The organism is Allocoprococcus similis (assembly GCF_054660775.1).
In genome coordinates, this window is sequence record NZ_BAAHSG010000018.1 from 57149 (window position 1) to 114819 (window position 57671).

Annotated in this window: 53 protein-coding genes (2 of these 53 running past the window's edge); 10 read left to right on the forward strand and 43 right to left on the reverse strand. The window is 43.1% G+C overall.

Going from position 1 to position 57671, the window contains the following annotated elements; translation table 11 throughout:
• Positions 1-279 carry the final stretch of a DUF885 domain-containing protein gene (locus ACYQ5K_RS09515; protein ID WP_459777494.1) on the forward strand. The gene continues 1485 nt to the left of window position 1, outside the view, so 279 of the gene's 1764 nt are visible here — the last part of the coding sequence; the start codon falls outside the window, past its left edge; the stop codon is at positions 277-279.
• A gap of 91 nt (positions 280-370) precedes the next feature.
• Here the strand turns inward: ACYQ5K_RS09515 and ACYQ5K_RS09520 are convergent, their stop codons facing one another.
• The 4 genes from ACYQ5K_RS09520 to ACYQ5K_RS09535 form a co-directional block, all read right to left on the reverse strand.
• On the reverse strand, positions 371-1423 hold the full coding sequence (locus ACYQ5K_RS09520) for a PTS transporter subunit IIC (protein ID WP_178025539.1): 1053 nt from the start codon (positions 1421-1423) through the stop codon (positions 371-373).
• A gap of 224 nt (positions 1424-1647) precedes the next feature.
• The gene (locus tag ACYQ5K_RS09525) at positions 1648-3891 is read right to left on the reverse strand and encodes a beta-L-arabinofuranosidase domain-containing protein (protein WP_459777495.1); all 2244 of its coding nucleotides are present in this window, start codon (positions 3889-3891) and stop codon (positions 1648-1650) included.
• 186 nt (positions 3892-4077) lie between these two features.
• A complete protein-coding gene (locus ACYQ5K_RS09530) occupies positions 4078-4602 on the reverse strand; it encodes a spore maturation protein (protein ID WP_178025526.1) in 525 nt (174 codons plus the stop codon).
• Between the two features lie 87 nt (positions 4603-4689).
• Positions 4690-6054: an MATE family efflux transporter gene (locus ACYQ5K_RS09535; RefSeq protein WP_459777496.1), complete on the reverse strand. Its 1365-nt coding sequence runs from the start codon at positions 6052-6054 to the stop codon at positions 4690-4692.
• A gap of 203 nt (positions 6055-6257) precedes the next feature.
• Between ACYQ5K_RS09535 and ACYQ5K_RS09540 the strand changes: the two genes are divergently transcribed.
• Positions 6258-8021: an ABC transporter ATP-binding protein gene (locus tag ACYQ5K_RS09540; RefSeq protein ID WP_173688820.1), complete on the forward strand. Its 1764-nt coding sequence runs from the start codon at positions 6258-6260 to the stop codon at positions 8019-8021.
• Entirely contained in the window at positions 8018-9997 is a 1980-nt protein-coding gene (locus ACYQ5K_RS09545; RefSeq protein WP_459777497.1) for an ABC transporter ATP-binding protein, read from the forward strand. The genes ACYQ5K_RS09540 and ACYQ5K_RS09545 overlap by 4 nt, the downstream gene beginning before the upstream one ends.
• Before the next feature lie 401 nt (positions 9998-10398).
• On the opposite strand, the gene ACYQ5K_RS09550 is transcribed toward ACYQ5K_RS09545, so the two are convergent.
• The 16 genes from ACYQ5K_RS09550 to holB all read right to left on the reverse strand — a co-directional run bounded on the left by ACYQ5K_RS09550 (position 10399) and on the right by holB (position 28955).
• A complete protein-coding gene (locus ACYQ5K_RS09550) occupies positions 10399-11376 on the reverse strand; it encodes an ABC transporter ATP-binding protein (protein ID WP_055248136.1) in 978 nt (325 codons plus the stop codon).
• A gap of 13 nt (positions 11377-11389) precedes the next feature.
• Entirely contained in the window at positions 11390-12361 is a 972-nt protein-coding gene (locus tag ACYQ5K_RS09555; protein WP_055248134.1) for an ABC transporter ATP-binding protein, read from the reverse strand.
• A complete protein-coding gene (locus tag ACYQ5K_RS09560; RefSeq protein ID WP_055248132.1) occupies positions 12354-13217 on the reverse strand; it encodes an ABC transporter permease in 864 nt (287 codons plus the stop codon). The genes ACYQ5K_RS09555 and ACYQ5K_RS09560 overlap by 8 nt, the downstream gene beginning before the upstream one ends.
• Before the next feature lie 12 nt (positions 13218-13229).
• Complete coding sequence (locus tag ACYQ5K_RS09565; RefSeq protein WP_459777498.1) at positions 13230-14180, reverse strand: ABC transporter permease; 951 nt, start codon at positions 14178-14180, stop codon at positions 13230-13232.
• A 70-nt stretch (positions 14181-14250) separates the two neighbouring features.
• Entirely contained in the window at positions 14251-15822 is a 1572-nt protein-coding gene (locus ACYQ5K_RS09570; protein ID WP_055248127.1) for an ABC transporter substrate-binding protein, read from the reverse strand.
• Positions 15823-16091: 269 nt separating this feature from the next.
• A complete protein-coding gene (locus tag ACYQ5K_RS09575; RefSeq protein ID WP_172676597.1) occupies positions 16092-16886 on the reverse strand; it encodes an ABC transporter ATP-binding protein in 795 nt (264 codons plus the stop codon).
• Positions 16887-16894: 8 nt separating this feature from the next.
• Complete coding sequence (locus ACYQ5K_RS09580) at positions 16895-17830, reverse strand: ABC transporter permease (RefSeq protein ID WP_055248123.1); 936 nt, start codon at positions 17828-17830, stop codon at positions 16895-16897.
• Positions 17831-17855: 25 nt separating this feature from the next.
• Entirely contained in the window at positions 17856-18860 is a 1005-nt protein-coding gene (locus tag ACYQ5K_RS09585; RefSeq protein WP_055248121.1) for an ABC transporter substrate-binding protein, read from the reverse strand.
• Between the two features lie 169 nt (positions 18861-19029).
• Positions 19030-19641, reverse strand: coding sequence for a hypothetical protein (locus ACYQ5K_RS09590; protein WP_055248119.1), 612 nt, complete (start codon positions 19639-19641; stop codon positions 19030-19032).
• A gap of 337 nt (positions 19642-19978) precedes the next feature.
• Positions 19979-21220: an AI-2E family transporter gene (locus ACYQ5K_RS09595; RefSeq protein WP_242860803.1), complete on the reverse strand. Its 1242-nt coding sequence runs from the start codon at positions 21218-21220 to the stop codon at positions 19979-19981.
• Between the two features lie 71 nt (positions 21221-21291).
• Complete coding sequence (locus tag ACYQ5K_RS09600; protein ID WP_173688818.1) at positions 21292-23901, reverse strand: cation-translocating P-type ATPase; 2610 nt, start codon at positions 23899-23901, stop codon at positions 21292-21294.
• 301 nt (positions 23902-24202) lie between these two features.
• On the reverse strand, positions 24203-25315 hold the full coding sequence (locus ACYQ5K_RS09605) for an ABC transporter ATP-binding protein (RefSeq protein ID WP_117824646.1): 1113 nt from the start codon (positions 25313-25315) through the stop codon (positions 24203-24205).
• Between the two features lie 148 nt (positions 25316-25463).
• Positions 25464-26303, reverse strand: coding sequence for a 16S rRNA (cytidine(1402)-2'-O)-methyltransferase (rsmI, locus tag ACYQ5K_RS09610; protein WP_173688817.1), 840 nt, complete (start codon positions 26301-26303; stop codon positions 25464-25466).
• Between the two features lie 2 nt (positions 26304-26305).
• On the reverse strand, positions 26306-27061 hold the full coding sequence (locus ACYQ5K_RS09615; RefSeq protein WP_173688816.1) for a tRNA1(Val) (adenine(37)-N6)-methyltransferase: 756 nt from the start codon (positions 27059-27061) through the stop codon (positions 26306-26308).
• Positions 27051-27962 carry a PSP1 domain-containing protein gene (locus ACYQ5K_RS09620; protein WP_173688815.1) on the reverse strand — a complete coding sequence of 304 codons (912 nt, stop codon included), beginning with the start codon at positions 27960-27962 and terminating at the stop codon, positions 27051-27053. The genes ACYQ5K_RS09615 and ACYQ5K_RS09620 overlap by 11 nt, the downstream gene beginning before the upstream one ends.
• A 3-nt stretch (positions 27963-27965) precedes the next feature.
• A complete protein-coding gene (holB, locus tag ACYQ5K_RS09625; protein WP_055297374.1) occupies positions 27966-28955 on the reverse strand; it encodes a DNA polymerase III subunit delta' in 990 nt (329 codons plus the stop codon).
• A gap of 624 nt (positions 28956-29579) precedes the next feature.
• Here holB and ACYQ5K_RS09630 point away from each other — a divergent pair.
• Positions 29580-30305: an ATP-binding cassette domain-containing protein gene (locus ACYQ5K_RS09630; RefSeq protein ID WP_459777499.1), complete on the forward strand. Its 726-nt coding sequence runs from the start codon at positions 29580-29582 to the stop codon at positions 30303-30305.
• Positions 30306-30323: 18 nt separating this feature from the next.
• Positions 30324-31250 (forward strand): SufB/SufD family protein, encoded by a 927-nt coding sequence (locus tag ACYQ5K_RS09635; RefSeq protein WP_459777500.1) that lies wholly within the window; start codon positions 30324-30326, stop codon positions 31248-31250.
• 295 nt (positions 31251-31545) lie between these two features.
• Here the strand turns inward: ACYQ5K_RS09635 and ACYQ5K_RS09640 are convergent, their stop codons facing one another.
• The 3 genes from ACYQ5K_RS09640 to ACYQ5K_RS09650 form a co-directional block, all read right to left on the reverse strand.
• Entirely contained in the window at positions 31546-32133 is a 588-nt protein-coding gene (locus tag ACYQ5K_RS09640) for a nucleoside/nucleotide kinase family protein (protein ID WP_459777501.1), read from the reverse strand.
• On the reverse strand, positions 32126-33541 hold the full coding sequence (locus ACYQ5K_RS09645) for an aminotransferase class I/II-fold pyridoxal phosphate-dependent enzyme (protein ID WP_459777502.1): 1416 nt from the start codon (positions 33539-33541) through the stop codon (positions 32126-32128). The genes ACYQ5K_RS09640 and ACYQ5K_RS09645 overlap by 8 nt, the downstream gene beginning before the upstream one ends.
• 103 nt (positions 33542-33644) lie before the next feature.
• Complete coding sequence (locus tag ACYQ5K_RS09650) at positions 33645-35867, reverse strand: alpha-galactosidase (RefSeq protein WP_459777503.1); 2223 nt, start codon at positions 35865-35867, stop codon at positions 33645-33647.
• Positions 35868-35970: 103 nt separating this feature from the next.
• Here ACYQ5K_RS09650 and ACYQ5K_RS09655 point away from each other — a divergent pair, with 103 nt between their 5' ends.
• Both ACYQ5K_RS09655 and ACYQ5K_RS09660 read left to right on the forward strand, forming a co-directional pair.
• Positions 35971-36846 carry an AraC family transcriptional regulator gene (locus ACYQ5K_RS09655; RefSeq protein ID WP_195231005.1) on the forward strand — a complete coding sequence of 292 codons (876 nt, stop codon included), beginning with the start codon at positions 35971-35973 and terminating at the stop codon, positions 36844-36846.
• Between the two features lie 4 nt (positions 36847-36850).
• A complete protein-coding gene (locus ACYQ5K_RS09660; RefSeq protein WP_195231004.1) occupies positions 36851-37723 on the forward strand; it encodes an AraC family transcriptional regulator in 873 nt (290 codons plus the stop codon).
• Here the strand turns inward: ACYQ5K_RS09660 and ACYQ5K_RS09665 are convergent.
• The 9 genes from ACYQ5K_RS09665 to ACYQ5K_RS09705 form a co-directional block, all read right to left on the reverse strand.
• Entirely contained in the window at positions 37718-38548 is an 831-nt protein-coding gene (locus tag ACYQ5K_RS09665; RefSeq protein WP_195231003.1) for a carbohydrate ABC transporter permease, read from the reverse strand. The two genes, ACYQ5K_RS09660 and ACYQ5K_RS09665, sit on opposite strands and share 6 nt — an antisense overlap.
• 14 nt (positions 38549-38562) lie before the next feature.
• A complete protein-coding gene (locus ACYQ5K_RS09670; RefSeq protein WP_195231001.1) occupies positions 38563-39477 on the reverse strand; it encodes a carbohydrate ABC transporter permease in 915 nt (304 codons plus the stop codon).
• 63 nt (positions 39478-39540) lie between these two features.
• Positions 39541-40827, reverse strand: coding sequence for an ABC transporter substrate-binding protein (locus ACYQ5K_RS09675; RefSeq protein ID WP_195230999.1), 1287 nt, complete (start codon positions 40825-40827; stop codon positions 39541-39543).
• Positions 40828-41270: 443 nt separating this feature from the next.
• On the reverse strand, positions 41271-42212 hold the full coding sequence (locus tag ACYQ5K_RS09680) for a DUF4340 domain-containing protein (protein ID WP_195230997.1): 942 nt from the start codon (positions 42210-42212) through the stop codon (positions 41271-41273).
• Between the two features lie 18 nt (positions 42213-42230).
• Positions 42231-43679 carry a Gldg family protein gene (locus tag ACYQ5K_RS09685; RefSeq protein ID WP_459777504.1) on the reverse strand — a complete coding sequence of 483 codons (1449 nt, stop codon included), beginning with the start codon at positions 43677-43679 and terminating at the stop codon, positions 42231-42233.
• Positions 43680-43691: 12 nt separating this feature from the next.
• Positions 43692-44558: an ABC transporter permease subunit gene (locus ACYQ5K_RS09690; protein WP_459777505.1), complete on the reverse strand. Its 867-nt coding sequence runs from the start codon at positions 44556-44558 to the stop codon at positions 43692-43694.
• Positions 44542-45663 carry an ABC transporter ATP-binding protein gene (locus ACYQ5K_RS09695; protein ID WP_459777506.1) on the reverse strand — a complete coding sequence of 374 codons (1122 nt, stop codon included), beginning with the start codon at positions 45661-45663 and terminating at the stop codon, positions 44542-44544. The genes ACYQ5K_RS09690 and ACYQ5K_RS09695 overlap by 17 nt, the downstream gene beginning before the upstream one ends.
• A 272-nt stretch (positions 45664-45935) precedes the next feature.
• Entirely contained in the window at positions 45936-46832 is an 897-nt protein-coding gene (locus ACYQ5K_RS09700) for a hypothetical protein (protein WP_459777507.1), read from the reverse strand.
• A gap of 138 nt (positions 46833-46970) precedes the next feature.
• Entirely contained in the window at positions 46971-47663 is a 693-nt protein-coding gene (locus ACYQ5K_RS09705; RefSeq protein ID WP_173688801.1) for a 5'-methylthioadenosine/adenosylhomocysteine nucleosidase, read from the reverse strand.
• A gap of 190 nt (positions 47664-47853) precedes the next feature.
• Between ACYQ5K_RS09705 and ACYQ5K_RS09710 the strand changes: the two genes are divergently transcribed.
• Complete coding sequence (locus ACYQ5K_RS09710; RefSeq protein ID WP_008374186.1) at positions 47854-48105, forward strand: TIGR03905 family TSCPD domain-containing protein; 252 nt, start codon at positions 47854-47856, stop codon at positions 48103-48105.
• 452 nt (positions 48106-48557) lie between these two features.
• Here ACYQ5K_RS09710 and ACYQ5K_RS09715 read toward each other — a convergent pair whose 3' ends face one another.
• Positions 48558-49028, reverse strand: coding sequence for a DUF6147 family protein (locus tag ACYQ5K_RS09715; RefSeq protein ID WP_173688800.1), 471 nt, complete (start codon positions 49026-49028; stop codon positions 48558-48560).
• Between the two features lie 58 nt (positions 49029-49086).
• Positions 49087-50085, reverse strand: coding sequence for a DUF4367 domain-containing protein (locus ACYQ5K_RS09720; RefSeq protein WP_459777508.1), 999 nt, complete (start codon positions 50083-50085; stop codon positions 49087-49089).
• Between the two features lie 143 nt (positions 50086-50228).
• Between ACYQ5K_RS09720 and ACYQ5K_RS09725 the strand changes: the two genes are divergently transcribed.
• On the forward strand, positions 50229-51296 hold the full coding sequence (locus ACYQ5K_RS09725; protein ID WP_459777509.1) for an undecaprenyldiphospho-muramoylpentapeptide beta-N-acetylglucosaminyltransferase: 1068 nt from the start codon (positions 50229-50231) through the stop codon (positions 51294-51296).
• 78 nt (positions 51297-51374) lie between these two features.
• On the opposite strand, the gene ACYQ5K_RS09730 is transcribed toward ACYQ5K_RS09725, so the two are convergent.
• A complete protein-coding gene (locus tag ACYQ5K_RS09730) occupies positions 51375-51929 on the reverse strand; it encodes an RNA polymerase sigma factor (RefSeq protein WP_459777510.1) in 555 nt (184 codons plus the stop codon).
• Positions 51930-51946: 17 nt separating this feature from the next.
• Complete coding sequence (locus ACYQ5K_RS09735) at positions 51947-52360, reverse strand: HIT family protein (RefSeq protein ID WP_195230986.1); 414 nt, start codon at positions 52358-52360, stop codon at positions 51947-51949.
• Positions 52361-52471: 111 nt separating this feature from the next.
• Between ACYQ5K_RS09735 and ACYQ5K_RS09740 the strand changes: the two genes are divergently transcribed.
• On the forward strand, positions 52472-53203 hold the full coding sequence (locus tag ACYQ5K_RS09740) for a sensor histidine kinase (protein ID WP_459777511.1): 732 nt from the start codon (positions 52472-52474) through the stop codon (positions 53201-53203).
• 95 nt (positions 53204-53298) lie between these two features.
• Here ACYQ5K_RS09740 and ACYQ5K_RS09745 read toward each other — a convergent pair whose 3' ends face one another.
• The 7 genes from ACYQ5K_RS09745 to ACYQ5K_RS09775 form a co-directional block, all read right to left on the reverse strand.
• Entirely contained in the window at positions 53299-54051 is a 753-nt protein-coding gene (locus tag ACYQ5K_RS09745) for a DUF6382 domain-containing protein (RefSeq protein WP_459777512.1), read from the reverse strand.
• Positions 54048-54464: a TadE family protein gene (locus ACYQ5K_RS09750; protein WP_055261909.1), complete on the reverse strand. Its 417-nt coding sequence runs from the start codon at positions 54462-54464 to the stop codon at positions 54048-54050. Before ACYQ5K_RS09750 ends, ACYQ5K_RS09745 begins: the two co-directional genes overlap by 4 nt.
• Positions 54458-54883, reverse strand: a complete 426-nt coding sequence (locus tag ACYQ5K_RS09755; protein WP_195230983.1) for a prepilin peptidase — start codon at positions 54881-54883, stop codon at positions 54458-54460. The genes ACYQ5K_RS09750 and ACYQ5K_RS09755 overlap by 7 nt, the downstream gene beginning before the upstream one ends.
• Entirely contained in the window at positions 54868-55731 is an 864-nt protein-coding gene (locus ACYQ5K_RS09760; protein WP_459777513.1) for a pilus assembly protein, read from the reverse strand. Before ACYQ5K_RS09760 ends, ACYQ5K_RS09755 begins: the two co-directional genes overlap by 16 nt.
• A 78-nt stretch (positions 55732-55809) precedes the next feature.
• Positions 55810-57177 carry a DUF5702 domain-containing protein gene (locus ACYQ5K_RS09765; RefSeq protein ID WP_459777514.1) on the reverse strand — a complete coding sequence of 456 codons (1368 nt, stop codon included), beginning with the start codon at positions 57175-57177 and terminating at the stop codon, positions 55810-55812.
• A gap of 37 nt (positions 57178-57214) precedes the next feature.
• Positions 57215-57415 carry a Flp1 family type IVb pilin gene (locus ACYQ5K_RS09770; protein WP_022220442.1) on the reverse strand — a complete coding sequence of 67 codons (201 nt, stop codon included), beginning with the start codon at positions 57413-57415 and terminating at the stop codon, positions 57215-57217.
• A gap of 11 nt (positions 57416-57426) precedes the next feature.
• On the reverse strand, positions 57427-57671 hold the final stretch of the coding sequence (locus ACYQ5K_RS09775; RefSeq protein ID WP_459777515.1) for a secretion protein F. 1069 nt of this gene lie beyond the right edge of the window; the window shows 245 of its 1314 coding nt (coding positions 1070-1314); the start codon falls outside the window, past its right edge; the stop codon is at positions 57427-57429.

Consider the following 57671-nt stretch of genomic DNA (forward strand, 5'->3'; position numbering starts at 1 on the left):
GACGGCTGGTCTGTAACTGATACAGTCCGCTTTTTCAGCGATTACGGAATCAATGATGCAAATGCAGTACAGAGTGTCTACGAACTGATCATTGGAAGTCCCGCCAATTATCTGAAATACTATATTGGATACCTGAAATTTTATGAATTGAAAAAGGAGATGGCAGATGCCCTGGGAAATCAATTCTCCCAGAAAGAATTTCACAGGGCTGTACTGGATGTGGGACCGGCGCCATTTGAGATCGTATATGATGAGGTGGAAAAAAATTTATTAGATTGATCCTATGAAACAAAAAACTATCCTGTGAGAATCCAAAATATTCCCACAGGATAACCCCTCAAACACATTTTTATATAATTTACACCCGAATCTACAAATCCAGCTTCAGATCATTTTCCTTGATCCAGCCACATTTTCTCATCGGAATCGCAATTGCCCAGGAAAGTACTGCCGGAAGGATGAAGCAGATCAGCACAAGACCTGCCCAGTCCATTCCGGTGATCGCAGCCTTTGTTCCCGCAGCAATATCATTTACCCAGCCTGTGTACACACCAATCTGTCCGACCAGTCCGCAGGTTCCCATTCCGGATGCCACTGCCGCACCGTTCATCTTCAGATGGAAGATACAGGTTGCGACCGGACCGGTAATTGCGGATGCCAGTGTCGGCGGGAGCCAGATTCTCGGGTTTCTCACGATGTTTCCCATCTGGAGCATTGAAGTTCCGATCCCCTGCGCAAAAAGACCTCCCCATTTATTTTCCTTAAAACTCATAACCGCAAAACCAACCATCTGTGCACAGCAGCCGGCTACAGCAGCACCTCCTGCAAGCCCGGTAAGTGAAAGTGCCGCACAGATCGCTGCACTGCTGATCGGAAGTGTCAGCGCAATACCAACGATCACCGACACAAGAATTCCCATAAAGAAAGGCTGCAGTTCAGTCGCCCACATGATCGCAGTTCCCACGGTACTTGCCGCTGCTCCGATCGCCGGTGCGCATCCAAGTGAAAGCAGAACTCCCACACAGATCGTCACAAATGGTGTCACAATAATATCTATTTTTGTTTCTTTTGAAACCAGTTTCCCAAATTCTGCTGCAAAAATCGTAACGACCAAAACCGCAAGCGGTCCTCCGGCACCCCCAAGTTCATTCGCTGCCATTCCGACTGCTGCCAGTGAAAACAATACAAGTGACGGACACTGAAGTGCTACTCCGATCGAAACTGCCATCGCAGCTCCGGTTGCTCCTTTCGCATAACCGCCTACTGTTACAAGGATTCCTATACCAAGCTGTTCTCCGAGTGTACTGATAATCGTACCGATCAGAAGCGATGCAAACAGTCCCTGCGCCATTGCACCAAGCGCATCGATTCCGTATCGCTTCGCTGAAAAGATAATATTTTTCTTTCTTAGAAACTCTTTCATAACTTTCTCCTGCTCCTGTCATTCTTTTAGTGTATAATCTACTGTCTTGTCACATGTGATTACTGTGCAATATTATCCACTGTTTTGCAGAATCCGTCAAGAAGATTTTATTTAAATCTCTCATTAAATCTCTTGTCTTCGCAAAAGTATGATATAACTGATATGACTAAAAAGCAGGAGTGTACATTTTTTAACTGCACACTCCTGCTTTTTATTTCTTATTTTTATTCTTTATGAAAATATACATGATAAGCTTCCATATCTACTTCCGGAAGAGGGATCATCTTCATTCCATTCGCTTCAAACTGTAATTTTCCATCAACCATATGAATTTCTTCTACTGCCGGTGCTGTAAGGAATTCTTTTTCCTCTGAAAGTGCCGCAAGAATATATGGCCCATATGCAAAATTGACAAATGCCGCATCAGACTTGTTATCCAACACACGGAATTCCATCGGAAGTTCCAGTCGGATCACATCTCCGGCTTTCGGATCTGCATCAATTACCAGATAACCATCATGAAGTGCTGTATCTGCAAGAACTTTTCCATTTACAGACACGTTAAAATCCTTCTGTCCCCATGCCGGAATATGGATTTTAAGAACTTTTTTCTGATCCTTTTGGCAACGGATTTCCATTACACCTTCTTCATCCACACTCTGAAGTTCGATCATCGTTTTTCCATTTTCGTCCGTCAGCACGGAATCTACAAGAAGGTTAATGTAAAGCGTATCTTCATCCTGCGCATAAATATTTTCCATATAGCGGAATCTGCTCTCCATACCGGTTCCATGACAGCAGGAATTCTCTGAAAGGAAGAATTCTTTTCTGCCACCCGGACCAAGTGGAAGAAAATAAGTCGTTCCACCATCACATTTATGACTACTTGATGTCAGGATATGATTTCTCAGCGTATTATCATAATAATCCATCAGATTGCCGCTTCGCGTATATTCAAATAACTGACTGGTCAGGCGCAGCATATTATAACTTGCACAGCTTTCAGCAGCCTTATCCGTAAGATAAGAACACGTTGTATTTGCACGATGGAACATCTCAGTCTCACCAACCCCACCGATACAATATGTATGTCCACCAGTCACGATATTCCAGAAATTCTTTCCGATTTCCCAATAAATCTCATCACCAGTTGCCCGATACAGATCCATTGCACCGATAATCTGCGGAATATGCTGGTTTGCATGCATATCCTCCAATGTATCGCATTCTTCTTCCATCGGATAGAATAACTTTTCATTTTCAAAAAGTTTTGCAGCCTTCAGATGATTTTCTTTTCCGGTCAGCTCATAGACTTTTACCATTGTTCCAAGCATACCACCAAACTCGCCTGCAATATACATTGCCCACATTTTATCCAGAGTTTCTTTTGGCAGACGGGAAAGCCTGTCATATACCCAGTCTCCCATCAAATCCAGGATCTCTTTTGCCGTCTCATTTCCGGCAAACACATGACAATCATATAATCCGGACATAATCTTATCCAAAGTATAATATGGAGCCCAGATTTCCGGATACTTGGTATATACTTCCAGAAGATCGAACTGTTCCTCTGAGTATGCACTTAAAAATCCTCTGTGATATTTGCCGGTTGCCGCAAATGCATCCTGGCACTTTTTCAGCTCTGCTACCATGTAATTGACTTTATCTAAAAATTTTGGATTGCCGGTTGCCGCAAATGCAAGTGCAATACCTGACAGATAATGTCCTGTCGTGTGCCCTTTCAGTTTACAGCTTTCCTCATCCCAACCGGTCATCGGAGGTGCCCCTTTTGTATCCAGTCCGGTCGCTTTGCGGAAATTATAAAGCATCTGGTCATCGTCAATTCCAAGAAGATATTCTTCCATCAGCTTCTGGTATTTATAATAAAGAGTTCCTTCTTTCAACCGAACCTGTCCAAGTGGAAAATAACCCACTTTTTTCTCCGGTCCTTTTACTGGTACTATTTCCTTTTTATAATGGATCTCTGCAGATGCTTCCTTTTCTGTTCCATCGATCACACCTGCAACTGCAACCACTGTCTCTTCTTTTGCCGGCTCATATGTATTCCATTTCACCGGCATTGTCATGCGGCGTCCATCTTCTGTGTATACGATCACAACAGACGGAAGATGTGCTTCTTCACCGACCAGTGCATTAAGGACGACTTTACGTACTTCTTTTACGATATTTTCTTTTGCTTCCTGCAATACGGTCGCCACATATTCTCTTGACTCACTATATCCTTCATATGTTGCGGTAACCGTCAGTGTAACTTTACGGTTTCCCATGCCATGCAGTGGACGATGTACCTTTCCTGTATTATCAATAAATCTTTCTTCCCCTGTCTCCCAAGTAAATTGAGCACCATATTTTCCGTTCTCCGGGAGTGTAAGATTGTCATCTACCGTGCTCAGATTCCCAATATAAATTGCATCCAAATCTTTTTTAATAATTTCTGCTGCGTTCATGTTTTGCTCCTTTTCGTATAAAAATTGGATTCGAACCATCTATAGACTATATTCTATGTTTCTCTCCATTCTTTGTCAAGATTTTGCACATTTTTTGTTAATTGTAGTCATTTTTATTGTGCGATATATACATTTTTCAAAAAAATCTGAATACAACATTCGATAATTTTTATATACAACTTTTATTTATACAAGTGCTGCCAGCCACACACTCGCTGCAAGCCCTGCAAATGTTGCAATAAGTGCTCCGGCAAGAGTATACCTGGTTTTTTTCACCTTTGCTGACATAAAATACACAGACATCGTATAGAAAATCGTTTCTGTACACGCCATCGAAATTGAAGCGATCATTCCGTTTCTCGAATCCGTTCCAAATTCCTTATAGATATCAAGCAATAATCCCGTTGCGGCAGAGGACGAAAACATTTTCACAATCGTAAGCGGAACCAGTGCCCCTGGAAATCCAATCTGCTCCGTCACATTTCCAATTATTTCCGATATAAATTCCAGGAAACCCGATGCACGCAAAATCCCCACTGCCGCCATCAATCCGATCAACGTCGGCATCAGCCGCACGACCGTCCAAAATCCACGCTTTGCTCCCTGAATAAAAGTATCATATACATTCACTCCTGCCAAAATTCCATATATAAGAATGGACAAAATCATAAAAGGGACTATAAAGTCAGATATGTATAAAAAAAGGCGCATAAAAACAGCTCCTGGCGAACCACTTTACTAAAAAGTATATTCGCCGGAGCTGTTATTCATTCCGTTTGCTTTATAAAGAAAACTTTTCTATTCCTCATCCGCATACTTCGCAAACCGCTTCTCATTCTGGTGGATCACATAATAATACATCACGATCAGCAACACACTTGCCAGGATCCATGCCGCCGGACTTGCCATGCATACCCCAAAGTAACTCTTCTGCCCTGCCGCGATCATGGCAACAACGCCCCTGCCAACCAGCTCAGCCACACCAGCCATCATCGGAAGCAGTCCATATCCCATTCCCTGGATTCCATTCCGGTAAACATTTACAACAGTAAGAGGAATAAAGAAAGTACCGACGCACTTCAGGTAAATATCCACGGAACGCATAATTTCTGTCAGATCCCCAGACAGGAACAGATACGTCATATATTTTCCAACCGTCATAATGATCGCCGCAACTACGACTGAATAGATACTTCCCATGATCGTAATTGACTTAAATCCCTGACGGATCCTTTTGATCTTACCTGCTCCAATATTCTGTGCGCAATAGGTTGCCATCGTGGTTCCCATCGCAACATATGCCTGCGTCACGATCTGCTCTATCTTATTCGCTGCGGTAAATGCCGCTACCTGTGTGGAGCCAAGCAGATTCAAGGCGGTCTGTACCATCATGGTTCCGATCGCTGTGATCGAATATTGAAGCGCCATCGGGATTCCGACTGCAAGCTGGATCTTCAGCAGATGTCCGCTCGGACGCCAGTCCTCCTTATGTAAATGCAGAATCGGAACCGCCTTCATAATATATACCAGACACAGGATTCCCGAAATCCCCTGTGAAATCACGGTCGCCCATGCCGCACCGGCCGCGCCCATGTGAAACGCAATGATAAATACCATATCCAGCACAATGTTGAGCAACGCCGCAAGAATCAGGAAATATAGCGGAACCTTGCTGTTACCAAGTGCCCGCAAGACACTGGATAAAAAGTTATATAGCATCTGCGCCGCAATTCCGCCACAGATTACCATAATATACGCATAGGCATCCTTGAAAATATCATCCGGTGTCTGCATAATCCCAAGAAGCGGTTTCATTGCCATCATTCCGAACACAGTCATAATAAGAGACATAATAATCGCCAGAATCGCGGCATTTCCTACAGTCTTGCGCATTGCTTTCATATCACCCGCACCAAATTTCTGTGCCGTAAGTACAGTAAATCCTGCCGTCATTCCCAGAATAAATCCATTGATCAGAAACATGATCGTTCCCGTACTTCCAACAGCCGCAAGTGCTTTGGTTCCCACGAACTTTCCTACGATAATCGTATCCGCCATACTGTAGAACTGCTGAAATACATTTCCAATGAAGATCGGCAGTGTGAAATTAAAAATAATTTTTCCCGGATTCCCGGTCGTCAAATCTTTTTGTAATGTTTTCATATATTCCCTCTGTTTATCTCATTAACATTTTACCTCTCGTCATTATAGAAAAATGTATCTTAAATTGCAATTGTCGTTTTCACGAAATTTCCCCTGTTTCACAAAGTATTTCCCGTTTATTTGACGGAATCTTTGACACCCCAGGTTCTATCCTCTATAATAGTTTATATAGAAAAATTTTATCATTTTCAGGAGGCATTGATATGAAACCACTGCCCTTTATCATGCAATATGTCAGGCGATACAAATATCGCTATATTGCTGGAATCCTTACTCTTTTTGCTGTAGATGCGGCAAGTGTATTTATTCCAAAACTTACCGGTATCATTACCGACGGTCTTACCGCGCGCAGCATCACCTGGAGTTCCATTCGTACCTGTCTTCTTGGAATCTTTCTGATTGGTCTTCTGCTTGCAGTCGGCCGTTTTTTGTGGCGTTATTTTCTTTTTGGAACCGCACGTATTATCGAGCGTGAACTGCGTAATGAAATGTTTTCCCATCTGGAAACTATGGATGTGGAATACTACAACAGCCACAAAACAGGTGATCTGATGACCCGGTTTACCAGTGACTTAAATGCGGTACGCATGGCACTTGGCCCTGCTGTCATCTGCATCTTTGATTCCGTAGTCATGACGCTCCTGGTCGTCTGCCAGATGATGTATTATGTCAATATAAAACTGACACTTCTGGCACTGATCCCGATGGTCATTATCTGCCTCGGCTATATGCATTACGGAAAGGTACTGGATGACCTCTACACCGAACGTCAGGACAGTGTTTCCAATCTTGCCGACTTTGTACAGGAAAGCTTCTCCGGGATCCGTGTGATCAAGGCCTTTGTCCGCAAGCAGGCAGAAATCCTTTCTTTTTCCAAAAAGAACCAGGATACCATGGATAAAAGTATGCGCATCGCAAAGCTGGAAGCCATCCTGATCCCGCTTCTGGATGTGATCATCGGATTTTCCAGTCTTGCCTCACTCCTTTATGGGGGGTACCTTGCCCTGATCGGACAGATTACGCTCGGACGCTTCGTAGCTTTCAATCAGTATGTCAATATGCTGGTATGGCCGATGCTCGCCTGTTCGGAAGCTGCTGTCATGTTTTCCCAGGGAACTGCATCCATCCGCCGTGTACAGGAAATTCTGGAAGCGCAGACAAATGTAAAAGATACTGCTTCTGTCACGACTTTAGACACCCTGCACGGGGATATCCGTTTTGATCACCTGACCTTTGCACACCTTGGCAATACTTCTCCGGTACTGCATGATATCAATCTGGACATCCCATCCGGGACAACCCTTGCCATCATCGGGCGCACCGGCAACGGAAAGTCCACTCTGGTCAATCTTCTGCTCCGGCTTTACAACACCGAGCCAGGCATGATTTATCTGGATGACCATGATATCAACACAATTCCGCTGAAAACTCTGCGTGAAAATATTGCTTATGTACCACAGGATAATTTTCTTTTTTCCGATACTCTGAAAGCAAATATTGCATTCGGCACAAAGTCACAGGATATGAGCCGTATTATCGCCGCAGCAAAATCAGCCTGCATTCACGATAATATTGCAAATTTTCCGGACAACTATGATACGATCGTCGGCGAACGTGGCGTTACGCTTTCCGGCGGTCAGAAACAGCGCAGCTCCATCGCCCGCGCCCTGATGAAAAATGCGCCGATCCTGATCCTTGATGACTCCCTTTCCGCTGTCGACACCGATACGGAAGAACATATCCTGCATAATCTCAGGGACGATCGTAAAGGGAAAACAACAATCCTGATCGCACACCGCATTTCCACAGTACAGCATGCCGATCTGATCATGGTACTTGAAAATGGGGAAATGAAAGAGCTTGGAACACACACCGAACTGATTCAGAAAAATGGCATTTATAAAGATATGTTTGAAAAGCAACAGTTGGAAGCTTCCATTGGAGAACAGGAGGTAGCCCTAAGATGAAACGACTTTTAAGTTATCTAAAACCGCATAAATGGGTAATGACACTGGCAACTGTCCTGGTTCTCTTCATCATTGCTGTGGAACTTTACCGCCCGATCATCGTCGGAAATGCAATCGACCAGTACATCAATGGTTATTATCATCCGTATGCAGAAGCCGACGTTTCCGCTCCGGACGCTGTAAACTGGAACGGCCTTGTACTGTCGCGCGACCAGGCGGTATCCGCGGCGGATTCTGCTTCCTTTTATCAGATTTTTCTCTGGAAGGATCACTATTACATGGCAGAAAATCTCACCCGATCTGAATGTACCGCACTGCAAAATGCCGATACATCTGTTTTAAAAAATTATGTCAGAGAAGGTGCGCAGAAGCTTACTTCCAATGATCTGAAGGTTTTAAGACAAAATGATTTTAAGGGGATCTCAAAAGCCGGAATCCTGTTTCTTCTGCTGCTTTTTAGCGGATTTTTCCTGAACCTTGCCGACACCTGGCTTTTGCAAAAGATGGGCCAGCAGATCGTGTACAAACTGCGTGAAGAAACATTTACACATATACACAGCCTGTCACTTTCTTTTTTCAATACAACACCGGTTGGCAAGCTCGTAACCCGTGTATCTAACGATACTGAAGCAGTCAACGAACTGTTTTCCACCATTCTTGTGAAACTTTTTAAAAACGTTGTAAAGATTATTGGTTACGCTGCTGTCATGCTCTCAATTAATGTGAAAATGGCAGGTATATCCTTCCTGCTTTTACCTCTGGTTGCAATCCTGACTTTTGTTTTCCGGCATCTCTCCAGAAAAGCTTACCAGATCACAAGAAATAAAATCACAGAGCTGAACACCTTCCTGTCCGAACATATTTCCGGTATGAAGCTGATCCAGATCTTTGCACGTGAAAAAGAGAAATACAGTGAATTTGAAGGCAAATCTATGGAACTGTACCGTGCCAATTTCCGCGAGATCATGACTTTTGCGATCTTCCGGCCTTCAATCTATCTGGTTTCGATCATTGCCATGATCCTTGTCATCCGTACCGGAAGCCTTTCTGTGTTAAATGGAAGTCTTTCTCTCGGAACCCTGTTCGTGTTTATCACCTACATCAGCTCCTTTTTCGAGCCAATCCAGGAGCTTTCCGAACAGCTTGGAACCCTGCAGTCTTCCATTGCTTCCGCAGAAAAGATTTTCAGTGTTCTTGATGTAAAACCAGAGATCGTATCTCCGGCCGATCCGACTCCGGTCAATATTCTTGGTGAAATTGAATTCCGCCATGTCTGGTTTGCCTACGAAGAGGAAAATTATATTTTAAAAGATGTAAGTTTTGTAATCCATCCGGGTGAAAAAGCTGCTTTTGTCGGCGCTACCGGAGCAGGAAAATCTACAATTTTAAATCTGATCGGAAGATATTTTGATATTCAGAAGGGACAGATCCTGATTGATGGGATTGATATTCATGAAATTGATCTGGATGTGCTCCGCGGTGCGATTGGTCAGGTTCAGCAGGATGTCTTCATCTTCACCGGAGACATCAAAAGTAATATCTCGCTGAATAATGAAGCAATCTCACCGGACGATGTCAGACGGGCTGCCGAAATTGTAAATGCAGATCCATTTATTCAGAAACTGCCGCACGGATATGATGAGCCGGTCACAGAGCGCGGAAGTACTCTATCTGCCGGGCAGCGCCAGCTTTTGTCCTTCGCACGGACACTTGCTTATGATCCGAAGATCCTTGTTCTCGATGAAGCAACTGCCAACATCGATACAGAAACCGAGACACTGATCACACAGGCACTTGCGCGGCTGATGGATGGAAGAACTACGATCATGGTCGCACACCGACTTTCTACGATTCAGCATGCGGATAAAATTATTGTGATGCATCACGGGGAAATAAAAGAATCCGGAACCCATCAGGAGCTGCTGGCGAAGGATGGGTTGTATAAGAAATTGTATGAATTGCAATTGATGGATTAGACAATTCTGTCATTTTATTTTATATTGATTTTCTTCTTTATGTTTGTTACCATAAGTTCAAGGTGCTATTTCACACTGACGTGAATGGCGGTTCGCTTTGTGCGGAGGGTTCATAGCTCCGATTACATAGATCATCTCTTAATTGAGAAATCTTGGAAAGGAGAACTAGCTTATGCTGACCATTACTGACCTTATTGCAGTGATTTCACTGTGTGCGACTTTTTACAGTCTTGGGTATGTGCGTGGAAAGCATGATTCCAAGACGCAAAAATAACCGCCCATCGTCCTGAGAAAACATGAGCGGTTATTTTTAATAACCAAATAATATCAGGCGAACCGTCATCGGTAGCACCTTTTCTATTTATTATACTAGCATCTTTACACTTTTATGTCAATTTTCTTTACAAGATTTCTTTTGCCCTATGGCATGCAACGGAATGTCCTTTGGAAATCTCCTGGAGTTTCGGGACACCGTTTTTACAGGCTTCTGTCGCATATGGACAACGAGTCACAAAACGACAGCCCTCCGGGATATTCATCGGACTTGGCAGCTCGCCTTTGAGCTGGATTCTTTTATGTTCTCTTGCTTTTAACGGATCCACGATCGGAATTGCAGAAAGCAGTGCCTTTGTGTACGGATGCATCGGATTGGTATAAAGTTCATTGCTCTCTGCCACCTCAACCAATGTTCCAAGATACATAACTCCGATTCGGGTACTGATGTAGCGTACCATTGAAAGGTCATGTGCTGCAAAAAGATACGTCAGACCAAATTCGTTCTGCAGATCTTCCAACATATTGACAACCTGTGCCTGGATCGATACGTCCAGGGCTGCGATCGGCTCATCACATACGATGAATTCCGGATTAACTGAAAGTGCTCTTGCGATTCCGATTCTCTGTCTTTGTCCACCGGAAAATTCATACGGGAATTTATCCATATCTGCTTTTGACATTCCAACTTTATTTAACAGATACTCAGTTCTTTCTTCCGCTTCTGCTGCACTCATCCCTGCTTTTTTCAGCGGCTCATTGATAATTTCGCGAACATTCCAGAATGGATTCAGAGCTGAATACGGATCCTGGAAAATGATCTGTACTTCGTCTTTCATCCACTGCAGATTCTTTGCTTTTTCATTTGTGATATCTTTTCCTTTATAGGTTACTTTTCCATCTGTGATATCATACATACGGATCAGGGTACGTTCCAGTGTTGATTTTCCACAGCCTGATTCTCCAACCAGACCAAAAGTTTCGCCTTTATTGATCTCAAGACTTACACCGTCTACCGCTTTTACATACTGCTTACCGCCCATAAATTTATGAACCGGGAAATACTTCTTCAAATCCGTTGCAGATATTAATATTTCTTTATTCATCTATCTCCCCACCTTACTCATTTAAAAAGCACATTGCTCTGTGTGTTTCTGTAAATTCGGTATACTCTGGTTTCTCATTTTTACATCTCTCAGTTGCATACTCACAGCGTTCTGCAAACGGACATCCTTTCGGAGGATCAATCAGTGACGGCGGAAGTCCCGGAATAGACTGTAAGCGCTCGCCTTCTTTCAGATCCAGTGAAGGAATTGCTTTCAGAAGTGCCTTTGTATATGGATGCTTTGGTTCATAAAATACTTCTTCAACCGTACCGCTTTCCATCACCAGGCCACCATACATAATGATAACCTTACTACAGACAGTTGCTACAACACCCATATCATGTGTGATCAGCATGATCGAAGTATGGAATTCATCCTTCAGTTCATGTAAAAGATCCAGGATCTGCGCCTGAATCGTAACATCAAGTGCTGTCGTCGGTTCGTCTGCGATCAGCAGCTCCGGTTCACAGGCAAGTGCCATCGCGATCAGAACTCTCTGGCGCATACCGCCTGAAAATTCATGTGGATACTGTCCAAGTCTGACTTCCGGATTCGGGATACCTACTTTCTTCAGCATTTCTAATGCTTTTTCTTTCGCTTCATTCTTAGAACATTTTTTCTGCCGGATAATAACTTCCTCGATCTGGCTTCCGATTTTCTTCAGTGGATTCAGTGCGGTCATCGGATCCTGGAAAATCATGGTCATCTCTTTTCCACGAACCTTTCTGCATTCTTCATCCGACAGATCTTTTAATTCTCTTTCATTTAAAAGGATAGACTCAGCAGTTCTCTCTGCATTGTCCGGCAGAATCCCCATAACTGCTTTCATGGTTACAGATTTTCCACTTCCGGATTCTCCAACCAGACCTACGATTTCACCCTGATCCACGCTGAAGCTGACTCCTCTTACAGCCTTTACTTCCTGTCCATGACTTTTAAAAGAAACATTCATATTTTTTACATTTAATACATTCTTCTTACTCATCTTTATCACCTGCTGTAATTCTCGGTTCTACAAACACACGAAGTACATCCCCTAATTTATTGAAAGAATACACGGTCAGAATGATCAGAATGCCCGGCAGAACTGCCATATAAGGTGCCTTCTGAAGATACTGCTGTGAGCTCTGGAGCAGACTTCCCCAGCTGGACATCGGTGCCGCAACACCAAGTCCCAGGAAGCTAAGTGAACTTTCTACCATGATCGCACTTGCGATCTGTGCTGTTGCTGCTGTGATGATCGTTGGAAATACGGTCGGAAATACGTGTGACATGATAACCTTTCCTGAAGGAATTCCGATAAAATCTGCATACTGCACATACTCCCTCTCTTTTGCAGAAAGCACTTCCGAACGCACCAGTCTGGCAATTTCCATCCAACTGAACAGACCAATTACAATAATAATAGATGCAAGACCTTTCTTAAATAACAGTCCGACAACGGTTACCATAATGATCCATGGAATAGAACTGAACACATCAACAATACGCATCAGAATATTATCCACAATTCCACCAAAATAGCCAGCTACCATACCAACGGTTACACCAATTATAATCGAAGTCAGCATCGCCAGTACCCCAACAACCAGCGATACACGTCCACCGTATAATACACGGATAAAATAATCCCGTCCCAGCTCATCTGTTCCAAACCAGTGTGCAGATGACGGTGACTGCAGTTTATGCGCTACGTCAAGAGCATCCGGATCTACACTGCTGAATACAACAAAAATACTGACTAAAATAATTGCAATCAAATATATCGCCGCAAAAATAGCCAGTTTATTATGTTTAAACTCATATTTTACATTCTCAAGTCTTCTGTTCTTCTTTTTCATCTTTACACCCCTCTATTTCATTGACTTAATTCGAGGATCTGTCACACAATATAAAATATCCGATAACAGATTTCCGAGAATAACAAGGGTTCCTGAAAGCACAAGAATACTCATAACGATCGGATAATCCATTGCCTGTACTGCACTTACAAAGTAAGGTCCGATACCCGGCCATGAGAAGATCGTCTCTGTAATAACCGCTCCGGTTACAAGCATCGGAAGCGCCATACCAAGTTTGGTAATCAGCGGAAGAAGGACATTCTTGCTGACATGCCTGAACAAAATCTCTGCTTTGCTTGCGCCAAATGACTTCTGCACAATTACATAATCTTCTTTCAGCTGCCCAATTGTAGAGCCACGCACATATCTGGTCAGATCTGGGATAAATCCAACAGTAAGAACTACATACGGCATAATAAAATGCTGCAGAAAATCCAGAATAGAATCTTCTTTTCCAATCGTATGCATTCCCATCAGAGGGAACAGCTCTAGCTTATAACCAAAGAAAAACATGATGATCATCGCAAACCAGAAAGTCGGTGTCGCAATTCCGATGGAACAGATTCCATCGATCAGCTTATCCTGCCACTGATTCTTATGACTTCCGGCAACCAGCCCTAATACGATTGCCAGTAAAAATGCTGTCAGATATGACGGCAACACCAGTTTGATCGTAGACGAGATTCTGCTCTTAAGATCATAAGAAATGCTTGTTCTGGATCTCAGTGAATAACCAAATTCACCCCGGCAGATATTCCCAAGCCATCTTCCATACTGAACAATTACAGGATCATTTAGTCCATACGCTTCTCGCTTTGCCTCTATCTCCTGTTTTGTCATATCCGGTGTCGTAATTGAATCAATTGCATCATACGGCGCAAGATTGATCAGCATAAAGCAGATAAATGTAATGATAAGCAGTAATGGAATTGCCTGTAAAATACGTTTTACAATATATTTCATTCCTCTTCCTCCAAATGTAGTTTCTGCTGAAAAAGGGAGGAGGCTTATTAACCCTCCTCCCCGTCATCCATTATTTTAAAGTTAATTTTGATACATCTCCGAATGTATAAATCGGTACGAACTGTGCATCATCAAGTCCTCCAACACGGGCAGTTGTAACAACTGTCTTCATGCTTGTACCCATTGGATACTGAAGTGCTTCTTCTGATACCAGAACCTGAAGTTCGCTATACAGCTCTTTTCTCTTAGAATCATCAAGAGTTGTAGCTGCTTCACTGAATTTCGCATCAATGTCTGCATTGTGGAAGTTCATCATATTATCTTTTGTTGAATCAAACAGCGGTGCAAATGTATCCGGGTCGATACCCATTACGTATGCTCCAAGGAACATATCATAATCTGTACATTCCAGATCATAAGCTGCACTCATGTATGCGGCCTGGTTCACACCACATAACTCAACATCAATACCAACTGCTTTTAATTCAGCCTGGATTGTAAGTGCTTCATTTTTCTGTTCTGTACTTTCTTCGACATAGCAGAGTTTTAAGGATTTTGCACCGTCTGCAGTAAGCTTCTTAGCTTTATCTACATCCTGATCCCACTTTTCAACTCCGTCTTCTGTGTAATAGCTGCTTGAGTACGGAAGGAATGTATATCCTAATTTGTAATAATCTTCACTTGTAAATGCTGCAGTCATGATTTCATCACGATTAAGAGCTCTGAAGATTCCTTCACGATAATCTTTGTCTTTCATACTCGGTGCAACAGAGTTCAGTCTCAGATAAGAAACACGACCTTCACTGTATTTTGAAACGGTAAAGTTGTCATCACCTTCAAATGTGTCTACCTGATCAACAGTTACGCTCAGTGCATCTACTTCCTGTTTCTGAAGTGCAAGACTTGCTGTATCAGAATTTTCAATAATTCTGTATACGATTGTATCAATATTTGCTTCTCCGTTTGCGTAGTTCGGATTCTTCACAAATTTAAGATGTTCACCTGTCTTATATTCTTCAAGCATGTATGGACCAGATCCAACAACTTGATCTTCAAGCATATTTACGTCAAAGCTTCCTTTTCCTTCAAAGATATGCTTTGGAAGAATAAATGTCTCTGCAGACAGAAGTTCTACTACAGATGCACTTGGTTCTGCAAGTGTAAATGTTACTGTAGTATCATCTACTTTCTCAACTTTAATCGGTTCCCCACCCACATAAAGATTTTGCTTCATATCGTTAATAGAATTAAAAGTAAATACAATATCATCTGCTGTTAACGGTTCTCCATCGCTCCACTTTAATCCTTCTTTTAACTTCATCGTATAAACTTTACCATCTTCTGACGCATCCATGCTTTCTGCAAGAATCCAGTCCATTGTTCCATCCTGGTAAATATAGTACGCAGGTGAATAAACCATATGACATGTCATAAGTCCCCATCTGTCATCTGCAGTAATCGGATTCAGTGTATTACCTGTGTCCCCACCGATTGCAAATGTAAATGTATCACTTGCTGCTTTTGTTGATTCTGTTGCGCTCTTGTCAGCTTTTTTGCTGTCTGACTTTGATCCGCCGCATCCGGCAAGCATAGAAACTGCCATAGCTGCACAAAGTAAAGCGCTGATTACTTTCTTCTTCATTGTAAACCTCCTAATAATATACCATTGTCGACAATCTATATTCTACATTGTCGCTGCGTTTTTCATTATACTACTACTCTATTTATAAGTCCAATTGATAATTTCTATCCTGCATTACTAATAGGCATTCTCTATAATTTTATAGTATTTTAGAATCTGCTCTGTTTTTTAATAGTACATTTAAACAAGACGTGCAAAAAAACGAGGCTCTACATCAATCGTAAAACCTCGTTCCTGTTTTCTACTATTATTTCATTTTCAAATATTCTCTACGACAACATCATCCGGTCATTCGCAAACTCGCCGCCACTGACTTCTTCAAACTTCGCCAGCAGATCTGCAACCTTCAGATTCTTCTTCTCTTCTCCTGATACATCGTAGATAATTTTTCCTTCATGCATCATGATCAGGCGGTTGCCGTGCGCGATGGCATCCTTCATATTATGTGTTACCATCATTGCAGTAAGCTGGTGCTCCTGAATGATCTTATCAGAGATGGCAAGTACCTTCGCCGCAGTTTTCGGGTCAAGTGCTGCAGTATGCTCGTCCAGAAGTAAGAGCTTTGGCTTCTTAAGAGACGCCATCAAAAGAGTGATCGCCTGACGCTGTCCACCAGAAAGAAGTCCGACTTTACTGCTCAGACGGTCTTCCAGTCCAAGATCAAGTTCTTTCAGGGCTTCTTTATAGCGTTCCCTCTCTTTTTTCGTAATCCCCCATCCAAGACCTCTGCGCTCACCTCGTCTGGCTGCGATCGCCATATTTTCTTCAATCGACATGGTTGCCGCCGTTCCAGTCATCGGATCCTGGAAAACTCTTCCCAGATAAAGTGCTCTTTTATGCTCTGAAAGCTTTGTAATATCCACTCCGTCAACAATGATCTTTCCTTCGTCTACGGGCCAGACTCCTGCGATCGCATTCAGTGTGGTAGATTTTCCTGCACCATTTCCACCGATGATAGTCACGAAATCACCTGGATTGAGGTTCAGATTCACTCCGTTAAGTGCGACCTTTTCGTTGATCGTTCCCGGATTAAAGGTTTTATGAATATTCTGGATTTCCAACATATATCCCATTATGCAGTCCTCCGTTTCTTTGTAAAATATTTACCCTTCATGTACGGAACTGCAAGGAAGCATGCAACCACTACCGCTGAGAACAGTTTCATATAATCAGAAGGCATCTTCAGCCACAATACCAGTGCGATTACAATATAGTAAATAATCGCTCCGATAAAAATTGCTCCAAGTGTAAATGCAAAGGCTGCTTTTCTGCCTGCACAGAATTTTCCAAAAATAACTTCGCTGATGATAACAGCTGCAAGTCCGATTACAATGGCACCACGTCCCATATTGACATCGGCAGCTCCCTGGTACTGTGCGTAAATTCCACCGGAAAGTCCCACAAGTCCGTTAGAGATCATAAGCGCCAGAACCTTTGTAAAGCCTGTATTAATTCCCTGTGCACTTGCCATCTGCGGGTTACATCCGGTTGCACGGATCGATGCGCCAAGCTCAGTTCCAAAGAACCAGTAAATAATTGCGATCAGGATAAGTGCTGCCACGATCAGCTTTACAAAAAACAGTTCACTTCCTTCGCCGGTCACATAACGAAGCGATGCAACCAATTTATACTGCATAACATTGACTGCCTGATTGGATTTTCCCATGATTCCGAGATTCACCGAGTAAAGTCCGATCTGCGTCAGAATACTGGCCAGAATGCCCGGAATTCCAAAAAACGTATGTAAAATACCTGTCACAAATCCGGCTGCCATACCTGCCAGAAATGCGAAAAGAAGTGCCAGTGCCGGATTCATACCGCCGCGGATCAGCATAACTGCAACCGCTCCACCTGTAGCCAACGATCCGTCAACCGTCAGATCCGCAAAATCCAGAATACGGAAGGTGATATAAACGCCAAGCGCCATAATTCCCCAGATGATCCCCTGCGCTACATTTCCCGGAAGGGCGCGCACAAGAGCCATCGGATCTAAAGCTGCTAAATACATGATTTCTGCCTCTTTCTAATACTTATTATTCCTCAATTGCTTCGTAATCGTCCGGAACAGTGATTCCAAGTTCGTCACAGATTGTCTTGTTATACATCTTTGTAACTTTTGGTGCACTTTCGATTTCCATGGTTGAAATGTCTTTTCCTTCTACGAGGATTTCATAAGCCATTTCACCAGCTCTGTATCCGATATCGTAGTAGCTGATAGAAAGAGTAGCGATACCACAGCCTGAGCAGATTCCCTGTTCTCCTGCGATTACCGGAATCTTTGCCGGAAGGCAGATGTTGTTGATTATTTCTGTATTTGCTGCCATTGTGTTGTCTGTCGGAATATAGATTGCATCACAGTCATCTACTGCGCTTGTTACTACAGACTGGATTTCATTAGAGTCTGCTGCTGTGTATTCTTTGTATTTGATTCCATCTTTGTCGAGTGCTTCTTCGAACTTCTTAGCCTGATATGCTGAGTTCGGTTCTGCTGAACAGTAGAGGATTCCTACTGTCTTTGCGTCCGGAACAAGCTCTTTTAACATTGCTTCCTGTTCGTCGATCGGTGCAAGGTCACATGTACCTGAAATGTTCATTCCTGTTGCGCCTGTCCAGTCTGAAATATCCAGTGCTGTCGCGTAATCTGTAACAGAAGTTCCGAGGATCGGAATTGTGCTTGTTGCAGCTGCTGCACACTGAAGAGCAGTTGTTGCATTTGCAAGAATCAGATCATCATTGTCTGCTACGAAGTTATTCACGATTGTTGCACAGTTTGCCTGCTCGCCCTGTCCGTTCTGAAGATCAAATTTGACATTGTCTTTTCCGAATTTTTCTTCACAGGCTTCTTCAAATCCTTTGGTAGCCTCATCAAGAGCTGCATGCTCAAGCTGCTGGCAGATACCGATCTTGTATACCTTGTCTGATGATGATTCTTTTGAAGAAGCTCCTTTGTCTGACGAACTTGAGCTTCCGCCACAGGCAGCCAGTGCCAGTGTCATTGCTGCAGTAAGTGATACAGCTAAAATTTTTCTTGCTTTCATAATAACATACCTCCATCTATGTTCTTTTCGAACAAACTTTTTCCGATTTGGCTTTACAGCTTTAAACTTTAGCGGTTTAAACTTCAATGGTTTAAAGCTTTGCCGTGATATTGATTATAGCGTTTTTTTGTACTTTAGTCAAGGTATGTTACAAAAAGCTACAGAAATTCTAGCTTTTCCGGTCCATTATCCTGCAAAACAAAATTGCCGCCCCGGTACTGACCGCCGTTGCCACAATCCCTGGTCCCACAACCGCTGTCGGATTCACGCTTCCATACTGGCTCCGGTAGGCGATCACCGACACCGGGATCAGCTGCAGTGAAGAAATATTTACAATCAGAAATGTACACATTTCGTTGCTCGCAACGCCTCTTTTTCTTACCGGTCCTGCCACTTTTCCAAGTCGGCGGTCTTCTTCCAGCTTCTGAAGCTCTTCCATTGCTTCAAGACCTGCCGGAGTTGCCGCCCAGCCAAGTCCGAGTACATTTGCAATGATGTTTGCCGCGATTGGTTTTTCTGCCGGATGATCTTTTGGCAGTTCCGGAAACAGGAAATGGATCAGAGGGGAAAGGCGGACGGCTGCCGTTTTCAGGATGCCGGATTTTTCTGCGATTTCCATAAGTCCGGTCCAGAAGGACATGACGCCCATCATGGTGATGCAGAGGGTGACTGCTTCTTTGGAGGAATCTAAGGCGGCGGTGGTGATGTCCGGCATTTTGCCGGAGAAAGCGGCAAAAAGGATGCCTATAAGAATCATTCCCGACCACAGGTAGTTGAGCATTTTTTCTCCTTTCTGAGTTGGGGAAATGTTGGGAGAGGGGACGCCGGGTGGAAAATAAATTGTGTTCAAATTCAAATTGTGCAAACCATTCCGACGAACCTCTTAAGGCGGGAATCGTGTTCAGCAATGGCTTCCACGATTCCTGAGTTTCGTCTCCATTGCACAAAAAATTGAATTTGAACACAATTTATTTTCCGCCCGGCTGACATTCTACAAGTCATACTTTTCCGCCAAACTATAAATGGGGAGTAGAAAAGCCTGCTCTTTGAGATTCCATCTCAAAGTTGCAGGCTTTTGCTGCGGTTTTCGATACATTTATATGTAGGAAACCATTTCTTTATTCAAAGGTTTTCTCAGGGTGTTCGCTTTTGTATAAGGCTTGCATTTTCTCTATTTCTTCCTGAGTGTATTCTTCTACCTCGGTTTTTGTTACCCGTTTAATGTGTTGTTTTTTCAATCTCAAATACACATATTCCCGGAAGAGGGTGTAGAGTACAGACACCAGTGGGATGAAGATGAGCATTCCTACGATTCCCAGGAGGTTACCGCCGACGGTGACTGCAGCGAGAACCCAGATGGAGGGAAGACCTACGGAGCTGCCGACTACGTGTGGGTAGATCAGATTACCTTCGATCTGCTGGAGGATCAGGAATACAAGGATAAAAAGAATTGCCTGTTTCGGGCTCACCATGAAGATCAGGAGGCAGCCGAGTGCGCAGCCGATGAAGGCTCCGAAGATCGGGATCAGGGCTGTAAAGGCGATAATGATTCCGATCAGCAGAGCATACGGCATCTTCAATATGCTTAATGTGATGACGAACATACTGCCGAGGATGACGGCTTCCAGGCACTGCCCGGCGAGGAAATTCGCAAAGGTGCGGTAGGTCAGGGAACACACTTCAAGAATCACTTCTGCTTTTCGTTTGGGAATAAACGCGAAAAACACTTTTCTCACCTGCACATGCAGTTTTTCTTTCTGGAAAAGGATATAGCAGGCAAAGGAAAAGGCAATAAAAAATGTAGTAACTCCACTGACGATGGAGCCAACCGCTGTCATCGTTGTATTCATAAAATTTCCCGCACCATTTCCGAGAATACTCATCCCCCACTGGATTGCCTTATTCGGATTGAACTCCATCTGGTTCACAAGATCCATGATTTCCCGGTTATTGTGTGTAAATTCTCGTACCCAGCTCTGCATCTGCGGAATAAAATCTGCAATACTGTTCATCAGACTTCCAATTGTTTCCGTAAGCTGCGGAATCAGACCGAACATGACAAGCACGATCACACCCACTACCAGTACGATCGTAAGAAGAAGGCTGACCGGTCTTGCAAGCTTTCCTGCCACCTTACTTCCTTTCTCTTTTGCCTTTCCAAATAATTTTTTCTCCAGAAAGCTCATCGGAACATTGATCACAAACGCGATCGCACCGCCAAGAGCGAAGGGGAAAACAATCCCCCATATCGCCCTGATCACGCCCAGAACCACATCAAATTTCCACAATGCAACTACGATCAGCGCTGTAAATACGATCAGTTCCCGGATTTTTTTCATCGATAATTTACTAAAATCCACTATTTTCTCCATTCTACTACAACATATTTATGGTTAATCCCCTTACAGCCGGTAAGCATTTTCCCATATTGTTACTCAGATAATTTTCCACGTACCCACTTCAGAAGCTGTATGATCGGAAAACAGGCAAATGCATACAGGTAGACAGTTCCAAGCTGTTCAAAGTTCAATGTTTCAACTTTGAACACCTGATGCAGTCCCGGAACTGTAAGTACTGCCGTGATCAGGACTGCGCCAAGTACAAATGCACCCTGCATCCATTTATTATTGAAAAACCGCTTTGTAAAAATCACCGGCCGGTCGGATTTACAGTTGTATCCATGGAAAAGCCGCGCCAGGCAAAGTGTTCCAAATGCATAAGTACTTCCAAGAAGTGCACCATCCTGATGATATCCAGTCAGAAAACTGACCATGGTCATTGCTCCGATCACCAGGCCTTCCAGTCCGATCTTCGCGAGGAAATCCTTTGTCAGGATCGACTCATCCGCCGGTCTTGGTTTCTCGTTCATCACATCACTGGTATGCGGTTCTACTCCCAGTGCAATTGCCGGGAGACTATCAGTCAGCAGGTTGATAAAAAGCAGATGAACCGGTGCAAACGGAACCGGAAGCCCTGCGATCGATGCATATAAAACAGCGAGAATTGCGCCAAAATTTCCCGATAACAGGAACTGGATCGCGTACTTGATATTCCGGTATAAGTTTCGTCCGTTTTCCACTGCTTTTACAATTGTGGCAAAATTATCGTCTGTAAGTACCATCGCCGCTGCATCTTTAGCAACTTCTGTTCCGGTCACTCCCATCGCAACACCTATATCTGCCTGCTTAAGAGCCGGTGCATCGTTGACTCCGTCACCGGTCATCGATACAATATTTCCGCGTTCCTGCCATGCACGGACGATCCGGATCTTATGTTCCGGCGAAACCCTTGCATAGACAGAAATCTTCGGGACAAATTCCCGCAGCTCTTCATCACTCATATTTTCAATCTCCGCGCCCTCACAGGCTTCGGATAAATCCTTTAAAATGCCGATCCGTTTTGCGATCGCTGCTGCCGTGATCTTATGGTCTCCCGTGATCATCACCGGACGGATGCCTGCCTTGATACATTCTTCTACTGCTGCTTTCGACTCTTCCCTCGGCGGATCCATCATTGCGATCATTCCGAGAAATACCAGATGATCCTCATCCTCTGCGGTCAGCAGATGTTCTTCCGGAATCTCCCGGCAAGTAAATGCCAGCACCCGAAGACCTTCCATTGAAAATTCCTGATTCTGAATCTGAATCTTTTCTTTATCTTCTTTTGTGATCTTACGTATTCCATTTTCCGTCCAGATCCGGTCTGTCAGATCTAGGAGACGGTCAACCGCACCTTTGACGATCATCCGGTTTTCGCCGTCTATCCGGTGAAGCGTCGACATCATTTTCCGGTCACTGTCAAACGGAATCTCATCTTCCCTTGGATAACTTTCTCTTACTTCCGCAGCTTCCACTCCATAGCGGCTTCCCAGATTGATCAGCGCTGTCTCTGTCGGATCTCCGATCTCAACTCCATTTTCATTGGTAGAATCGTTACATAAAATACTGCAATCAAGCAGAAATCTCTGTGCCGGATCTGCTACATCGATCTCATCTGCCCGGATTCTTCTGCCTTCTATATAATAATCTTCAACAGTCATCTTATTCTGCGTGAGAGTTCCGGTCTTATCCGAACAGATCACAGAGACACTTCCAAGTCCTTCTACCGCCTGCAGTTTTCGAATGATCGCATGCTCCTTGGCCATCTTCTGGGTTCCGAAAGAAAGGACGATTGTTACAATTGAACTTAATGCCTCCGGGATTGCTGCAACCGCAAGTGCTACTGCGAACATAAAGGCGCTTCCGATATTTTCTCCACGAAATACACTGATTCCAAATAAGATTCCGCAAAATACCAGGATCAGAACCGAGAGCTTCTTTCCGAACTCTTCCAGATTCGCCTGAAGCGGAGTCTGCTTTTCAGAGGTTGATTTCAAAAGTCCGGCAATCTTTCCGACTTCTGTCTGCATACCTACGCTTGTCACAACGGCTCTTCCACGTCCGTAAGTTACAAAGCTTCCGGAAAATAACATATTGTTCCGGTCACCAAGCGGCACTTCCTCTTCAATTTCATCCAGGCTCTTCTCAACCGCAAGACTCTCCCCGGTCAGTGCACTTTCATCAATTTTCAGACTTGCGTTCTCGATCAATCGTCCGTCTGCCGGAACATAATCCCCGGCTTCCAGAAGGATCACATCTCCAACTACCAGTTCTCTTGCCGGAATCGGCGTCACCGTACCATTCCTGAGAACCTTCGCCTCCGGTCCTGAAAGCTTTTTCAGGCTCTGAAGCGACTGCTCTGCTTTTACCGTCTGCACGGTTCCCAAAATTGCATTCATTGTAATGACGATCAAAATAACCGCCGCACTTTCTGCGTCTCCTAAAATTCCTGAAATAATCGCTGATGCAATCAGGATAATCACCAGGAAATCCTTGTACTGCTCCAGAAAAATCTGCAGCACACTTTTCTTCTTTCCCTCCGCAAGCTCATTCCATCCGCATTTTTCACGGGACTTTTCCACTTCTTTTATCGTAAGTCCCTCTTCTCTGCTTCCCATCTGTCCAAGCACTTCTTTTACCGATGACTGATAAATTTCTTTCATCCTTTCTGCCTCCTGTTTCTGAGTATTCACATTCCTGAATTTCTTATGCAACGAAGTTCTCTTCCGATAAAAATGTATAAAAAAAGAAACCCTTATTGCACAACAAATAATGCAATAAAAGTCTCACCATTTCCTTGTGGCACCGGATGCTTCCACCGTACTGACGACACCACAAACGCGGATTCCCTTGCGTAGGTTACTCCCCTTTATTAACGTAACTATATATCACAAACAGCCCTATTGTCAAGAAAATTTTTAACCGGAGCTTCCATTTGGAAACTCCGGTAAATAATTTCACATCTTAGTTTGTGATTGTCTTTTCTGTCTCTTTGTCGAATACATGGATCTTTTCAGCATCGAATGCAAATGTAACAGTATCCCCTGTTCTTGCTGTTGTTCTAGGATCAACACGGGCTGTCATGGTAGCTCCTTCATAATCGAAGTGGAGATAAACTTCAGCACCAAGCATTTCATATACACGGATCTTAGCCTGGATAACTGTATTCGGTGAAGATGTGATAAACATCTGCTCATCATGTACATCTTCCGGACGGATTCCAAGGACAACAGTCTTTCCTTCATATCCTCCATCGATAAGTTTCTTTGCTTTTGCCGGTGGAAGTTCAATATCAGCCGGTCCAACTTTGAGGACAACTTTGTCACCCTTCTTCTGGCATACAGCATCAAGGAAGTTCATCTGTGGTGATCCGATGAATCCTGCAACGAAGAGGTTGCATGGGGTATCATAAAGTACCTGTGGTGTATCTACCTGCTGAACAACACCTGCGTTCATAACTACGATTCTGGTTCCCAGTGTCATAGCTTCTGTCTGGTCATGTGTTACGTAGATGATTGTTGTACCAAGTCTCTGATGAAGTTTGGAAATCTCGATACGCATCTGTCCACGAAGTTTAGCATCCAGGTTGGAAAGCGGTTCATCCATAAGGAATACCTTCGGGTTACGAACGATTGCACGTCCCATAGCAACACGCTGTCTCTGTCCACCTGAAAGAGCTTTTGGTTTACGGTCAAGCAGTGGTTCAAGGTCAAGGATCTTAGCTGCTTCACGAACCATCTTATCAATCTCCGGTTTCGGAACTTTTCTTAATTTAAGTCCGAATGCCATGTTATCATATACAGTCATATGTGGGTACAGAGCATAGTTCTGGAATACCATCGCGATATCTCTGTCTTTTGGTTCTACATCATTTACCACTTTGTCACCAATCTTGAGTTCACCGCTTGTGATCTCTTCCAGACCTGCTACCATACGAAGTGTAGTAGATTTACCACATCCGGATGGTCCTACAAAAATGATAAATTCTTTATCTTCAATTTCAAGGTTGAAATCTTTAACTGCTTCAAATCCGTTCGGATATGTTTTGTTAATATGCTTTAATGATAAGCTTGCCATTTATTTTTCCTCCTAAATCTTTGTGCGATTCTTACATACGCTGTCGCTGTTCTTGTTTCTGAAATAAAGTATATCTGTTTTTACTTCGTCGGTCTATGACCGGGTTGAACAAAGATTTTTTAAGAAGGTGTACAAATTGACGAAAGCCTTACAGCAGTTCTTTATAAATATCCCTTTTTCCGACTCCGCGGTCCTTTGCCACCTTTTTCATGGCTTCTTTCTTATCGATTCCCTGGTTCATATAGTAATCCATATGCTCCTGAACCGTCATTTCTTCCCATTTTGCGCGCTCTTCCTGTAAAATGCTCTCCCGGCTCTTCCCTTCGATCACAAGCACGCACTCACCCTTCGGATCGTTGCTCTCATAATAAGAAACCGCCTCTGCAAATGTGGTGCGAAATGCAGTTTCATGCTTTTTTGTAAGTTCCCGGCACACAGTCAGATGTCTGTCCCCACCAAGAACTTCTCCAAGCTCTCTCAAGGTTCTCACCAGACGGTGCGGTGCTTCATAAATGATCATCGTTCTCGTCTCATCTACGAGCTCACCCAGGACTGCCTGCCTTTCCTTTTTGTCAGTTGGAAGAAATGCCTCAAATGCAAATCTTCTGGTGGAAAGCCCGGAAAGTGTCAGTGCCGTAATGCAGGCAGCGGCTCCCGGTAGGGAAGTGACCGTAATTCCGGCTTCATAGCACATTTTCACCAGTTCCTCACCCGGATCTGAGATTCCCGGTGTGCCGGCATCGGTGATCAGTGCAATATTTGTCCCTGCAAGAAGTTTCTCCACCAGAGCATGTCCTTTGTCTATCTTATTATATTCATGATAACTGGTCATCGGTGTTTTGATCTCAAAATGGTTCAGCAGTTTAATACTGTTCCTGGTATCTTCCGCTGCGATCAGGTCAACCTCTTTCAGCGTCCGGATCACCCGGAACGTCATATCCTCCAGATTGCCGATCGGCGTTGCGCACAAATATAATGTTCCTGCCATAGTTACTCCTTTCCAGTCCCTGTCATTCCGTAATGTTCCAGGATTTCCTGTGTATAACTGCCATCTTTCTCATAAACGATCAGCGGCGGCTCCACGGTCATCCGCGATTTGGCTCCACGGATTCCCTCTATTAAAACCATGTTTGGCTCCTTATCCACATATGGATACACCAAGCGCATCCGCTTCGGCTCCAGCTTCGCCTCGCACATTACCGTCAGGATCTCGGCAAGCCGGAACGGTCTGTGTACCATGTAAAATCTGCCTCCGGCTTTTAAAGTCCGCGCACTTTCCCGGATAATATCATCCAATGTACAAAGAACTTCATGCCTTGCGATCGCCTTGGCACTCTCCGGATTGGCAAGCCCATGCCCACCGATCATATACGGCGGATTCGTTGTGATCACATCCATGGAACCATGTCCAAATATCTGTGACGCTTCTTTGATATCTCCCGTCACAATGTCGATCTGCTCCTCAAGCTGGTTGTGCCGGACACTCCGGCGCGCCATATCTGCGCTCTCTTCCTGGATCTCCAGCCCTGTAAAATGCTTTCCTTTTGTCTTTGCGGCCAAAAGAATCGGGAGAATTCCCGTTCCTGTTCCAAGATCAAGAACGCATTCTCCCGCTTTTACTTTGGCAAAGGCACTTAAAAGCACTGCATCCATTCCGAAGCAGAACCGCCCCGGGCTCTGGATGATCTCATAGCCTTTTATCTGTAAATCATCGAGCCGTTCTCCCGGCTTAAGATTATTTGTCATCTAACTTTGACGCTCCTTCACCTTTCTCCAGAGCTGCAAGCTCTTTCATTTCCTGTTTGGAAAGCTTCACATCCTTTTTCCGGCGGCGCGGTTTGAACTTCAGGTCAGCTGCCGGATATTCACGGATTTCTTTCTCATCATTGTCCAGAGTTACAATAACCCTGACAAGCTGACGCAATACGCTTAATGACTGTACTTCACCTTTCAGTCCTTCCGGAGTTGTCACCGACTCACCTACAGACGGAAGATTATTGTTGAGTTCCTCGTATGTCTCTTCCTCATTTGTCAGACAGCACATCAGTCTGCCACATACACCTGAAATCTTAGTCGGGTTCAGGGACAGATTCTGTTCTTTTGCCATCTTGATCGAAACCGGTGCAAACTCAGACAGATAGGTGTGGCAGCAAAGCTCTCGTCCACAGATCCCGATTCCTCCGCGGATCTTCGTCTCATCTCTTACACCGATCTGGCGAAGTTCAATCCTGGTACGGAATACCGCTGCCAGATCCTTTACCAGTTCACGGAAATCAATTCTCCCGTCTGCGGTAAAGTAAAACAGCACTTTATTGTTGTCAAAGGTATATTCTGCATCGATCAGCTTCATCTCCAGTCCATGCTTGTGGATCTTTTCCAGACAAATCTGAAATGCTTCTTTTTCTTTTTTGCGATTCTTTTCTTCTACACGGCGGTCATCCTCTGTCGCCAGGCGGATCACTGTCTTAAGAGGCTGGGTGATTTCTTCATCCTTCACTTCCTTCGGTCCCATCACAACGTTACCGAATTCTACTCCTCTCGCGGTCTCTACAATTACCTGATCGCCACGCTTCACCTCAAATTTGCCCGGTGAGAAAAAATAGATCTTTCCTGCAGTCCGAAAGCGGACTCCAATTACTTTTGTCATTCCCTAGTTCTCCTTTATTGTCAACAGAAGAAGTTCCATGACAAGATCAAAGTTGACATTGGCGCGCAGTCTCGCTTTTGCTTTCTCAAGTGCTTCCAGAATTGTCTCAATTCCTTCATAAGAGCTCTTTTTCGCACGCTCCCTGATACTGTCGATCTCTTCACCGAAAATCAGTCTGTCGATATTCATTGTTGCTTTATAGATCAGCACATCACGATACCAGATCATAAGGATGTCCAGATAATCTGTGATCTCAATCTTGTAAGCGGAAATCCGTTTCACAGCTTCCACCAGATCACCGAGTTCCATGGTATCGATATTCTTCAGCAGACGAACTGCCTCATCTTTAATTTCATTAAAATGCTCAGAGCCTGCCAGCATAGCAGCTTTTCCAATATTGCCCTGTGCAAATGCAGTACACACGTCTGCCTTGTAATCAGGAACCTGAAGCTGCTCCATCAGATACCTTTTCACAAGCTGATCCTTAATGTTGCGGAGCTTCAGCATAACACATCTTGAGCAGATCGTTGGGAGCAGACTGTCCGCATTCTCTGTAAGAAGCAGAATTACCGCATAAGCAGGTGGCTCTTCGATCGTCTTCAGCAGAGCATTCTGTGCCTGTACAGTCATCATATCTGCATCCGGCACAATGTAGATCTTGTATTTCCCATTATAAGGCTTCACCTGAATATCCCCATTGATCTGGACGCGGATATCATCTACACTGATGCTGTTCGGCTTCTCATGCGTTACCCAGATAATATCCGGATGATTGCCGCTGACTGCCTGCTTGCACGAATGGCACTCATAGCACGGTTCCGCTCCGCCCTTTTCGCACTGCAGAGTCTGTGCAAAAAGACCTGCAAGCATCTTCTTTCCAGATCCCTTCTCGCCGTTCAGAATATAAGCGTGTGATACTTTATCTTCTGTAACTGCGTTCTGTATATACTGAATGATCTCGCTATGTCCTACGACATCTTTAAATCCTGACATATTATCACCCTCTTCTTTCTTACTATTCCATTAGTATAACATAAATTTATGCAGATACCTAGAGCAAATTCCTGTGGTCTTTCTGAAATATTTCTGAAAATTCTGCGAATTTCGCTTTGTAGGTATGTTGAAATCGGTTTTGGCATATGTTATAATGCGAGTAGGCAAAGAATGATGGTATTAATTCCATATGTAACACAAAAACCCCGGAGGTGTGCGAGACCTCCGGGGTTTTCTATTCCTTTTTTGGTATGGTGGATTAAACCATAGGCTGGTTACCACTATTTCTTGCTATCCAACCATTTGCAAATGAGGTGGCAAACCACACCTGCCATGACAGCAATAAAGAACGATGATAAAACCTCCATATGTAACACCCCCTTTCCTTACCATGGTATAGGGGCGGTAACTTATTTAGTATATCATATCTTCTGCACACAAACTATCTTTTCGAGAATAAAAGATGACAACTTTTCCGATATGTTTTATAATAGACATAAATATATAAAGCTTCTGTATCCAATGATGTAATCGGATTGCTTCATTTCTACACAATTTATGAATATAAATTTTTTAACCAGACAAACTTTATATAAGTTTCTTACACAGAAAGGGGATGAACTCATGCTGGAAGTAAAAAATCTTACATTCCAGGTGAATGAAAACGGAATAGAGCGCAGCATTGTAGAAAATATCAGTTTTAACGTAGAAGACGGAGAAATGCTGGTGATCACCGGTCCGAACGGAGGTGGCAAATCCACACTTGCAAAAGTACTGATGGGGATTGACCAGGCAAGTGCCGGACAGATCATCTTAGACGGAACCGATATCAGTGATTATGATATCAACCACAGGGCAGAAGCCGGAATCGGTTACGCATTCCAGCAGCCACCGCGCTTCAAAGGAATGACGGTAAGCAAGCTTTTATCACTTGCGGCAGGCAAAGAACTGACAAAAGATATCTGTTGCCAGCTCCTAAGTACCGTAGGCTTATGTGCCAACGAATATATTGACCGAGAGGTAGACGGAACCTTATCCGGCGGAGAGATGAAGCGTCTGGAAATTGCAACCGTCCTTGCAAAACCGCACAAGCTCTGTATCTTTGATGAACCGGAAGCCGGAATTGACCTCTGGAGTTTTTCTATGCTGATCGAACAGTTTGAAAAAATGCACAAAGAGAAAAAGCAGAGTCTTATTCTTATTTCCCATCAGGAAAGAATCATCCAGATGGCTGACCGGATCATGGTAATCGAAGGTGGAAAGATTGCTTCGATTGGACAGACAGCGGATATCCTTCCACAATTATTAGGAAAGACAGCAGAGTCTTACAGCTGTCCGAAATGTAGATAACAGGGGGAGGAAGATACAATGACTTTATTGGATAAAATTACAGAAAAAGTATTAGCTCAGATCGATGATACCGGTTTTACACAGTCCGGTGCATTCAATTTACGGCATAATGGGATCGCGCTCTGCCACGGTGACAGTGAGCATATTAAAATCAAGAAAAAACAGGACAAGCCGGGAATCGACATTTTCATCGATGGGAAAACAGACGGCGAAGAAGTTCATATTCCGGTTGTTGTTGACGCAAGCGGAATGACGGACGTTGTTTACAATGATTTTTATGTGACAGAAGGTGCAAATGTAACCATCGTTGCCGGATGTGGTATCCACAACAGCGGATGTAACGAAAGCCGCCATGATGGTATTCATACTTTCCATGTGGAAAAAAATGCAAATGTACGCTATGTAGAAAAGCATTACGGAGAGGGCGAAGGCACCGGAACCCGGGTACTCAATCCTGTTACCGAAGTTTATCTTGGTGAAAATTCTGTATTTACGCTGGATACTGCTCAGATCAAAGGAGTCGATTCTACGGTTCGTGAAAATAACGTACATCTGGAAGCCGGCTCCAAGCTTTATGTCATTGAAAAACTGATGACACATGGAAAACAGGAAGCTACTTCAAATATGATGGTGGAACTACTCGGAGAAGGCAGTTCTGCGCAGATCGTATCCCGTTCGGTCGCAAAAGGCGAATCCAGACAGGTCTTCCATCCGAGGGCTGTCGGAAAGAACCGATGCCATGCACATGTTCAGTGTGATTCCATTATCATGGATCATGCAGAAGTAAGTTCAATTCCTGAGATCAATGCGAAGCATGTGGATGCGGCTATTATCCACGAAGCTGCGATCGGAAGGATCAATGATGAGCAGTTGATCAAGCTGCGGACTCTTGGAATGACGGAAGAGGAAGCAGAAGGGGTGATTATTGAGAACTTCTTGAATTAGAGTCATGTGTAGCGTGGAAATATGACGAAAAAAAGAAATCCATCTTCGGTATCTGCTTCGTTGCACTAAGCATTCCACCGAGCCTTTGAAAGCATCAATTGTGTCAGCAATGGCTTCCACAATTGATTAAGTCTCGGTTCCATAGTGCAAAGGCGCTGATACCGAAGATGGATTTCTTTTTTTCTGGATATTGACTCCACTACATTATAAAATCTTATTTAATAAACTTCATGAATTTCTCAATAAGAAGTTCATATGGACAGGCGGAGCCTGTCTCACTTGGGTGTTGAAATCTCTACTGTTCAAGTATCTTTTTACAGATTTTCTCAAGTACGTCTTCAAGATCTGTGTTTTCGTAGCGTTCGGTGATTCCGGCGTGGGCGAGGTTTTCTTCGGAGAAATCTTTGGAATCGGCGAGAAAACGGCGGCACATTTCGGCGTATTTGGGTTCTTTCTGGGTTTTCTCACGGGCGAGGGCGCGGGTTAAGCGCTCTCCGTCTTCTACTTCGATGTAAAGTGGAACTACTTTTTCGTTTCCAAAATAGGTTTTCAATTTTTCATAGGATTCAAGTGTTCCGATCATAAGATAATCCTGATTTTTCTGTTCAAAATTGAACTGTCCGTCATCAGCGGTGAAATAGTACCAGACACCATAAACTGTATTGTAAGCACGTTCCTCAATCAATCGGTCTTCTGTTTTGAACTTTTCAAGTTCAGTTTCATCCGTAAAGAAATATTCTTCGCCTTCTTTTTCTCCTTCACGCTGTGGACGGGTTGTATAGATCGTCACGTTTTTTAACTGTGGCATTCTTTTTCTCAGCTCTTTGTAGATTGTGTCTTTCCCCGTTGAACTTTTTCCCATCAGATAATAGATTTTACTCATGTTTCCACACCTTTATCTTGCCTTCCGTCTGTATTCCTTCTATTTGGAGATTCTGTGTTTCATAATAACAGAGAAGTTCTACTGCTTCCCGGCTGATCCGCTCTCCCGGTACGATAACCGGGCTTCCCGGTGGATAGAGATAAGCGTATTCCAGAGAAATATGTCCTTCGCTTTCCTTCCACGGAATCTCTTCTGCTTCTCCGTCTTCCTCCCGGTCTGCTGCCTCCTGCGGTGTAAAATACTGCTCCAGTCTCGGAAGCTCTCCGGAAATCTCTGTGCTTCCGGAAACGGCTGTTTTTGCTTCCAGCTGACCGTCTATTTCCAGTAACGCAGCTTTTAACCTGTCCAGTCCTTCCTGCGTATCTGCCACGGTCGTCATCGCAAGTACATAGGTTCCACCGGTCATTTCCATTTCCAGATGATATTCTTTTCGCAGCCGGTCCGCAAGCTCCGGACTTGTAATATTTGCATTTGCCGTGGAAATCACAACTTTGGAAATATCATAATGTTCTGTACGGAGAATCTGTAAATGCTGTAATGGTTCCAGCTCTTCTCTGAACTTTTGCAGCCTCTCTACATAAAGTTCAAATGCTTCCCCACATTTTCCATCCAGAAAATCCACGCAGGCATCCAGACTTGCCATGAAAATATACGACGGACTACTGCTCTGCAGCATATCCAGATATTTCTTAATTCTTCTACGATTTGCAAATTTTCCATTGATATGCAGGATCGCTGTCTGGGTAAGAGACGGCAATGTCTTGTGCAGACTGTTGATCACTACATCTGCTCCCAGATCATTTGCGCGCTCCGGAAATGCCGGATGAAATCCAAAATGCGGTCCGTGTGCTTCATCTACGATCAGCGGAATCCCATACGAATGTACTACTTCTGCAATTCCTTTCACATCCGATACCACACCGTCATAGTTTGGAGATACGATCACAACCGCTTTGATGTCCGGCTCTGCCTCAAGTGCTTTCGCCACGTCCTCTTTACTGATCTCCCCATTCATATGCATGGAAATATCAAACTCCGGATACACATACCGCGGCACAAGACCATTCATATAGATTGCATGGTAAATGGATTTGTGACAATGGCGCGCCACCAGGATCTTGTCTCCCCGGCGCGTACATCCCATCACCGCACTTAAAATCCCGGCAGTACTGCCATTTACCAGAAAATGGCTCTCCTCTGCCCCGAATACTCTTGCTGCCCTCTCCTGCTCTTCTTTTAAGATTCCATCCGCATGATGCAGATCATCGAAACCGTCGATTTCTGTGATATCCAGATCGTATGGAAGTTCAATTCCAAGAAGTGATTTGTTTCTCTTATGTCCCGGCATATGAAATGCGTAGAAATCACTCTCGGAATATGCTTTTAATTTATCATATAGTCGTTCCATTTTATACCTCTTTAAGTCTTTTAGAAACATCATATAATTTTTCTTCCGAAAACGCAAGCGGACGAAACGGTTCTCCCATTTCGTCCTTTCCATATATTCTGGCTTACACAGCCACAATCTCAAACACTTTCGCCTGGAAATCTCCCTTATCATTTACACCCTTCTTCCACACACCGGACGCAGAATCTGACAGGATCATTCCGACTTGCATCAGCTCATCGCCATAGCAGTCATAATCATATCCGCTGACCTTATAGCAGGTGTCTTCCTTCAGCCCTTTCAGCTTCAGTCTCACAAATCCGATGTTCACCGGCTGCATCACACGGTAATAACCGACCAGCGCCTTCTTCTGATCCTCCGACACGATCATCCACGCCGTCACGTTTCCCTCAAACGGGCTCTTCAGCCGGTAGAAGATTCCCTTCTGGATCAGTTCTCTCTTCTCCTTCATAAATGCAATCTGCCTGCGAACCTCTGCCTTTTCTTCCTCACTGAGCTTCAGAAGGTCAAGCTCATATCCGAACGTTCCGAAGTAAGCCACATCCGCTCTTGTCTCGATCGGTGTCACACGGTTCGTCTGATGATTCGGTGACGCTGATACGTGGCTTCCCATACAGCTTACCGGATAAACCATCGAGGTTCCATATTGGATCTTCAGACGTTCAATTGCATCGGTATCATCCGAAGTCCATCCCTGCGGCGCAAAATAAAGCATTCCCGGGTCAAATCTTGCTCCACCGCTTGCACAGGATTCAAACAATACATGTGGAAACCGGCTGGTCAGGCGCTCATACAGCTCATACACGCCGAGAACGTATTTGTGGCAGACCTTTCCCTGATACTCTCTGTCATTTCCATTTGAAAATACCTCTGAAAATGTACGGTTCAAATCCCATTTGATGTAAGATACCGGCACTTCTGCAAGAAGATTTTCCAACATATCCCCGATATATTCCCGAACTTCCCTTTTGGAAAAATCAAGAACATACTGATTCCGGCTGTGACAGATCCGCTTGCCCTGCTCAGCCAGAAGCCAGTCCGGATGTGCACGGTACAGATCACTGTCCTTGTTCGTCATCTCCGGTTCAATCCAGAGCCCGAATTTTAAACCTTTGGCATTGATCTTTTCTGCCAGTTCTTTTAAGGTTCCTTTTAATTTTTCCTCATTCGGATACCAGTCGCCGAGCGAAGAAGTTCCATCATTTCTCTTTCCAAACCATCCGTCATCCAGCACAAAAAGCTCCATTCCAAGGTCTGCTGCCGCATCCGCAAGTCCCAGAAGCTTCGGCGCATCAAAATCAAAATAAAATGCTTCCCAGCTGTTGATCAGGATCGGGCGTACCTTGTCTCTCCAGGTTCCTCTTGCCAGACGGGTTCGGTACAGCTTGTGAAATGCCTGGCTCATTCCGTTAAGTCCGGCTTCCGAATATACCATTACCATCTCCGGTGTCTGGAAGGATTCGCCTTTTCCAAGTGTCCACTTAAATCCATTTGGATGGATTCCCATCAGCACACGGGCGGTATCATAATTGTCTACCTCTGTCTGTGCAAGGAAATTTCCGCTGTAAACCAGGCTGAAACCGTAGACCTGCCCCTGGAACTCGTCTGCATTTTCACGCGCAAGTGCAAGGAACGGATTGAACTGGTAGCTGCTGCATCCGCGCATACTGTAAATACTCTGGATACCGTAATCCAGCTTATGTCTTCTCACATGGCGCTCTCTCGCCCACACACCGGCAAGATCGATCATCTCATAATCCTTGTCCGGCAGATCCACACAGGCGCTCATTGCAGAAAGAAGTGTGATCTTTTCGTCAGAATCACATTCAAAACGTACACTTCTTGTGATGACAGGAAATGCTTCATAAATCGTATACAGAAGGATAATCTTTGTTCCAATACTTGCATCCTCCAGAACCAGCTCCAGTGTCTGTGCCTCATCGTCACTTTCTACATAAGTCGCCGGAAGTCCTTCAAGCTTTGGTTTGCCATTGTAAATTTTATGCTCTTTATATACAAACTCGACTACATGGCTTCCGTTCTCCCGCTCGATCTCATATGCCGGGAAACGCATATCTCCGCAGCCAAAAGTCGGATACTCCTGCTTGATATTTTCCAGTGAGAATGTGGAATTTCCCTCGAAAGCATACGGCGACATATCGCGCATCGCATATTCAAAAAGGTGGCTGAAATCTTCTCTGTGTGTCAGGCGTTTCCCGTAGTATAGCTGTCCCGGCTGGTCGTTGTCAAGGATCTTGATGATGTAGCTGATCTCCTGATTGTAAAGATGAAACTCTCTCGTTTTTTCGTTGTATATGATTGGCATATTTTAACACTTCCTTTCTTTTTGTTTTGCCAACTCTGCTGTGACCTTATAGACTTTTTCCGGTCTCCGTGTTAAAATACTTTTATCTTAGGAGGGAAATTTTATGGCATCTCAGGAAAGCAAACCAAGCAGTAAAAATTATGACTGTCTGTATGCCGTCGGTCATCAAACTACAGATTTATATTTAACTTATTGTGGGTTTGAGAATTGCTCTCCAACCCATTCATTTGGTCCTGTATGGCGAAATGAATACGTAATCCATTTCATCTCTGGTGGACATGGATATCTTCAAATCGAAGATACTGAATATGAACTTAACACAAACCAGGCTTTTCTTGTCCCTGCACAGGTAACAACTTACTATCATGCAGACCCAGATAATCCTTATCAATATGCATGGATTGGTTTTTCCGGGAAAAAAGCTGCTCTGTACCTGGAAGGAACTCCTCTCAGTAAAGAACATCCAATATGTGCTCTGACAACACCTGTTTCCGAATTTTACACCATAATCCTAAAAATGCTTCAGGACAGAAAACATACTCTTTCAAATGACATTAAAAGGACCGCTTATTTATATCATATATTATCCATTTTGTCCTCCACAAGTCAAATCAACACAGATGATAACATGCCTTCTGTTTACTCTCCTGAAGATTATATCAATCTTGCATTAAGTTTTATTAAGAAAAATTACGATCATATCTGCGTTGCAGATATTGTAGATTATATTGGAATTACTCGTTCCTGGCTATATACACTGTTTAAAAAAAGATTAAATACTTCTCCTCAGGAATATCTGATTTCCTATCGTCTCGAAAAATCCACACAATTGCTAAGGGATACAGAATTTTCTGTCACAGATATTGCGGCAATGATTGGTTATGTCGATACACTGACTTTTTCTAAGGCTTTTAAAAAGAATTTTTCTGTTACACCAGCACAATACCGTAAATTGTATTTTGAAAAAGGAGAACTATAAAATTATGCCAACACCGATTTACGAAGAATACCCAGATTACCATTGCCTGTCACATCTTAATCCACAGGGCAGTGATCTGTCCCTTTTTTCATGTGGCATCCAGAAATGCCCTCCTGGACATACATGGGACAAACCGCGCCCGCAATATCATTTACATTTTATCATAGACGGAAAAGGTACCTTTCAGGTCAACGGAAAAACCTGGCATCTTTCACGAAGACAGCTCTTCCTGTGTCCACCTGATACACCGCTTTGCTATAGTTCTGACTCAGAAGATCCGTGGCACTACGCCTGGGTCAGTTTTTATGGTCCAAAGGCATCCTTATGGCTAAAACAGGCCGGTTTTGACTCGGAGAATCCTGTTCGTGACAGTTATATACCTGTTGAACAATTTACTATCTTGATCCAGCAGTTACTAAATACTTGGAAACCAGCTACAGGTAACGATCTCAGACGACTTAGCTGTCTATTTCACTTGATGTCCCTGCTGATTTCGTCAAATACGGCTGAAAATGCTTTTCCTGCTGGTTCAAAAGCAGATACAAATGCTACCCTTTTTGCACAGGCACTTGAATTTATCTCGGATAATTATGACTGTAATATCCATGTACAGGATATTTCCAATTATCTCGGAATCAGCCGTTCCCGCCTGTGTTCTTTATTTCAGTCACACCAGGGGCAGACGCCACAGAATTATCTCCTTCTTTTCCGTATGCAAAAAGCACAGGAACTTCTTACTTCTACAAACTTTGGAATACAGGATATTTCTCACCAGATTGGTTATCCTGACTCCCAGACATTTTCAAAAGCATTCCGCCGGGTTTATCACATCAGTCCCAGCGAATATCAAAAACTTCACCGCGGTAAATCCCTATAATTTACCGCCTGAAGTTGCAATTCCTTCGATAAACTGTCTCTGGAACAGCAGATAAAGTACGAGCATTGGGATACAGGCAATCAGTGATCCGGCCATCAGTTCCGGATAGTTTGATGAAAACTGTCCCTGTAATTTTGCAAGTCCTGCTGCAAGTGGCATAGACTGCTGATTGGTATTTGCGATCAATGGCCACATCAAGTCTTTATATCCGAATAATGCTGTAAAGATTCCAAGTGCAACCATAGATGATTTTGTAAGTGGCATCATGACATATAAAAATGTCTGACCGATATTACAGCCATCCAATCTGGCAGCTTCCTCCAGATCTTTTGGCAGACCCATATACGCCTGTCTCATAAGGAATGTACCAAATGCAGTAACCAGTCCAGGGAAAATCAGTGAAAAAATCGTATTCAGCATTCCCATCTTCGATACCATCAGATACTGTGGAATAATAAAGATCTGAACCGGAACCATCATCTGGAAAAGTACCAATGAAAAACACAGATCCCTTCCTTTAAATTTTAATCTTCCAAATGCATATCCTGCCGTTGTTGCAGTAAGTACCGCACATACAATTCTTCCGAAAATCATTAACAGTGTGTTAATGTACATCTTGATAAAATCCATTTTCCGGACAACATTTGCAAATGCCTGCGTTCTCCACTGTGACGGAAAAATTATGAATGGATTCATCTGCGTTGCTTCTGATTTGGTCTTAAATGCAGTCAGGATCATCCAGGCAAATGGAACCAACATGATCAATGCGCCTATGATCAGAACTACATGTTTTATTAATTTGTGCCAATTTCCTATTTTTTTCATTTTCTTCACCTACTCTAGTTATAATGTACCCATTTCTTCTGTGCTTTCATCTGGAATACAGTTATCAGCATAATAATGCAAAGAAGCAATACAATGATCGCTGATCCATATCCTTTGTTATTTTCCACAAACGCATATCGGTAGAACAGATATACCAGTGACTGTGTCTTTGGAAGAGCCGGGTTGTTCTTACCGATCATCATGAAAATAGAATCAAATACCTGTAAGGAAGCAATAACTCTTGTGATGACAACAAAAAACATTGTTGGTGAAATAAGCGGTAATGTAATCTTGAAAAACTGTGTTACTGCATTTGCACCATCAATTTCTGCCGCTTCATAATAATCTTTCGGAATTTCCTGCAGTCCTGCAAGGAACAGAACCATATTGTATCCAATAACACTCCAGATTCCTACAATTGCAAGCGAAATAAATGCTATTTTCGGATCCGATACCCAGTTAACTTTCGGAAGTCCTATGGCTTCTAACATATGGTTTAAAAGTCCAAATTCTGAGTTATATAACCATTTCCACACCATAGCAACCGCTGCCGGTGCACATACCATAGGCATGAAATAAATCATTCTGTAAATAGAACGTCCTCGCATTTTCTGATTCAGCATAACTGCCAGTACAATCGCAATTATAATCGAAAATGGGACTTCCACTACTGCATACTTTAATGTATTTAAAAGAGCCTGCCATACCGCACCATCGGCAAAAAGTCTCTTATAATTTTCGAGTCCAACAAAAATATTTCCTCTTCCGAATGAGCCTGTCTTAAAAAAGCTCTGATAGATTGTCTGGAAGATTGGAATAATATTTAAAATCATGAGTCCCGCCATTGTCGGCAGAATAAATAGCCAGCCCCAAAGAAATTCCGAGCGTTCCCTGTTTGTCATTTTTTTCTTTGTTTTTTTTACCTTCATCTCTTACCATCCTTAGATTTCAAAAGGGGTACCCATTTCAGATACCCCATTAAAAATTTGCTGTTATTCTTCTGCAAGGAACTTGTTCATTTCAACTGCAACATCCTCGCAAACATCTTTCATAGGTTTTGCACCGCTGAATCCGTCTACCATCTTCTCTAACATCATCTGGAACCATACCTGTGTATTCTTGGAACTTGGATATGCCTGTGCATCTTCTCTCATATCAAGATAAGCCTGCATATTAAATTCCGGATGTGAATTTACCCATGTATCTGAAGTTCCTTCATATGCTGACATTGTAACTCCAAGATTTGCCTGTTTTTCCTGAGCTTCTTTTGAGCCAAGATATTCGATCAGTTTCCATGCACCTTCTGGATTTTCGCTGTTTGCAGATGCTGCCCAGCCAAGTCCGTTGTAAATGGATTTTGTTCCTTCTGGTCCGTTCGGAAGAGGTGCAATATCACAGTTTTCTTTCACATAATCATTACCTGCAAGTTCCGGAATGCTCCATGATCCCTGGAATGTCATTGCTACTGTTCCAGCTTCCATAAGTGCAGTTGAATCATTTTCTGAAAGTACAGTATAATCTGGCATTGATCCATCTTTAATGATATTTTCGATCATTTCCATTGCTTCAATTGTCTTCGGCTCATCAAATCCGGATTTTTTCTTATCTGGTGTAAGAACTTCTCCACCATATGCGTAAATTGTGCTGTACCATGATTCCTGGTAGTTTGCCGGTGCTATAGCTACACCGTACTGGCTTCCGTCATCTTTAGTAAGTTTCTTTGCAACTTCGCGGAAATCATCCCATGTCCAGTCATCTGTCGGATAATCAATTCCTGCTTCATCAAACATTTTCTTGTTATACCATACTGCACAGGTATCTACATCCTTCGGCACTGCAAGCTGATCTCCATCTGCATTCTGGTAAATTTTAACCAGTTCTTCTGGATAATTTGATAAATCGATTTTATCACTGTCTTTAATTTTATCGGAAAGGTTCATAAGAATATCATCATATTCTGCATATGTACCAATCTGATCGGAATGCATCCAGAATACATCTGGCATAGATCCGCCTGTTGCTGCTGCTTCAAGCATTGTCCAGTAATCTCTCCATGGAGTGATCTGGATATCTACATCAATTCCTGTCTCCTCTGTGAAATCATCCATAATTTCACGAAGTCCTGGTTCCTGGTTGCTGTCCCAGATTGCTACTGTAAGAGATTTCCCGGTATCTTTGCTTTCTTCTTTTTTATCTCCGCTTCCACTTCCGCCGCATGCTGCTAACGATGCAGTCATCACTGCTACTAACATTACTGCACTAACTTTTTTCCAATTCATTTTCTTTCCTCCTCGCACATTGTTCTGAATAATTATTCATCTGTTTTATGCATGTCTGAATTATATAGCATTCTCTTTTCCCTCGAAATGTCGTCATGTCTTCCACATACTGCTTTTTGTCTCCGTTTTTTTCTTTTCTTCTCTTTTTTGCTCCATTTTTACCTGTCAATAAACATTTTGACTGTTCAATATGTATAAGTATATCGTTAAAAATATATCTTTTATTGTTATTTTGCATTATTTTATATAATCATCTGGTATTTCCCATATAACTTCGCCTTCAGCATGTTTATAAAAAAAGAACGATGTCTTTTCAATCTGCTCCCTTCCAGTTTTATAAGTGAACACCTACACTCACTTATTTCCTTTTATCTGGAAGAAAAATCTGTCATCCAAAAGACATCGTCCCTCTTACTTATTATTTAATTTTCCTACAACCTCTTCTACTCTGCACTACTGTCCACTTTCCATCCAAGCGCCTTCTCTACCGTATCGATCAGCACCCGGCTTACTCTCTGTGAACCGTCCATCTGTACATAATAATAAGTCGCACTGTCGTCCTTGCTTCCCACGTAGAATGTAACCGTCTTTTCCTTATCATCATCCGACGTATCCTTGTAAGTCAGCTCCACCTTCGTCCGCTGATCCTCCGCAAGCCCATAATCGCCAAGCGTCGCGTCCGTCACATGATAATCTGCACAATCTGTAAAATAGAATCCGGAAAGTGCTGTCATAATACTTGTGACAGTATCTTCCTGATCCTCATTGTCCGCTTCATAGGTTTTTACCTCGTCACCCGGTTTTGTCACAGTCTCTTTTACAAAGTTATCGGATGTAACTGTTACAAAGCTGTCCTTTTCAGCAACATCTGCAAGCTGCCATACCATTTCCGAAATCAGATCAGCCGATACCGTGTACACTTTTTCTGTTCCATCTTCCATGAAATAATAATTTTCTCCGGAAGCATTCCCGATTAGAAATTTATGTGCCTCGCCATCCTTTCCGGTCAGCGTAAGATTATATTCCGGCGAATCAAATCCATAGTCCGAAAGGTCATCCGGATTCTTGATCTCTTTTACCGCCTGAATATCCGAAAATGCATCTTCCATATTTTGCATACTGCTCTCCGTCAGTGCGATCGTGGTGTCCGTCGCATACTCCCAGGTATCATCCTCTTTTACAAAGGACATTTCTTCCCCGGATGCTTCTTTATACTTGATCGACTCCAGTGAATCTGTCTCAAAAATATGCACCACTGCGTTTTCTTTTTTCTTCTCTTCTGCCTCTGACTTAGATGTATTCCATTTTTTCAGCCCGAAAAATGTAATGAGCAGAACAATCAGTACGAGCAGAAGGATTCCTATTGTCCTTGTTTTTTTCTCCATCTTTTTTCCTCCTGCCTCTTACGCTTTCCGTCTTCTCATCCAGATCACAAATCCAAGGATCAGAATTGCAAGCGGAATAATAAAGATCACAAGGATGCTGAATGCACCTGCATGCATCGGTGTGTTGGTCTCAGTTGAAAGACTCTTCGCTTCAATCGCAACATTGTTTACATTATCAAAATTCTCTGTCACTGAATTTACAAACAAAGTCAGGTTATCCAGTGTCGTCAGCTGATCTGTGATATCCGAGCTGATCATAGATGCAGAAGCAAGTACGGTAAGTCTTGCTGTCTTTGTTTCGGTTGAATCGGTCGAATCATCTGTATCCTCACTGTCTGAATCTGAAGAATCCGCAGAAACCGTATTGGTAGAAACGGCTCCCAGGATATACTGTCCCTGAGTCTGGTCATCCTCCGTTACCGCATATCCACTGCTTGATGTCTGCATAAACGGAGTAACCGTCAGATTATCATTATCCGTATCTGTTTTCTCCATACCAAGTGAATTCAGCAGAAGTACCATCTGATTGCTGATGCCACTTCCCAGATCCCCGCTTAGAGAAAGCTGTGGGAAGATTGCATAATAATTTCCCTGGTAACATCTCTGGGTATCTGCAATGTAACCACTGACTTTTTTCAGTCCGTAATCAGACATAATTCCGTCCAGATTTGGTGTATCTGCAGTCGTATCTCCAAGGATCAGATAAACCTTCCCACCATCATTCAGATAATTTTCAATGATCGTTTTTTCATCATCTGTAATGTCTGAAGTCGGTGCATAGAGGAACAACAGGTCACAGTCATCCGGGATTTCCGGATTCATACTCAGGTTGATTTCTTCCGTCTCCAGATTATTCTTGGTAAGCAGATCACTTACCGAACTTGAAAATGTCGATTCTCCGTGACCACTGGTTCGGTAAATCTTGCTCGTCTCTTCGCTTGTTACATAATTGATCGCGCTGGTGAGCTGTCCTTCGCCATCGAAAGAACTTTCACTGGCACTTCCGGTCGTATAATAAGAGTAATAATCCGACTGGATAATATCTGAAAATGAAATCGTTGTAGACTTTCCGATTGCATCACACGATACAACAATCACATTTCCATCGGTATTATATTTCTGAAGAACTGATGGATGCAGTACGCTGTCCACCCATTCCACTTTTACTTTGCCGGAAAGCGCCGCATATTTTTTCACAAACATCTTGATCCGGGTATCCACAGAATCCTGTTCTGCGATCACCTTCAGATCTACTTTTTTGTCCAGCTTCTTCAGCATTTTTGTAGATACACTGCTGATATCGTACAGATTGTTACTACTGATATCAATATTTCTTACATTTTCCGGAAGCTGTCCTGCCACCAGATTGATCACGATCGCAATCGCAATCACGATCACTGCAAGCCCTACGCTGTAAGTTCCGTTCCGGGATGACTTGCTGGTAAACATTTTTCTGATTTTTTCCATGTCTTCTCCCTCCTAACTCCAACGTCTTTTCTGAATGGACTGCATGGTCAGGAAGATAAATACACCTGCCACAGTCAGATACAGGATCAGCCCGCTCACATCGAAAAGCTTGTTATACGCTACGTTATCAAATATATCTGCAAGATACAGCTTCTTCATGATGTTGACCAGAATATTTTCAAATAATGAAGATTTTACAAAGCTTACGATCACAACCGCAACAACTCCGATCGCTTCGATAATTCCTGCTATCATCCAGTTTCCCGTCATCCGGTAGATGATCAGTGCTGCAATGGTAACGAGTACCACAATGCCGATCATGCCGCTTGTAGCTGATGTCGGGAGGAAATTGATCAGTCCTCCCCAGAGATAGAGCAGAAGCAGAACGCCAAAGGTTGTTACTGCCGCAATGATCTGGCTTTCTGTGAGTGACGAAAGAAACATTCCGATTGCCAGATACACGCATCCGAGCAGAAAGAACATCAGGATCGACAGATAATCCACCTTCAGATACGCCGTTCCAAAGCTCTTAATGATAATTGGGAAAATGCAGAAGATCAGGCACGGTACCACAAATACTGTCGCCATCGCAAGGTATTTTCCCATCACGATATCAAATAATTTCACCGGTGCGGCAAGCAGGAGCTGGTCGGTCTTGTTCTTCCGTTCCTCTGCAAATGAACGCATGGTGAGCATCGGGATAATAATGATCAGCACGTAGTTGATGTTCATCAGAACGTATGAAAAATACGGATATCCCGAATTTAAGTTGTACGCCATAAAATAGATTCCCGTGAAGATCACAAGGAATGCGATCAGAACATAGCCTGTCATTGATTGAAAATAGGATTTTAATTCTCGCTTATAAATTGCTGTCATTTTCGAGATCCTCCTTTTCATCCTCACTTGTCGGAACGGCATTTTCTTCCGGCTCTTCATCCATCTCAGTCAGCTCGTTCTCTTCTGCCTCTTCCTGCGCATTTTTCTTATGCCGCTTTGTCATCCAGCCTTTCTTTTCACCGTCCTTCATCGCTTTTGCGGCTGCGGGTGTGCTTCCCTGTGTCAGCTCCAGGAAGACATCCTCCAGCGTCGTGCGGCTGTGATACAACATAAGTAACGGACAGCCCGCCTGTGCAAATGCCATAAATACTGCTTCCCTGATATCTTTTCCAGCCTTCGGGAACAGACTCGCCTTTACCGTTCCTTCTTCTTTTCCTTGCTCCACAGATGCCTTCTGAACATTGCCGATTGTGCCGACGACTTTCCGTACCGTCTCTTCATTTCCCTTCGCCAGAATTTCCACAGTCTGCTGATTTGTCAGAAGCTTTTCCAGATTCTCCGGTGTATCACTTGCCACCAGTTTCCCTTTGGAAATGATCATAATATAATCACAGACTTCCTGGATCTCTGCCAGAATGTGCGAGCTCAGGATCACGGTATGCTCTTTTGCCAGCTCGCGGATCAGCTCACGGATCTCAATAATCTGCTTCGGATCCAGTCCGACCGTCGGTTCATCTAGAATGATGATCTCCGGGAATCCAAGGATCGCCTGCGCAAGTCCGACTCTCTGCTTATAACCTTTGGACAGGTTCTTGATCAGCCGGTCCTGTACATCCATGATCTTCACCATCAGCATGACCTTCTCAATCTGCTCTTGCCGTTCCTTTTTCGGGATCTTCTTCAGCTCCGCTACGAACCGCAGGTATTCATTTACCTTCATATCCGTGTAAAGCGGTGGCATCTCAGGCAGATAACCAATACATTTTTTTGCTGCCTCCGGTTCCTCCAGTATATTGTGCCCGTTGATCAGCACTTCACCTTCTGTGGCGCCAAGATAGCCGGTCATAATATTCATTGTTGTGGACTTTCCGGCACCATTCGGTCCCAGAAATCCATAGATCTGCCCGGTATCTACAGTAAAATTCAAATGATCTACAGCCAGATGTGAGCCGTATTTCTTTACAAGATTTTTTACCTCAATCAATGTTGTTCCTCCTGACTACAAAATTTCATGCTTTTCAATTATACGGATGATTTGTGAAACTTCTGGGGGCAATCTGTGTTCATTCTGTGTTTTTTCTGTGAAACTGTGAACTGCAAAAGTGTACCACCTGCCCAATAATAATAGAAATACCGATATCTGGAATCAGTTTTTCCACATATCGGTATTTTATATTTTTAAATCACGTTTTTACCCGAAAAAGACTTTTTTATATACTGGGCAGATTTCACTTAACTTGCGATTATCCATACCAGTCAGGCAAGGAATTCTTCCAGAATTTCCCGGATTCTTGCCTCTTTTGTCGGCTCCAGCTTTTCGCCGGTATCTTCCTGCTTAAATCTGGAACCGGCTGTATCTTCCATCCGTGCTCCCGGCTGCTGCGCCCGCATTTCATCAGCCTGATTTGCATTCGCCTGTCCCACTTTTGCTACTGTCTGCTGCATTTTTCCATCTTCCGTATACCGTTTTTCGTTCGCAGAAGCCGCATTTACCGTAGCTGCGCTTGCTGGCACGGTTTCTTCTGAAAATGGTCTTTGCACCTGACCAGAATGCGCCGCTTCATTTTCCTCTGCATCCATTTTCTCCGGAATCTCATCCGCTCTCTGAACCGTAACCTGGATTTCTTTCTGATTGGTCTTCTCATAGCGATGAGCATATGTATTTTCCAGAAAATCTACCATATAGGTTTTCGCTGCCTCCAGCTGATAGGCATCATCCGCAAGCATCCGGAGTAAAAAGAGCGCCAAAGCTCCCATACCGCCCAAAATACCATATCTGTAAAGTCCCTGTTCCCTCTCCCCCGCTGCATAAGCAAGCGCTGTTCCTGTGGCTCCAAAGATAAGGCAGAGCCAGATGCTCCCCTTCGCCCACTGTCTCCAGGTGTGCAGCCGCACGCCAAGCACCCGGTATTCATACAAATATTTCTCTACAAATGCACCAACATTCTGTACTTTATCACTCACCATACACCCATGCTCAAATTTCGCCCTTACAAGCCGCATCAGCGGATGATTGCTTTTACTCATGTTACTTGCTGCTCTTACCAGCTTTTTCAGTGAAATCCCGGTAATCAGTCTTGCAATTGCGCCGATCCCGATCATCACTCCCGTCAGAAAAAATACCGTTTCTCTCACCACGAACATTTCCAACATAAAAAGAATCCTCCTTCTTAGATTTACCGTCATTATACCGTAAACCTCCGAATTTGGATTCCCTAATCGTTCGCCACAATCCGACATCCTGTCTGGAAAATGACGCTGCTTTTTTGTTTTACTTTGCTGCCTTACGCATTACATTCTTTCTACAAGACCTTTGACAAGCCCTACATAATGGGTGATTGCCATCTTCACAAACTCCGGATAATCCATCGTTGCACTGTTGTCAGCTTTGTCCGAAATTGCACGAATAATGACATACGAAACTTTATTCAGATATGCGGTCTGCGCCATTGCTGCGCCTTCCATCTCCGCACACTTTCCATCAAATGTCTTTACCAGATATTCTTTCTTCTCCTTGCCGGAAATAAACTGATCTCCGCTGAGCACTCTTCCGGTAAATGTCTGAATGTCCGGATTCACTTCTTTGTTTACTTCCACTGCCAGCTCCACAAGCTTCTTATCCGCCGGGAAAGAAAAGGTATCCATTCTCGGAATCTGTCCTACCGGATCGCCAAGCATACTTACATCCATGTCGTGCTGAACTGCATCTGTAGAAATCACGATATCCCCGATGTTGATATCTGCATCCAGAGAACCTGCCACACCTGTATTGATCAGTGTATCCACACCAAAACAGTCAATCAGAATCTGTGCGCAGATTCCCATGTTGACTTTTCCGATACCACTTCTTACAACTACAACTTCCTTGCCACTCATGATACCCTTGACAAAAGTCATTCCGGCGCGTTCCATCGTATCCTGAACTTCCATCGATTCCTTTAAGATTGCAACCTCTTCATCCATTGCTCCGATAATTCCTATCATTTGAAAATCCTCCGTTTTTCCTACATATTGTTTTTATCTATATCTATAGATTTCCCTTCAAAATTACAATAGCTATTATATCAGATTTCTTATAATATGCACTAGCATTTTCTTATAAGGCTGTGTTATAATCATTGAGGCAATTTTATAAGACACAATAATAGTATAAATATAAAGGAGGATTATACTCATGGAATTTACACCACACGGCGTCTGTTCTAAGAATATTCACTTAGAAGTAGATGAAGCTGGACGTATTCATAATGTTGAGTTCACAGGCGGATGTAACGGTAACTTACAGGGCATCGGACGCCTCGTTGAAGGGATGGATATTCACGAAGCAATTTCACGCATCGAAGGTATCAAATGCGGATACAAAGCAACATCCTGCCCGGATCAGCTTTCACTTGCTTTAAAAGAATATTTAAGCAATAACCAGTAATCAAATAATTTTTTCGCAATTTTGCGTCAAAACAAGCAGGTCAGGAATTATCCCGACCTGCTTGTTTTGGTCTAATTCAGTTTAACATTAGTTAGGTTTCTTGCTTGCTCTGATGTTCCATACTCACATACTTCACGACCGGGTTGTATTATTTGGTCATATGCTTTCTGTCCAATCAGAAAATACATTTATTAGTTGTGGTCTTTACAGTTCTGTTCGCCCTCTTGTCAGTCTGCAAGACCGGAGATGTTGAACTTTATCAACCTGCAATTCAGGCAGGTGTTAAAAGGAATCTTCCCATCTCCCTCCCTCATATTGTTCCCTCGTCCTTACTTTCGCTAACTGCCGCACCGGTTGATAGTCGTATGGATATTTTATAAAAATTATTTTTTTTTTGGTGGTGCGGGGTAAGTTAGAGTGGGTAAGGGGTTGGGATGTTTGGTTTGTGATTTTTAGATGTAAATGCCGTCTGTGTACGAATCACTTACGTCTGAGTTTGCGTAATGTACGCAGCATACTCGATAATAATATCCAGTTGGTACAGACAATGTTTTACTTGTACTTACATAAACAGAATTATAGTTTGTTTCAATCCATGAGGTATAGTATCCCCATTTTCCATTTACATATCTTTCTACTTTCACATCTACTGTAATTTTGGAAACCGATTTCTGCCCTACTGTGTTTCCTCCTGCACCAATTTTGCCTGGACCTACTTTTGTAATTGTTGATGATCCGCTTTTCAAATATACGCCTCTACTCATTGAGCCAACTGTCACTTCTGACGAATCGTTATTTGTCAAATAAGAGCCATCAACACACTCTGGTGCATCCGATGCCTTTGCAACTCCTTGTGTACTGATAAACAATGTACAAACCATAATCATTGTCATAATCAGCGACAAAATTTTACTTTTTTTCACCTTTCGCCTCCTCTCTACACTATATTAACAATTGAGCGCGAAAAATCTCACGCCATATTTAAAAAAAATACAAATTTTTTAAAAGTTCTTTAAACTCGTCCTCATCCATAGTTGCATTGATCGTATAAAATACATCTTCATATGTAAATTGTGCTATATTTTCTTTATTACCATCAGGTAATTCATATTGAAAAATATCAATATTATTACCAGCTACTTTAATTTGTTCCTCCTTAATTTTTTTATCTTCTACATCATATCCATGAGATTGCTCCTTATAATTAAAAACTATTTGATATTCGATTATATTTTTTTTATTATCGTAAATCAGACAGACTCTCTTTAACACTTCATCTATATCACTCTGTACCAATGACATCTCCTTTGATGTTATTCTTAATCTAACAACATCACCTCCAAATTTTTCTTTAATATCTTCATACACTTTCGACTCATCATAAACATCAACTTTATTCTTATCTCCATCCTCCCTTTCCGTATTAACCTTCACCATTTCTCTATCACCAATAATATCATTCAACACCCTGCCAAAGAACGGCGTCCCACCAATACTCACCATACTCCACATCATAGCAAGCACAGCCACGATCGCCACGATTCCATATACCTTCCAGTGCCGTTTTCTCTTCTTAACTTTCTTCTTTCCGGCTTCCTTCCCGGTCTCTCCGTTCGTACCGTCGTCACTTGCTTTATTGTCTGCTTCATGCTTCACATGCTCAATTGGCACAACATTATCTATATAACTGTCACTCTCCACATCTTTCTTAAGCCGATCCTTCGTATCTTTCCCGTCGCGAAGCGCCTGAACCTCTCGTCCGAGACGGATTGCCTCCTTGTCGGCATCTGACAGTTTTTCATATGCTTTCTGCTGTTCTTCATATTCTTGGATTTTACTCCACATCTTTTCATCCAGGTCTTCTGGAAAGGAAATGTCCTGCAGTGATTCGTCCGAGTCCATTTCTTCCATGATTTCCCCGGCTTCTTTTTCCAGTTCAGCTTTTAAAAGCTTATCCAGATTATCTTCATGTTTTTCCATTTTAAACCTCATTCTTTTGGATTTCTTTTCCCTTTAACTTGACCTTTTTCCTTCACCTGTTTAATATTATGATATCAGGGCAGTCTCTCTGCCTGTATCAACTGCGAATCTTAATTCGCACCATCAATGGGAGGATTTTTATTATGAAACGCATCATTCTGACCGGCGGAGGTACTGCCGGACATGTTACACCTAATATTGCACTGCTTCCCCGTCTTCGGGAACTGCAGTATGACATACATTACATCGGTTCTTACAACGGTATGGAAAAGCAGCTGGTTGAACAGCAGGGAATTCCATATCATGGTATCTCTTCCGGTAAGCTCCGCCGGTATTTCAGCCTTCAGAACTTTACGGATCCGTTCCGCGTCCTGAAGGGCTTCAGTGAAGCCAACCGCCTGATCAAGCAGTTAAAACCGGATGTAATTTTTTCAAAAGGTGGATTTGTAAGTGTTCCTGTTGTGATTGCCGGAAAGAAGAACCATGTTCCTGTTATCATTCACGAATCGGATATGACTCCGGGACTGGCTAATAAGCTTTCCATTCCTTCAGCTGCAAAAGTATGCTGTAACTTCCCGGAAACTTTAAGTTCCCTTCCTCAGGATAAAGCTGTCCTTACCGGATCCCCTATCCGTCAGGAGCTTTTCACCGGAGATAAAGAAAAAGCCCGCGCTTTCTGTGGTTTCAAGGAAGTCAAACCAGTTATCCTGATCGTCGGAGGAAGTCTTGGCGCAGTCGCAGTCAATAATGCAGTACGCAAGATTCTTCCTGAACTGTTAAAAGATTTCCAGGTTGTTCATCTCTGTGGTAAAGGCAAGCTCGATGAAAAGCTCACCGGTCTGAACGGCTATGTTCAGTTTGAATATATTCAGGATGAACTGAAAGATCTCTTCGCCCTTGCCGATGTTGTAATCTCAAGAGCAGGTGCAAATGCAATCTGCGAATTGCTTGCTCTTCGCAAACCAAATCTTCTGATTCCACTTTCAGCTAACGCAAGCCGTGGTGACCAGATACTGAATGCCCGTTCTTTTGAACGTCAGGGATTCAGTATGGTTATGGAAGAAGAAGAGCTTACAGATGAAAAGCTTCTCACAGCTGTCCACAAGCTTTATGATTCCCGTGAAGACTTCATAAATGCAATGAATCAGTCTTCTCAGCAGGATCCGATCAAGACAATTATCGGTCTGATCGAAGATGCTGCTTCCAAATAATTTTTTAACAACAGTTATTTACATTGTTCAAAAACAGGTGCCGGAACGACACCTGTTTTCTTTACATATCCATCGGTGCTATTTTGTGTAATCATCAGAATTGTAATGTATCTTTACCCATTTTCTTGCTCTGTACAGTACACCCGTCAGTGCTTGGATACTGATCCCCATAGATTCAGCCACATCTTTTTGTTTTCTCTCCAGACAGTAAACCATGGTGATTGCTTCGTACCAGTTTTCATTTTCTTCGTACAACGCATCCAGAATCGTCCATCCATAACCCACTTTTTCTTTTTGTAAAATTTTGTGGAATACATGCTCCTCTGCACTTTCCGCATATTCCTTCAAGTGCAGATCCGAAAACAGCTCAATATCTGCCTTCGGACATTCTCTTGCCCGCTTTTTCATATAATTGATCGCTGTATTTTTCGTTGTTGTTACCAGCCATGCTGCCATGTATTCTTCATCTACCGTATCAAAGTGTGTATATAGTTTTAGAAAAACCTCCTGGAATATCTCTTCCGCTGACTCTTTGTGACTGCCAGAATAATCCATTGCTATCCGATAAACGTTGACCTTATTTTTATAGTACACGTTCTCGAATTCCTTTTTATTCTTATTCTGAGAATTCACTCCAGTACCTCACTATTTTATTTTTCTTTCAGTTTTTCCAGGATTTCATCCCGATCTTCATCTGTAAGTTTACCCGGTTTCCAGCCGAATCCGCTTTTGTCATTTTTATATCTCGGAATCAGATGCATATGGAAATGAAATACAGTCTGACCGGCCGCTTCCCCGTTATTCTGTACGATATTATATCCGTCACATCCAAGTACATCTTTTAATCTTGTTGTGATCTTCTTTGCAAGCTTAAATGCTTTTCCTGCCAGTTCTTCATCAATAGAATAAATATCTGCCGCATGTTCTTTTGGCAGGATCAGTGCATGTCCCTTTGTCGCCGGTCCAAGATCCAGAATTACTCTGAAATCATCATCCTCATATATGGTTGCAGATGGAATTTCTCCATTTGCGATTTTACAAAAAATACAGTTCTCATCCCTCATGTTTTTTCCTTCTTTCTACATTTTCTTCGATTAATCTCGAATTTGTTTACGAACCAGCCTTTCAATGATAAACTACAACTACTTTATATCATGGAAAGGATAGTCGTTGCCATGCCATTTACTGCAAATGATTATGAAAAGTTACATCAGCTTATGAATTCCAATCCGGAAATTCATGAATTACTTCAGAAACTTCTGGATTCACAGCAATATACGATCAGCAAGATCAGTCATGAAGTTCGCAATCCACTGACGCTGATCTACAGTACCTTTCAGCTCATAGAGTCCAGTCATCCTGAAGCCAGAGATTTCAGCCACTGGTCAGAGCTTCGCGAAGACATCGAATATACAATCTCTCTGCTACAGGAGCTGTCTGCCTATAATAACAGCGAACATCTGCATCTGAGCACGTTTTCTGCACAGGACTTTTTTGGACAGATCTGCCTGTCCTTTGCCGCCTCCTGTGTAGATACCGACATTAGATTCTCTTCTCTGATAGCCCCTGATCTTCCCTCTCTGACAGCCGACAGATTAAAGCTGCATGAAGCGATTCTCAACCTTTTAAGAAACGCTCGTGAAGCCATTTCGTCTGCCGGTTCAATCCGTCTGGAAGCAGTCCTCAAAGACCAAATGCTTCAGATTACCATATCTGATACCGGATGTGGAATCTCACCGGAATATCTCGACACGATTTTTGACCCTTTTGTCACTTATAAACCAGACGGCACCGGCCTTGGTCTTGCCATTGTCAGACGGACAATCACAGCTCACGCCGGAACAGTAACAGTTACTTCTTCCTGTGGAAAAGGCACTTCTTTTTTGCTTTTGCTGCCGATTACATAATCATATTTTATTATAAAAAACACGTAATTGTTTTACAAGTACTTCTTTCCATAAACTGGAAAATGTAGTAAAAAGAAAAACATGTCCTATCTTACTTATTCCTCTGAATCATCCGCCACTATCTCATCCCATTGGGATTCCCGTTTTTTTCTCCGTTTCTGAAGGCGCTGATTCAGAAATCCCCAGACGCTCTGCCTGTCCTTTACAACCTGCCCTTTCATTTCCTGTTCTGCAATCCAGTCATCCAGGATCAGTTCCTCCTGCAGATCATATCCTGCTTTTTTCTCCGGCTGTATACTCTCCATCTCATTCTCCTTCTTCTCCAGTATCCGCTCCAGCGCATACTCGATATTATAATTTTCTTCCATCGAAGCTTTATGTAATTCATATGCCAGATAGACTGCCTCTTTCTGTTCATAATCTGTCTCCCTGACAAAATACTCTGTAAGCTCATGAAACTTTTCCAGAATATTACCTTCCAGTCCCGGGCAATAACAAAAGTAATAGATTTCATCCGATACATAAATATGTCCCGGCTCAAGGCTCAGACAGTTCACGTCCAGCAGATAATTCTTCACTGCATAAAGCACCTGGATAAACTGTCTCATAAAATTTTCCAGGTCTGCAAATTTCCAGTGTTCTTTTTCTCCCTTTGCCTTCACGGATATCTTCCCACTGATCTCATAGCGGTACTGGCTTTTATCATCTTTTCCCTGCCCTCTTACCGACAAGAGTCCGGGAATTGCATTTTCCATCAGCATCCGCATCTGATAATCTTCTTTATATAGCTCATCTGTTTCCAGAATCATCCAGGCATGATGTAAATCTCTTTCGTACTCTTCCCTCATTCCTCCTGGTTCCTTTCTACAATCTCCTGCAATACTTTTTTCCTGCGTATTTTTTCCTCCGGCACAGTCAGTGCCGCACTGCGTTTAACAGATACGCGCATTTTCCTCTTTTGCGCTCCTGCTGTCACTTCAAATTCATCTTTTACTACCGCAGTTTCCACCGATACCGTATCAAAAAATATCAGTTTGTTTTCAATTCTTTTCTGAAAATACTGCTCCATTTTTCCATCTTCTATTTCCTTTTTCCAGCGCCATTCTTCACTTCCGACAATCGCAGTCTCATATGCCGCCCCACCGATAATATTTTTATCATGGTAATAAAAAAGTGCGAAAATGACTGCCATCCAGCAAAGCAATACTACCGGCATCAGATACGCCATCTCAACTACTGTACTTCCTTTTAGCTTTACCATATAAATGTCCCCAGATAGCCGATCAAAAGAAAAGGATAAAATGACATTCTGGTCGTCCGTTTCCATTTTCCGCTCCAAAGACCTGCTCCTGCTGCCATCGCAGCCACAAGAAATGCAAGCATCAGCATTCCAAGCAGCTTCCAGATCCCAAGAAAAATACCCATATTCAGGATCATCCAGCTGTCTCCGTACCCTATTCCCTCCTGTGACCATTTCGATATCATGAGAAATACAATTCCACATCCCAGTCCGGCAACCCATACACTCCAATGCATCCGTCCAAATAACGCACGGTACAGAATCGCCGCACAGCTTCCCGCGAGCAGATATTCTGTCGAGATTTTCTGATATTTTATATCCTGTACTGCTCCGAATCCTAAAAAAAATAATCCTGCCAATTTTGCTATTTTCCACCACATTTTGAACATGCTCCTTTTCCTTTTACTTCTGACAGAGGAACTGTATAAACTTTTCTCTTCAGTCCGCTGCATGCTAATGAAGTATGATAACGATCCCCGTAATCTGTGACATAGCAGTTGCCATCATTTCCCGGCATCCATCCACACCGTTCACACAAATGATAAATTCCCCCACTGCTGTTTCTCAGTTCCCCTAACTGTGTTTTCGCAACACTGCGCACGGACGGTTCCAGATAAGTGCACTGATAATTCCGGTGATATACAATCCCTGTTTCTGTCACATATACAAGCTCATTATCTCCAATCCCTGCTTCATAGGTCTTTACATAACCGGTCCATGTCTTCATCCTCATTTTTTCTTTATAATGCAGTACCGGAATATGAAAGATGGGAACCGGCAGTTCTACTTCATATTCTGCCGTCAGTTCCAGCACTCCCATTCCCGGTATCACCCAGGACTTTTTGCAGCTGACTCCTCCGCTTCCGCCAACAATCATACTTCGATCCATCCTTTCTTTCCCGACCGCATTTACAAGATCTGCATGCAGGCTTATCGGATTCAGCACCGGAATTTCCGCAAAACTCTCTGCCACCTGCTTTCCTGCACTCTGTAGTCCGCATCTTACCGCAGACTGGATGCTTCTGAGTTCCAGCATCCAGATCAGACTCACCGCTGCATATAGGAAAAGCGGAACACAAAGTACAGCTTCTACTGTTACCGAGGCAGATACAGATGCCTTTTCTTTGACACAAGATATGGCGATCAAATCAGGTAGAAAATCAAATCCTTCCTCCCTTCTGCGAATATCAAATATGTGTTTGTAATTCAATATTTTTCTATACATCATCAAAGGAATTTTATTTATTATTTTGATTGTCCTCAGAAAAGACACCTGTATCCACCTCCCTAACATTTTCATTTTTTGTTACTGATATTGATATAAAATATGATACTGATACCGGATTCCTCTTCTCAGATAACATGTTATGTCAAAGTCTGCTCCTGATACGCAGGCATCTGCCCGGAAAAACGTTTTCTCCATTCCGGATCGCAGATTCATTTCCACCAGATCCAATGCTCTCATCGACAGTTCTTCCTTTGACTTTAAAACCAGCATCATTTGCAGGTACTGCTCATAAGAATTCCCCTCTTCAGTCTCCTTCCCTTCCGGAATACTTCTGTTCTTTGCCAGCTCAAGCAGACCATCCAGCGTCAGATTCCAGCTTTCCTTACTCTTTACAGCCGGAACCTTCTTTCCTGCCAGAAGCGTCTTAACATCCGTAAGGCTTTCTCCATAAGCCCATGCAAGAAGCAGCGCATGCTTGATCACAGGTCCGATCTCCGGTGAAAGAAAGACTGCACTCAGTGTCGCTGCAAGGGTATCCACTTCCATTTGCATGTCCTTATCGGTCAGCAAATATCCATAATTCACTGCAAATCGAAGGATTCGGATTCTCCCGATCACATATTCCAGATTGTCCTTATCGCTCGCCTTTCCTCCCAGCAAATACTCCATCTCATAGTCCAGTGCTGTATTCTCTTTCTTATTTGCAGCATTGCCAAACTTATCTATAAGGTACAGATTGAAAAAAATGGTATCTCCGGCCCCATTATCTTTTTCCTTCATGGTTCCGTATCCCTGCCTGAGCTTTCGGTTCGATACAGTCTCTTCTGACTTTACACCTTTCGATGACAGCGTAAATCCTTCCGGACTGACCAGATTTAACAGTGCTTGCGCCTGTATATCCACAATATCCGCCAATGGATTATTTTCTGCAGGAAGTTCTTCTTTTTCACTTTCCAGCATCTGGTCAAGTTCTTTACTCGTCTCTATATTCTCTTTCCCATATTCATTTGCTTTCAGTTCCTGCTCCTTCCATTCGGATACCTTTCCCGTCAGATTCTCTATCGCTGCAGCTCCTGTCTTCATTTTCTCGTATTCCACCGCCTGCCGCAGAAATTCTTTCCCATTCTGGTCTGTCAGATAACGGATTGCCGCAATCTCTGTTTCTATATTTTCTGCCCCGTAAAAGGACAGTCGGTTTAAAATATTTTCTTCAGACATTGTTCCGGATTCATAACTGCCTTCTATTGCAAAAATACCATATCGCTCCAGAAGATCTTTCTGATATTCTGCAAACGCAGATTCCACTGCCCTGCCTGCGTCTGCTCTTCTCTCATTCTTTGCCAGCTGGATCGAAGCGCTTTCCAGCAATGCCCCAACCAGAGTAAGAAGCAGAAGAAAGACCAGGCTTAGAAACGCAGTAATCTCTCCCTTTACCATTTTTTTCATTTCTGTACACACTCATTTCTGAAATAAAATTTTTATTTTAGATTCCTGAACTTTCATTCGTTATTTTTTCAAATATTTTAGTTACAAGTTCATTAAGCTGTTTCTTAAAAATGATAACCAGACCGATAATGACGACCAGTACAAGAATCAATTCTACCGTTGAAATCCCGTCTTTTTCCGTCAGAATCTTCTGAATTCTGATCCATCCTGTCCACAGCTTCTTTTTTACCGCCTTCATTCTCTCACCTCCTACACCTGGATCGACAAAAATGCCGGTACAACTACGATCGTAATCACGATGATCAGCATCAAAAGCATTGGGATCAAAAGTCTGGTGCCTGCCTCTTCTCCCAGCTGTCTCGCCCTGCTCTTTCTGTCCTCCAGTGCCTGTACTGCCTCCATACGAAGCATTTCTGAAATTCCTTTTGCACCCTTTTTCAGATTCTGTGAAAGAAGTGCTCCCATTTTCATATACGGGATCAGATCACATCTTC

Coding starts and splice junctions, on each gene's coding strand:
- ACYQ5K_RS09745 (WP_459777512.1), bottom strand. CDS start 54,051: ATGAGGGAAGAGTACGAAAGAGATTTACATCATGCCTGGATGATTCTG.
- ACYQ5K_RS09680 (WP_195230997.1), bottom strand. CDS start 42,212: ATGGAGAAAAAAACAAGGACAATAGGAATCCTTCTGCTCGTACTGATT.
- ACYQ5K_RS09740 (WP_459777511.1), top strand. CDS start 52,472: ATGCCATTTACTGCAAATGATTATGAAAAGTTACATCAGCTTATGAAT.
- ACYQ5K_RS09655 (WP_195231005.1), top strand. CDS start 35,971: ATGGCATCTCAGGAAAGCAAACCAAGCAGTAAAAATTATGACTGTCTG.
- ACYQ5K_RS09635 (WP_459777500.1), top strand. CDS start 30,324: ATGACTTTATTGGATAAAATTACAGAAAAAGTATTAGCTCAGATCGAT.
- holB (WP_055297374.1), bottom strand. CDS start 28,955: ATGTCAGGATTTAAAGATGTCGTAGGACATAGCGAGATCATTCAGTAT.
- ACYQ5K_RS09735 (WP_195230986.1), bottom strand. CDS start 52,360: ATGAGGGATGAGAACTGTATTTTTTGTAAAATCGCAAATGGAGAAATT.
- ACYQ5K_RS09770 (WP_022220442.1), bottom strand. CDS start 57,415: ATGAAGGCGGTAAAAAAGAAGCTGTGGACAGGATGGATCAGAATTCAG.
- ACYQ5K_RS09530 (WP_178025526.1), bottom strand. CDS start 4,602: ATGCGCCTTTTTTTATACATATCTGACTTTATAGTCCCTTTTATGATT.
- ACYQ5K_RS09725 (WP_459777509.1), top strand. CDS start 50,229: ATGAAACGCATCATTCTGACCGGCGGAGGTACTGCCGGACATGTTACA.
- ACYQ5K_RS09535 (WP_459777496.1), bottom strand. CDS start 6,054: ATGAAAACATTACAAAAAGATTTGACGACCGGGAATCCGGGAAAAATT.
- ACYQ5K_RS09630 (WP_459777499.1), top strand. CDS start 29,580: ATGCTGGAAGTAAAAAATCTTACATTCCAGGTGAATGAAAACGGAATA.
- ACYQ5K_RS09540 (WP_173688820.1), top strand. CDS start 6,258: ATGAAACCACTGCCCTTTATCATGCAATATGTCAGGCGATACAAATAT.
- ACYQ5K_RS09615 (WP_173688816.1), bottom strand. CDS start 27,061: ATGACAAATAATCTTAAGCCGGGAGAACGGCTCGATGATTTACAGATA.
- ACYQ5K_RS09575 (WP_172676597.1), bottom strand. CDS start 16,886: ATGTTGGAAATCCAGAATATTCATAAAACCTTTAATCCGGGAACGATC.
- rsmI (WP_173688817.1), bottom strand. CDS start 26,303: ATGGCAGGAACATTATATTTGTGCGCAACGCCGATCGGCAATCTGGAG.
- ACYQ5K_RS09650 (WP_459777503.1), bottom strand. CDS start 35,867: ATGCCAATCATATACAACGAAAAAACGAGAGAGTTTCATCTTTACAAT.
- ACYQ5K_RS09675 (WP_195230999.1), bottom strand. CDS start 40,827: ATGAATTGGAAAAAAGTTAGTGCAGTAATGTTAGTAGCAGTGATGACT.
- ACYQ5K_RS09645 (WP_459777502.1), bottom strand. CDS start 33,541: ATGGAACGACTATATGATAAATTAAAAGCATATTCCGAGAGTGATTTC.
- ACYQ5K_RS09670 (WP_195231001.1), bottom strand. CDS start 39,477: ATGAAGGTAAAAAAAACAAAGAAAAAAATGACAAACAGGGAACGCTCG.
- ACYQ5K_RS09685 (WP_459777504.1), bottom strand. CDS start 43,679: ATGGAAAAAATCAGAAAAATGTTTACCAGCAAGTCATCCCGGAACGGA.
- ACYQ5K_RS09710 (WP_008374186.1), top strand. CDS start 47,854: ATGGAATTTACACCACACGGCGTCTGTTCTAAGAATATTCACTTAGAA.
- ACYQ5K_RS09590 (WP_055248119.1), bottom strand. CDS start 19,641: ATGCTCAACTACCTGTGGTCGGGAATGATTCTTATAGGCATCCTTTTT.
- ACYQ5K_RS09580 (WP_055248123.1), bottom strand. CDS start 17,830: ATGTATTTAGCAGCTTTAGATCCGATGGCTCTTGTGCGCGCCCTTCCG.
- ACYQ5K_RS09620 (WP_173688815.1), bottom strand. CDS start 27,962: ATGACAAAAGTAATTGGAGTCCGCTTTCGGACTGCAGGAAAGATCTAT.
- ACYQ5K_RS09565 (WP_459777498.1), bottom strand. CDS start 14,180: ATGAAATATATTGTAAAACGTATTTTACAGGCAATTCCATTACTGCTT.
- ACYQ5K_RS09750 (WP_055261909.1), bottom strand. CDS start 54,464: ATGGTAAAGCTAAAAGGAAGTACAGTAGTTGAGATGGCGTATCTGATG.
- ACYQ5K_RS09550 (WP_055248136.1), bottom strand. CDS start 11,376: ATGAATAAAGAAATATTAATATCTGCAACGGATTTGAAGAAGTATTTC.
- ACYQ5K_RS09555 (WP_055248134.1), bottom strand. CDS start 12,361: ATGAGTAAGAAGAATGTATTAAATGTAAAAAATATGAATGTTTCTTTT.
- ACYQ5K_RS09640 (WP_459777501.1), bottom strand. CDS start 32,133: ATGAGTAAAATCTATTATCTGATGGGAAAAAGTTCAACGGGGAAAGAC.
- ACYQ5K_RS09585 (WP_055248121.1), bottom strand. CDS start 18,860: ATGAAAGCAAGAAAAATTTTAGCTGTATCACTTACTGCAGCAATGACA.
- ACYQ5K_RS09560 (WP_055248132.1), bottom strand. CDS start 13,217: ATGAAAAAGAAGAACAGAAGACTTGAGAATGTAAAATATGAGTTTAAA.
- ACYQ5K_RS09705 (WP_173688801.1), bottom strand. CDS start 47,663: ATGATAGGAATTATCGGAGCAATGGATGAAGAGGTTGCAATCTTAAAG.
- ACYQ5K_RS09605 (WP_117824646.1), bottom strand. CDS start 25,315: ATGGCAAGCTTATCATTAAAGCATATTAACAAAACATATCCGAACGGA.
- ACYQ5K_RS09690 (WP_459777505.1), bottom strand. CDS start 44,558: ATGACAGCAATTTATAAGCGAGAATTAAAATCCTATTTTCAATCAATG.
- ACYQ5K_RS09700 (WP_459777507.1), bottom strand. CDS start 46,832: ATGTTGGAAATGTTCGTGGTGAGAGAAACGGTATTTTTTCTGACGGGA.
- ACYQ5K_RS09520 (WP_178025539.1), bottom strand. CDS start 1,423: ATGAAAGAGTTTCTAAGAAAGAAAAATATTATCTTTTCAGCGAAGCGA.
- ACYQ5K_RS09765 (WP_459777514.1), bottom strand. CDS start 57,177: ATGAAAAAAATGGTAAAGGGAGAGATTACTGCGTTTCTAAGCCTGGTC.
- ACYQ5K_RS09665 (WP_195231003.1), bottom strand. CDS start 38,548: ATGAAAAAAATAGGAAATTGGCACAAATTAATAAAACATGTAGTTCTG.
- ACYQ5K_RS09525 (WP_459777495.1), bottom strand. CDS start 3,891: ATGAACGCAGCAGAAATTATTAAAAAAGATTTGGATGCAATTTATATT.
- ACYQ5K_RS09600 (WP_173688818.1), bottom strand. CDS start 23,901: ATGAAAGAAATTTATCAGTCATCGGTAAAAGAAGTGCTTGGACAGATG.
- ACYQ5K_RS09570 (WP_055248127.1), bottom strand. CDS start 15,822: ATGAAGAAGAAAGTAATCAGCGCTTTACTTTGTGCAGCTATGGCAGTT.
- ACYQ5K_RS09545 (WP_459777497.1), top strand. CDS start 8,018: ATGAAACGACTTTTAAGTTATCTAAAACCGCATAAATGGGTAATGACA.
- ACYQ5K_RS09660 (WP_195231004.1), top strand. CDS start 36,851: ATGCCAACACCGATTTACGAAGAATACCCAGATTACCATTGCCTGTCA.
- ACYQ5K_RS09755 (WP_195230983.1), bottom strand. CDS start 54,883: ATGTGGTGGAAAATAGCAAAATTGGCAGGATTATTTTTTTTAGGATTC.
- ACYQ5K_RS09760 (WP_459777513.1), bottom strand. CDS start 55,731: ATGATGTATAGAAAAATATTGAATTACAAACACATATTTGATATTCGC.
- ACYQ5K_RS09720 (WP_459777508.1), bottom strand. CDS start 50,085: ATGGAAAAACATGAAGATAATCTGGATAAGCTTTTAAAAGCTGAACTG.